The sequence below is a fragment of the Roseobacter sp. genome (assembly GCF_039970775.1).
Lineage (GTDB): Bacteria > Pseudomonadota > Alphaproteobacteria > Rhodobacterales > Rhodobacteraceae > Roseobacter.
Genome location: NZ_JBDVLG010000065.1, coordinates 1 through 55,638 on the forward strand (window position 1 = coordinate 1; position 55,638 = coordinate 55,638).

At 58.2% G+C, this 55,638-nt stretch carries 57 protein-coding genes (1 of these 57 only partly in view); 24 read left to right on the top strand and 33 right to left on the bottom strand.

Annotation, left to right across the window (positions count from 1 at the left end; all coding sequences use genetic code 11):
- Positions 1-1,472: 1,472 nt before the first annotated feature.
- Positions 1,473-1,871 (bottom strand): cyclic nucleotide-binding domain-containing protein, encoded by a 399-nt coding sequence (locus ABJH13_RS17650; protein WP_348407538.1) that lies wholly within the window; start codon positions 1,869-1,871, stop codon positions 1,473-1,475.
- A gap of 274 nt (positions 1,872-2,145) precedes the next feature.
- Here ABJH13_RS17650 and ABJH13_RS17655 point away from each other — a divergent pair, with 274 nt between their 5' ends.
- From ABJH13_RS17655 to yghX, 3 genes are all read left to right on the top strand, one after another.
- Complete coding sequence (locus ABJH13_RS17655; RefSeq protein ID WP_348407539.1) at positions 2,146-2,406, top strand: CreA family protein; 261 nt, start codon at positions 2,146-2,148, stop codon at positions 2,404-2,406.
- Between the two features lie 271 nt (positions 2,407-2,677).
- Entirely contained in the window at positions 2,678-3,223 is a 546-nt protein-coding gene (locus tag ABJH13_RS17660; RefSeq protein WP_348407540.1) for a hypothetical protein, read from the top strand.
- 257 nt (positions 3,224-3,480) lie between these two features.
- Positions 3,481-4,368 (top strand): YghX family hydrolase, encoded by an 888-nt coding sequence (gene yghX / locus ABJH13_RS17665; RefSeq protein ID WP_348407541.1) that lies wholly within the window; start codon positions 3,481-3,483, stop codon positions 4,366-4,368.
- 44 nt (positions 4,369-4,412) lie between these two features.
- On the opposite strand, the gene ABJH13_RS17670 is transcribed toward yghX, so the two are convergent.
- The 5 genes from ABJH13_RS17670 to ABJH13_RS17690 form a co-directional block, all read right to left on the bottom strand.
- A complete protein-coding gene (locus tag ABJH13_RS17670) occupies positions 4,413-5,114 on the bottom strand; it encodes an ABC transporter ATP-binding protein (RefSeq protein WP_348407542.1) in 702 nt (233 codons plus the stop codon).
- On the bottom strand, positions 5,107-5,883 hold the full coding sequence (locus tag ABJH13_RS17675; RefSeq protein WP_348407543.1) for an ABC transporter ATP-binding protein: 777 nt from the start codon (positions 5,881-5,883) through the stop codon (positions 5,107-5,109). The genes ABJH13_RS17670 and ABJH13_RS17675 overlap by 8 nt, the downstream gene beginning before the upstream one ends.
- Positions 5,880-7,739 (bottom strand): ABC transporter permease, encoded by a 1,860-nt coding sequence (locus ABJH13_RS17680; protein WP_348407544.1) that lies wholly within the window; start codon positions 7,737-7,739, stop codon positions 5,880-5,882. The genes ABJH13_RS17675 and ABJH13_RS17680 overlap by 4 nt, the downstream gene beginning before the upstream one ends.
- An 87-nt stretch (positions 7,740-7,826) precedes the next feature.
- Entirely contained in the window at positions 7,827-9,035 is a 1,209-nt protein-coding gene (locus ABJH13_RS17685) for an ABC transporter substrate-binding protein (RefSeq protein ID WP_348407545.1), read from the bottom strand.
- 36 nt (positions 9,036-9,071) lie between these two features.
- Positions 9,072-10,142 carry an aromatic ring-hydroxylating dioxygenase subunit alpha gene (locus tag ABJH13_RS17690; protein ID WP_348407546.1) on the bottom strand — a complete coding sequence of 357 codons (1,071 nt, stop codon included), beginning with the start codon at positions 10,140-10,142 and terminating at the stop codon, positions 9,072-9,074.
- 346 nt (positions 10,143-10,488) lie between these two features.
- On the opposite strand from ABJH13_RS17690, the gene ABJH13_RS17695 reads away from it, so the two are divergent.
- On the top strand, positions 10,489-11,652 hold the full coding sequence (locus ABJH13_RS17695) for an amidohydrolase family protein (protein WP_348407547.1): 1,164 nt from the start codon (positions 10,489-10,491) through the stop codon (positions 11,650-11,652).
- Positions 11,653-11,661: 9 nt separating this feature from the next.
- Here the strand turns inward: ABJH13_RS17695 and ABJH13_RS17700 are convergent, their stop codons facing one another.
- The 7 genes from ABJH13_RS17700 to ABJH13_RS17730 are packed head-to-tail and all read right to left on the bottom strand — an operon-like array spanning position 11,662 to position 19,222.
- Entirely contained in the window at positions 11,662-12,102 is a 441-nt protein-coding gene (locus tag ABJH13_RS17700) for a MarR family transcriptional regulator (protein WP_348407548.1), read from the bottom strand.
- Positions 12,103-12,158: 56 nt separating this feature from the next.
- Complete coding sequence (locus tag ABJH13_RS17705) at positions 12,159-12,743, bottom strand: amino acid synthesis family protein (RefSeq protein ID WP_348407549.1); 585 nt, start codon at positions 12,741-12,743, stop codon at positions 12,159-12,161.
- Positions 12,740-13,321 (bottom strand): amino acid synthesis family protein, encoded by a 582-nt coding sequence (locus ABJH13_RS17710; protein WP_348407550.1) that lies wholly within the window; start codon positions 13,319-13,321, stop codon positions 12,740-12,742. Before ABJH13_RS17710 ends, ABJH13_RS17705 begins: the two co-directional genes overlap by 4 nt.
- On the bottom strand, positions 13,314-14,171 hold the full coding sequence (locus tag ABJH13_RS17715; protein WP_348407551.1) for a UPF0280 family protein: 858 nt from the start codon (positions 14,169-14,171) through the stop codon (positions 13,314-13,316). Before ABJH13_RS17715 ends, ABJH13_RS17710 begins: the two co-directional genes overlap by 8 nt.
- A complete protein-coding gene (locus ABJH13_RS17720; protein ID WP_348407552.1) occupies positions 14,171-15,661 on the bottom strand; it encodes a 6-hydroxynicotinate reductase in 1,491 nt (496 codons plus the stop codon). The genes ABJH13_RS17715 and ABJH13_RS17720 overlap by 1 nt, the downstream gene beginning before the upstream one ends.
- Entirely contained in the window at positions 15,658-18,396 is a 2,739-nt protein-coding gene (locus ABJH13_RS17725; protein WP_348407553.1) for a molybdopterin cofactor-binding domain-containing protein, read from the bottom strand. The genes ABJH13_RS17720 and ABJH13_RS17725 overlap by 4 nt, the downstream gene beginning before the upstream one ends.
- A complete protein-coding gene (locus tag ABJH13_RS17730; protein WP_348407554.1) occupies positions 18,389-19,222 on the bottom strand; it encodes a xanthine dehydrogenase family protein subunit M in 834 nt (277 codons plus the stop codon). Before ABJH13_RS17730 ends, ABJH13_RS17725 begins: the two co-directional genes overlap by 8 nt.
- A gap of 357 nt (positions 19,223-19,579) precedes the next feature.
- Between ABJH13_RS17730 and ABJH13_RS17735 the strand changes: the two genes are divergently transcribed.
- The gene (locus ABJH13_RS17735; RefSeq protein WP_348407555.1) at positions 19,580-22,177 is read left to right on the top strand and encodes a methyl-accepting chemotaxis protein; all 2,598 of its coding nucleotides are present in this window, start codon (positions 19,580-19,582) and stop codon (positions 22,175-22,177) included.
- Positions 22,178-22,250: 73 nt separating this feature from the next.
- Here the strand turns inward: ABJH13_RS17735 and metG are convergent, their stop codons facing one another.
- Together metG and ABJH13_RS17745 are read right to left on the bottom strand one after the other, a co-directional pair.
- A complete protein-coding gene (gene metG, locus ABJH13_RS17740) occupies positions 22,251-23,972 on the bottom strand; it encodes a methionine--tRNA ligase (RefSeq protein ID WP_348407556.1) in 1,722 nt (573 codons plus the stop codon).
- Positions 23,973-24,138: 166 nt separating this feature from the next.
- Positions 24,139-24,732 (bottom strand): YceI family protein, encoded by a 594-nt coding sequence (locus ABJH13_RS17745; RefSeq protein ID WP_348407557.1) that lies wholly within the window; start codon positions 24,730-24,732, stop codon positions 24,139-24,141.
- 196 nt (positions 24,733-24,928) lie between these two features.
- Between ABJH13_RS17745 and ABJH13_RS17750 the strand changes: the two genes are divergently transcribed.
- The 4 genes from ABJH13_RS17750 (at position 24,929) to ABJH13_RS17765 (ending at position 29,018) form a co-directional block, all read left to right on the top strand.
- Positions 24,929-25,972, top strand: coding sequence for an aldo/keto reductase (locus tag ABJH13_RS17750; protein WP_348407558.1), 1,044 nt, complete (start codon positions 24,929-24,931; stop codon positions 25,970-25,972).
- Between the two features lie 135 nt (positions 25,973-26,107).
- Positions 26,108-27,019 carry a 3-keto-5-aminohexanoate cleavage protein gene (locus ABJH13_RS17755; protein WP_348407559.1) on the top strand — a complete coding sequence of 304 codons (912 nt, stop codon included), beginning with the start codon at positions 26,108-26,110 and terminating at the stop codon, positions 27,017-27,019.
- Positions 27,016-27,549 carry a lipocalin family protein gene (locus tag ABJH13_RS17760; RefSeq protein WP_348407560.1) on the top strand — a complete coding sequence of 178 codons (534 nt, stop codon included), beginning with the start codon at positions 27,016-27,018 and terminating at the stop codon, positions 27,547-27,549. The genes ABJH13_RS17755 and ABJH13_RS17760 overlap by 4 nt, the downstream gene beginning before the upstream one ends.
- Complete coding sequence (locus ABJH13_RS17765) at positions 27,546-29,018, top strand: carnitine 3-dehydrogenase (protein WP_348407561.1); 1,473 nt, start codon at positions 27,546-27,548, stop codon at positions 29,016-29,018. The genes ABJH13_RS17760 and ABJH13_RS17765 overlap by 4 nt, the downstream gene beginning before the upstream one ends.
- An 8-nt stretch (positions 29,019-29,026) precedes the next feature.
- On the opposite strand, the gene ABJH13_RS17770 is transcribed toward ABJH13_RS17765, so the two are convergent.
- A complete protein-coding gene (locus ABJH13_RS17770) occupies positions 29,027-29,725 on the bottom strand; it encodes an NUDIX hydrolase (protein ID WP_348407562.1) in 699 nt (232 codons plus the stop codon).
- A gap of 37 nt (positions 29,726-29,762) precedes the next feature.
- A complete protein-coding gene (locus ABJH13_RS17775; RefSeq protein ID WP_348407645.1) occupies positions 29,763-30,104 on the bottom strand; it encodes a DUF983 domain-containing protein in 342 nt (113 codons plus the stop codon).
- Between the two features lie 281 nt (positions 30,105-30,385).
- Here ABJH13_RS17775 and ABJH13_RS17780 point away from each other — a divergent pair, with 281 nt between their 5' ends.
- The 4 genes from ABJH13_RS17780 (at position 30,386) to ABJH13_RS17795 (ending at position 32,348) form a co-directional block, all read left to right on the top strand.
- Entirely contained in the window at positions 30,386-30,841 is a 456-nt protein-coding gene (locus ABJH13_RS17780; RefSeq protein WP_348407563.1) for an EF-hand domain-containing protein, read from the top strand.
- A 72-nt stretch (positions 30,842-30,913) separates the two neighbouring features.
- Positions 30,914-31,504, top strand: a complete 591-nt coding sequence (locus tag ABJH13_RS17785) for an RNA polymerase sigma factor (RefSeq protein WP_348407564.1) — start codon at positions 30,914-30,916, stop codon at positions 31,502-31,504.
- Positions 31,485-31,850 (top strand): hypothetical protein, encoded by a 366-nt coding sequence (locus ABJH13_RS17790; protein WP_348407565.1) that lies wholly within the window; start codon positions 31,485-31,487, stop codon positions 31,848-31,850. Before ABJH13_RS17785 ends, ABJH13_RS17790 begins: the two co-directional genes overlap by 20 nt.
- Positions 31,851-31,853: 3 nt before the next feature.
- Positions 31,854-32,348, top strand: coding sequence for a periplasmic heavy metal sensor (locus ABJH13_RS17795; RefSeq protein WP_348407566.1), 495 nt, complete (start codon positions 31,854-31,856; stop codon positions 32,346-32,348).
- A gap of 24 nt (positions 32,349-32,372) precedes the next feature.
- Here the strand turns inward: ABJH13_RS17795 and ABJH13_RS17800 are convergent, their stop codons facing one another.
- Entirely contained in the window at positions 32,373-33,776 is a 1,404-nt protein-coding gene (locus ABJH13_RS17800; RefSeq protein WP_348407567.1) for a diguanylate cyclase, read from the bottom strand.
- Positions 33,777-33,874: 98 nt separating this feature from the next.
- Here ABJH13_RS17800 and ABJH13_RS17805 point away from each other — a divergent pair, with 98 nt between their 5' ends.
- From ABJH13_RS17805 to ABJH13_RS17825, 5 genes are all read left to right on the top strand, one after another.
- Positions 33,875-34,159 (top strand): DUF3572 domain-containing protein, encoded by a 285-nt coding sequence (locus ABJH13_RS17805; RefSeq protein WP_348407646.1) that lies wholly within the window; start codon positions 33,875-33,877, stop codon positions 34,157-34,159.
- A complete protein-coding gene (locus tag ABJH13_RS17810) occupies positions 34,156-34,854 on the top strand; it encodes an HAD family hydrolase (protein WP_348407568.1) in 699 nt (232 codons plus the stop codon). Before ABJH13_RS17805 ends, ABJH13_RS17810 begins: the two co-directional genes overlap by 4 nt.
- Before the next feature lie 170 nt (positions 34,855-35,024).
- The gene (locus ABJH13_RS17815) at positions 35,025-35,612 is read left to right on the top strand and encodes a heme NO-binding domain-containing protein (protein WP_348407569.1); all 588 of its coding nucleotides are present in this window, start codon (positions 35,025-35,027) and stop codon (positions 35,610-35,612) included.
- Positions 35,609-36,646 (top strand): GGDEF domain-containing protein, encoded by a 1,038-nt coding sequence (locus tag ABJH13_RS17820; protein ID WP_348407570.1) that lies wholly within the window; start codon positions 35,609-35,611, stop codon positions 36,644-36,646. The genes ABJH13_RS17815 and ABJH13_RS17820 overlap by 4 nt, the downstream gene beginning before the upstream one ends.
- Before the next feature lie 217 nt (positions 36,647-36,863).
- Positions 36,864-37,895 carry a Hint domain-containing protein gene (locus tag ABJH13_RS17825; protein WP_348407571.1) on the top strand — a complete coding sequence of 344 codons (1,032 nt, stop codon included), beginning with the start codon at positions 36,864-36,866 and terminating at the stop codon, positions 37,893-37,895.
- Here ABJH13_RS17825 and ABJH13_RS17830 read toward each other — a convergent pair whose 3' ends face one another.
- The 9 genes from ABJH13_RS17830 to guaA form a co-directional block, all read right to left on the bottom strand.
- Positions 37,896-38,513: a TetR/AcrR family transcriptional regulator gene (locus ABJH13_RS17830; RefSeq protein ID WP_348407572.1), complete on the bottom strand. Its 618-nt coding sequence runs from the start codon at positions 38,511-38,513 to the stop codon at positions 37,896-37,898. It abuts the gene before it with no gap.
- Complete coding sequence (gene ppk2, locus ABJH13_RS17835; RefSeq protein WP_348407573.1) at positions 38,506-39,375, bottom strand: polyphosphate kinase 2; 870 nt, start codon at positions 39,373-39,375, stop codon at positions 38,506-38,508. The genes ABJH13_RS17830 and ppk2 overlap by 8 nt, the downstream gene beginning before the upstream one ends.
- 51 nt (positions 39,376-39,426) lie before the next feature.
- Positions 39,427-40,419, bottom strand: a complete 993-nt coding sequence (locus tag ABJH13_RS17840) for an alpha/beta hydrolase (RefSeq protein WP_348407574.1) — start codon at positions 40,417-40,419, stop codon at positions 39,427-39,429.
- The gene (metA, locus tag ABJH13_RS17845) at positions 40,394-41,311 is read right to left on the bottom strand and encodes a homoserine O-succinyltransferase (protein ID WP_348407575.1); all 918 of its coding nucleotides are present in this window, start codon (positions 41,309-41,311) and stop codon (positions 40,394-40,396) included. Before metA ends, ABJH13_RS17840 begins: the two co-directional genes overlap by 26 nt.
- 91 nt (positions 41,312-41,402) lie before the next feature.
- Positions 41,403-42,251 carry an ATPase gene (locus tag ABJH13_RS17850; RefSeq protein ID WP_348407576.1) on the bottom strand — a complete coding sequence of 283 codons (849 nt, stop codon included), beginning with the start codon at positions 42,249-42,251 and terminating at the stop codon, positions 41,403-41,405.
- Positions 42,252-42,308: 57 nt separating this feature from the next.
- Positions 42,309-43,238, bottom strand: a complete 930-nt coding sequence (locus ABJH13_RS17855) for a DMT family transporter (protein ID WP_348407577.1) — start codon at positions 43,236-43,238, stop codon at positions 42,309-42,311.
- 106 nt (positions 43,239-43,344) lie between these two features.
- Positions 43,345-44,466, bottom strand: coding sequence for an outer membrane protein transport protein (locus ABJH13_RS17860; RefSeq protein ID WP_348407578.1), 1,122 nt, complete (start codon positions 44,464-44,466; stop codon positions 43,345-43,347).
- A 130-nt stretch (positions 44,467-44,596) separates the two neighbouring features.
- The gene (locus ABJH13_RS17865) at positions 44,597-45,460 is read right to left on the bottom strand and encodes a DMT family transporter (RefSeq protein ID WP_348407579.1); all 864 of its coding nucleotides are present in this window, start codon (positions 45,458-45,460) and stop codon (positions 44,597-44,599) included.
- A 103-nt stretch (positions 45,461-45,563) separates the two neighbouring features.
- Positions 45,564-47,126: a glutamine-hydrolyzing GMP synthase gene (gene guaA / locus ABJH13_RS17870; protein WP_348407580.1), complete on the bottom strand. Its 1,563-nt coding sequence runs from the start codon at positions 47,124-47,126 to the stop codon at positions 45,564-45,566.
- Between the two features lie 188 nt (positions 47,127-47,314).
- Here guaA and ABJH13_RS17875 point away from each other — a divergent pair, with 188 nt between their 5' ends.
- The gene (locus tag ABJH13_RS17875; RefSeq protein ID WP_348407581.1) at positions 47,315-48,859 is read left to right on the top strand and encodes a trimethylamine methyltransferase family protein; all 1,545 of its coding nucleotides are present in this window, start codon (positions 47,315-47,317) and stop codon (positions 48,857-48,859) included.
- 3 nt (positions 48,860-48,862) lie between these two features.
- On the opposite strand, the gene ABJH13_RS17880 is transcribed toward ABJH13_RS17875, so the two are convergent.
- Entirely contained in the window at positions 48,863-49,153 is a 291-nt protein-coding gene (locus ABJH13_RS17880) for a DUF6477 family protein (RefSeq protein ID WP_348407582.1), read from the bottom strand.
- A 377-nt stretch (positions 49,154-49,530) separates the two neighbouring features.
- Between ABJH13_RS17880 and ABJH13_RS17885 the strand changes: the two genes are divergently transcribed.
- The 3 genes from ABJH13_RS17885 (at position 49,531) to ABJH13_RS17895 (ending at position 52,146) form a co-directional block, all read left to right on the top strand.
- A complete protein-coding gene (locus ABJH13_RS17885) occupies positions 49,531-50,709 on the top strand; it encodes a DUF6456 domain-containing protein (protein ID WP_348407583.1) in 1,179 nt (392 codons plus the stop codon).
- A gap of 187 nt (positions 50,710-50,896) precedes the next feature.
- Positions 50,897-51,856 carry a lipoyl synthase gene (lipA, locus tag ABJH13_RS17890; RefSeq protein WP_348407584.1) on the top strand — a complete coding sequence of 320 codons (960 nt, stop codon included), beginning with the start codon at positions 50,897-50,899 and terminating at the stop codon, positions 51,854-51,856.
- Positions 51,857-51,969: 113 nt separating this feature from the next.
- Entirely contained in the window at positions 51,970-52,146 is a 177-nt protein-coding gene (locus ABJH13_RS17895) for a hypothetical protein (RefSeq protein WP_348407585.1), read from the top strand.
- Here ABJH13_RS17895 and hpt read toward each other — a convergent pair.
- The gene (gene hpt / locus ABJH13_RS17900; protein ID WP_348407586.1) at positions 52,143-52,694 is read right to left on the bottom strand and encodes a hypoxanthine phosphoribosyltransferase; all 552 of its coding nucleotides are present in this window, start codon (positions 52,692-52,694) and stop codon (positions 52,143-52,145) included. The genes ABJH13_RS17895 and hpt overlap by 4 nt on opposite strands.
- Before the next feature lie 69 nt (positions 52,695-52,763).
- On the opposite strand from hpt, the gene ABJH13_RS17905 reads away from it, so the two are divergent.
- On the top strand, positions 52,764-53,213 hold the full coding sequence (locus tag ABJH13_RS17905; RefSeq protein ID WP_348407587.1) for a type II toxin-antitoxin system RatA family toxin: 450 nt from the start codon (positions 52,764-52,766) through the stop codon (positions 53,211-53,213).
- Here the strand turns inward: ABJH13_RS17905 and ABJH13_RS17910 are convergent.
- From ABJH13_RS17910 to ispD, 4 genes are read right to left on the bottom strand one after another with little or no spacing between them, the layout of a single operon-like run.
- The gene (locus tag ABJH13_RS17910; protein WP_348407588.1) at positions 53,210-53,674 is read right to left on the bottom strand and encodes a CinA family protein; all 465 of its coding nucleotides are present in this window, start codon (positions 53,672-53,674) and stop codon (positions 53,210-53,212) included. The genes ABJH13_RS17905 and ABJH13_RS17910 overlap by 4 nt on opposite strands.
- A complete protein-coding gene (locus ABJH13_RS17915; protein WP_348407589.1) occupies positions 53,671-54,168 on the bottom strand; it encodes a phosphatidylglycerophosphatase A in 498 nt (165 codons plus the stop codon). The genes ABJH13_RS17910 and ABJH13_RS17915 overlap by 4 nt, the downstream gene beginning before the upstream one ends.
- The gene (gene ispF / locus ABJH13_RS17920) at positions 54,165-54,644 is read right to left on the bottom strand and encodes a 2-C-methyl-D-erythritol 2,4-cyclodiphosphate synthase (RefSeq protein WP_348407590.1); all 480 of its coding nucleotides are present in this window, start codon (positions 54,642-54,644) and stop codon (positions 54,165-54,167) included. The genes ABJH13_RS17915 and ispF overlap by 4 nt, the downstream gene beginning before the upstream one ends.
- Positions 54,634-55,299 carry a 2-C-methyl-D-erythritol 4-phosphate cytidylyltransferase gene (ispD, locus tag ABJH13_RS17925; RefSeq protein ID WP_348407591.1) on the bottom strand — a complete coding sequence of 222 codons (666 nt, stop codon included), beginning with the start codon at positions 55,297-55,299 and terminating at the stop codon, positions 54,634-54,636. Before ispD ends, ispF begins: the two co-directional genes overlap by 11 nt.
- Positions 55,300-55,485: 186 nt before the next feature.
- Between ispD and dusB the strand changes: the two genes are divergently transcribed.
- Positions 55,486-55,638, top strand: the 5' portion of a protein-coding gene (gene dusB / locus ABJH13_RS17930) for a tRNA dihydrouridine synthase DusB (protein WP_348407592.1). Its footprint extends 828 nt past the window's final position; 153 of the gene's 981 nt are visible here — the first part of the coding sequence; it begins with the start codon at positions 55,486-55,488; its stop codon lies off the right edge, out of view.

Genomic DNA, 55,638 nt, shown 5'->3' on the forward strand with positions numbered 1-55,638 from the left:
ACGTCTGCGGTCCTTTCGCCAGCTTCCTGTTCTTTGATCATCGAAATGATCTGTTCGTCTGTGAATCGTGCCTTCATTTGTCCCTCCTTTTGTTGAGCGGACTCTACACAAATCTGGAGGAGTTTTAGGGGCGCAGGTCAATGTGATCAGCGTTCATGGGGGCGGACATACGGGCGTCTAATTCTTGGCATGCTTCGCGTCCGGTGTGGCGGTCACGGCAGCCGACACCATGCGGTCTGCGGAATTCTTGGCAAGGCCACCGATGGCATCAGCGGCAGTTTGATCACCCGGCGCGCCGCTGTCCAGGTCGGACTTCGTTTCGACGATGATCGCTGCCGCTTCTCCCTTTAGGTTTTGGGCAACTGCGTTGAACTTTTCTTTTTGGGCGCATCAGATCCTGAGCAGACGTAACAAGATCATCTTCTGTCTTTGACCAAGGTCTTGCACTGGCCAATGCAACGCCCGCAGCCATCGCCAACGTTCCGACAACAAAGGGGTGGCGCTCAAAGATATCTTGCAACGTGGTGTTTGAGGGCGCTCGGTGGCGTCCTTGGGTGTCGGGGGCCGTTTGCTGGGGGGATTTCATCTTTCAAAGAGGGGTCGGGTGCAGTTTCAAAAATTTTGACATCTTCGCCGCGCGTCTTTGTATTTGCGGCAATCAACCACGCGATCCATGCGGCAATCGTTGCAACTGGTAGCGGGTTCCGCTGTGCTTGTTTGAGGGCGGATTTCCCCATACCGTCGGCAAAACGCACTCCGGACGTTCCGACATATTGAGCGACCGTCCCAAGCGTAACAGACCCCTTGAGGTGTTTGATGTTCGCAGCAACGGCGGCACGTTTTTCTGCGATATCGCGATCAATCTTAGCGGACGTGCGTGTGTCACTGGTCATAATATGCAGCCTTTATTGGATTTGCATCGCGCCCAAGGTTTCGCACGGGTTGGGCAACATCGCGCAGCGCGTATTTGAGCAATATGCACGGTTTTGACCATCAAGAGGGCCAACACCAGCAGTCCAAGACCAACACCCAAGCCCGTTCAAACCGGTGCAACACCAGCCGCAACCAGTGCTGCAACAGATGTGGTTGCAAGCACGTCGCATGCCGATAACGCGAGAATTACCGCAACGACAACAAGGTCAATCGCCAAGACTAAACTGCCCAAACTTTTCTAAATTGCCGAATTCAGCGATGCGATTTTGGCTTGAAGCAATGCGGAAGTACTTTGCCAGTTCTTCCCGGTCGTGAATACGAACATCATCCCTGCGCCAACTTAGCAACTGGCGGGACTTTAAGATGTGGTGGTCTTGTTTATGTGAACACGCGATAGATCCAATGCATCGGCTATGCCTTTTGTTTAAACGGAAACCGCATGGTGTTGTGGTCCCCATTACCACTGGCCGTTGACCGCAGGTAGATCCACATAAACATCCACGCGACGGCCTGTACGGCTGTACGTAGTCCAACCGTTGTCAGGCGTTCGCCCAAAAACGTTCTTCGATGGCGGCAAGCCACGCAAGTTCAAACCCGCGTTCTGGGTCGGCTTGGATGAACGACCAAAGTTCGTTGAGATCAAAGACGCATAGGGTCATCTTTGTTGTGGCCTCGACCGAATGCCCCATTTCGGCCATCACGCCTAACTGCGATCCCAAAAAACCGTCAGGAAAGACGAAATTTATGACCTGTCGTTCGCCGTTCTCTGGGCGGCAATACCGCAGGGTCATGCCGTGTAGCGCGGTAAAAAGTTGCGGGCTGTTGGACCCTTCCATCAAAATGGGGGTGCCGGTGTCCACAACCAGTTCGCCGAACTTAAGTTTCTGCATGCCCGCGTCATCATCCGCATACATCGGCGCAGCGGGCAATGTTCGCATTGAGTGGTCAAGGAATGCTCTTTCTGACGATATTGCATCGTCTGCAACAGTCTGTGACGCGTCACAGACCTTAGACCGAATGCACCGCCGATCCTAACATAAATGACGTAGGGGCCGCCGAACTCTTAAAGTGAATGCGTTAGTCATATCATGGTTTGCATGCGTTTAAATCCGATATGTCACGCGCAGACTGTGCGCCGCCGTGCGGTCTGCTCATCACCACATAGCCGTCAGCGTTCTGCGCCGATGTGTCGTTATCTTTAAAGGAACGCGCATGAACCGGGACCATGCCGAAGGCACGTGGACAGACCTGTCAGGTCGCATCATCGTCATCGGAGCCTCCGCTGATCCTGTTGTTGAGAGGGTCATCTGTCATGTCGCCTATTTCGAACGCGGCCTGATTGACTGCCTTCAAAACGGGAATTGGTCTGAGGAATCTTGGAATGTGCCTATCTCTTGTCGGCAAACAAGGGGGGATCAAGATCGGCAATATCGACAATACCGTTGTTTCAGCAGCCCTAACGGTGCCCGTTGATATGGCCATAAGGGTAATTTGCATGTGCCAACAGGAAGGGCCCCAAAATGGCAAATGATATCAAAGCTCCGTCGCGGCGTCACGACGCTCACGATCATCTCAATGTTCGTCGTTGCGTATTTTGCCCGCGATCTGGTCTTGCCGGTGTTGCTTGGTTTCCTCATTGTTTTGACGCTTAGCCCGGTCAACCGTTCGTTGCAAAAGCTTGGGTTGCCATCGGGGGGGGTCGGCAACGCTTCTTATTGTTATGACGGACATTGGCATTGGGGCGGTGCTGTATTTTACCGGGGAAACCGCGCGAACATGGTCCGACGACGGGTCAAGAATAGCGCAACTCCTGCAATCGAAACTCATCGGCGTGACAGATGCCATCGAGGCTGTTCAGGATGCGTCAAGGCAGGTCGAAGAAACGACGGCCGCACCCGATGCAGTCCCCCAAACGATTGCCATACGGCAACTCGGACTGTTGAACGCCGCCGTCACAGTGGCCGCAAGCACCGCGACATCTATCGGTGTTGCCCTTGTTTTGGCGTTGTTCCTGTTGGCTTCAGGTGATCTATTTTATGTGAAGGTGGTTCAAGCCTTCCCCACAATGCGCGAGAAAAAACACGCTTTGACAACGATCTATGACATAGAACACGGCGTCTCGGGCTATCTATTGGTCATCACGCTTATCAACACAGGTTGGTCGCGCTGGCCCTGTGGCTGCTTGGCATTGAATACGCGTATATCTGGGGCATTGCGGCATTTCTGCTCGACTACCTTCCCATCATGGAGGGGGGCTTGTGGGCACGGCTCTTGCTGGTGTTCAAAGTGATTTGCGAGAATTTCCCAAGTCTGGAGATCGTTGGCAATTTTCTAGGTGAAGCAGACCAATCCGAAGCAAGCTAACCGTGCTCAAATTCTCTGACCTGTGCCCGCAAACCGCCAGAACGCCGGACAGGTACGCGCCCTTTCACGTTGAAAGGTTGGGATGACATCGACATCATTGGTGATACCTTACCGATATTCGAACAGCGGTTGCACCACCGCCCCGCCCCCTAAACCGGCCGTAACACACGAAGGAGCCCGACCATGACGCGCATGACCGCCAAAGACTTTGACCAAGAGCTGCTGGATTTATACGATTTTTACGCCCACGGCAAAATCACCAAACGCGAATTTTTGGACCGTGCCGGCAAATTTGCCGTCGGTGGGGTAACGGCTGCTGCACTTTTGTCTTTGCTAAGCCCCGATTACGCGATGGCCGAACAGGTGTCGTTCAACGACCCCGATATACACGCAGATTACATCATGTACCCGTCGCCCAACGGCACCGGCGATGTGCGCGGCTATTTGGTGCGCCCTGCAAACGTGGAGGGGCCGCTGCCCAGCGTGCTGGTCATTCACGAAAATCGCGGGTTGAACCCCTATGTCGAAGACGTCGCGCGCCGGTTGGCCAAAGCGGGTTTCATGGCGCTGGCCCCTGATGGGTTAACGTCGGTGGGGGGCTATCCGGGAAATGACGCAGACGGCCGCGAGTTGCAGCGCACGGTTGATCGCGTGGCCTTGATGAACGATTTCTTTGCGGGGTTCGAACACCTTTTGGCGCGCGACGATAGCACCGGCAAGGTGGGCGCTGTGGGCTTTTGTTACGGCGGTGGTGTGGTCAGCGCAATTGCTGTGGCCTACCCGGAATTGGCTGCGGGTGTTCCGTTTTATGGGCGGCAACCGGCCGCTGAAGATGTGCCCAATATTCAGGCGCCTTTGTTGGTTCAAATGGGAGAACTGGACGACCGCGTCAATGCAGGATGGCCCGCCTTTGAAGCCGCACTTCAGGCCAACGACAAGGTGTTTGAGGCGCATATTTATGACGGCGCGAACCACGGTTTCCACAATGACAGTACCCCGCGGTATGACGAAGCCATGGCCGATCTTGCGTGGGGTCGGACGTTGGCGTGGTTTAACACCTACCTAGCGTGACAGCACTATAGGTACGTGGGGCCCTGCGCACCATTGCGGGGGCCCTATGCCGCAAGATACGCATCCTTGATCTCGGGGTGCGCGGCAAGGTCTTGCAAGGTCCCATGATAGACCTGCACGCCACTTTCGATGATCACCACCAAATCGGCGACGGCTTGGGCGAAATGCAGGTTTTGTTCCGATAGCAACACCGTCAGCCCTTCGGATTTCAGTTGCTGGATGACCTTGACCATCTGTTCCACGATCACCGGGGCCACGCCTTCGCTGGGTTCATCCAGCAACACAAACGACGGGTTGCCCATCAAGGTGCGCGCGATGGTCAACATCTGCTGTTCCCCCCCCGACAGCGCCTTGCCCCGGTTGTTGCGCCGTTCAGCAAGGTTGGGGAAGAGATCAAACAACATGTCTTCGGTCCACGTCACGGCGCCGTCACGGGGCGGTTGTTTGCCCACCAACAGGTTTTCGGCCACGGTGAGGTCGGTGAAAATGCGCCGTTCCTCTGGCACATACCCCAACCCCAGTTTGGCGACCTTATGAGGCGGCAACCCCACCAACCCGTGCCCGGCAAAGGTGACCTTGCCATTGGTCGGGCGCACCAGTTGCATGATAGATTTCATCGTGGTGGTTTTGCCCGCACCGTTGCGCCCCAATAAGGCGACCACATTACCCTTGGGCGCGCGAAAACTCAGGTCGCGCAGTACGTGGGCTTTGCCGTAAAAACTGTTGACGGTGTCAACCTCAAGCATCTGCGGTCTCCTCTGCATCAAATAGGGTGCCGCCGCCCAGATACACCGCTTGTACCAAAGGGCTGTTACGGATTTCGGTGGCGTTGCCTTCGGCGATCAACTGGCCGCGGTTCAACACCATGATCCGGTGCGCGTGGGCAAAAACCACATCCATGTCATGTTCGGTGAACAGCACACTGACCTGTTGGTCGCGCACGATGTCGGCCGTCAGTTGCATCAATGCGACCCGTTCGGTGGGGGCCATGCCCGCGGTGGGTTCATCCATCAACAACAACACCGGGTCATGCGCCAGCGCGATGGCCAGTTCCATCCGTTTCAGATCGCCATAGGCCAAAACCGCGCAGTGGCGATCTGCCTGTTGGGCCATGCCGACGCGGTCCAACAACGCGTACGCTTCGTCCCGGTACATCCGGTGCGCGTATGGCGCAAACCGCAACAGCTGTTTGTGATGAGACAACAGCGCCATCTGCACGTTTTCGATCACCGTCATCGACGCGTAGGTCGCGGTGATCTGAAAGGTCCGCCCCACGCCTTTGCGCCAAATCTGCCGGGGGCGCAGGCCATTCACCCGTTCGCCCGACAGGTAAATATCACCCGAGGACGGCGGCAATTGCCCCATCAACATATTGAAACAGGTGCTTTTTCCCGCGCCATTGGGGCCGATCAACGCCAGCAATTCGCCCTTTTTCAGGTGGAACGACACGTCATCGACCGCTTTGATGCCGCCAAAGGACCGGCTGAGGCTTTTGGTTTCCAAAACGATGGTCATTGGGTGTCTCCCTTGCTGGTCAGGCCCAGACGACGGGCGGCGTTGCGCAGGGACCCCACAACCCCGTCGGGCGCCAAGATCACGATACCGATGATCAACAAGCCCATGACGAGACGCCAGTATTCAAACCGGATCAGGGTTTCTTCGATGCCCTTGAAGAACCCCGCACCAACAACGCCCCCCGCCAACGTTTTCACGCCGCCCAGAAACACCACGATCAGCGCATCGAAACTGCGCGCGATTTCCAGTTCATTGGGAAAGACGCTGCCTTTTGAGAACACAAAGAGCGCCCCCGCCAAGCCGCCCATCAACCCCGCAAACCCAAAGGCGATCAGTTGGATTTTGTGGGTGTCGATGCCGGTAGCCTCGGCTTGGCGTTGGCTGTCACGCGCGGCGCGCAGGGCGTATCCAAACGGTGAATGCGCGATATGGCGCAGCACAAGGATACCCCCAACGGCCATGCAAAGGGTGAAATAGAAATACGCAGTGGTGTCGTTCAGCCAATCTGACGGCCAGATATTGACCAACCCATCATCGCCCCCAGTGACATCGCCCCATTGGAAGACAAGGCTCCAGATCAGTTGGGCAAAGGCCAGTGTCAGCATGGCAAAGTAAACCCCCGTCAGCCGCAAACAGACCCACCCGATGGCCAGCGCACCCAGACCTGCACCAAGGGGGGCCAGCATAAACGCCAGTTCCATCGGGGTGTTGAGATGCGTGACCAGCAGTGCCGCGACATAGGCGCCACCACCGTAATAGGCCGCGTGTCCAAAGCTGACCAACCCGCCCAAGCCCAGCAGGAAATGCAGACTGGCGGCAAACAAACAAAAGATCAGGACATCGGTGGCCAGCACCTGCGAAAAGGACGTGCCATAGACGGGCAACAACGCCAGCACCGTAAGCCCCACGGCTATGATTGCACGGGTACGCGATGACGCGGGTTTGATAGGGTTTTCGGGCGCGCCCACCTGACCATGTTCGCCGGCGACCTCTTCGCGGCCAAAAATCCCGTAGGGGCGGATCATCAACACCACGATCATCACCATAAACATCAACACCAGCGTGGATTGCGGCAGGTAGGTCACGCCGAACACATTGAGCACCGAGATGATAATCGCCGCCAGATAGGCACCGGGCAGCGACCCCATGCCACCGATCACTACGACCACAAAGACCGGCGCGAGGATGTTGAAATCCATCAGCAAATCGGCCCCGCCCTTGGGCAATTGCAGCGCGCCACCCAGACCCGCAAGCGCCGAGCCAAGCGCAAAGACACCGGTGAACAACCATGCCTGATTGACCCCCAGCGCGCCGACCATTTCGCGGTCTTGGGTTGCGGCGCGCACCAACACGCCCAGCCGGGTGCGTGTGATCAGATACCACAGGCTCAGCGCCACAAAGGGCGTGATGACCAGCAGCACGATGTCATATTTCGGGATCGGTTCACCCATGATCCGAAACACCCCGCGCAGGCCGGGCGCGCGCGGGCCCAACAGGTCTTCGGGGCCCCAGATGATCAATGCGAGATCTTGGATCACAAGGATCACCCCAAAGGTCGCCACCAGTTGAAACAGTTCTGGCGCGCGGTAGATCGGCCGCAGCACCAGCATTTCGATGACCACACCGATGATGCCAACGGCCACACCCGCCAGCAGGATAGACCCCCAAAACCCAAGCCCACCGGGCAGCACCTGCATTAGAGAATACCCAATATAGGCCCCCAACATATACAGGCTGCCGTGGGCAAAATTCACAATACGCGTGACGCCAAAGATCAACGACAGGCCACAAGCAACCAAAAACAGTGAGCTTGCATTGGCAAGTCCCGTCAGGACCTGCGCGACAAAAAATTCCATAGTGGTGATCCGCAACGTAAAATGGGAGGGGCGTAACTGCAGGGCCCCCGGTGGTGTTCCGGGGGCTTGCACGTGTCGGCGTTGGGGTTAGTCGGCGGGCCGCAGGTCTTTGACCTCTTCGGGCGAGGGCAGGTAATCTGCGCCGTCTTTATACGCCCAATCGACAACAACACCGCCGCCGTCACGCAGTGCGGTTGTGCCCACATAGGCCCCCATGGTGGATTGGTTGTCTGCCGCGCGGTAGGTGATTTCGCCGACAGGTGTCGCGACTTGTAGGTCTTCGAACGCGGCGCGGATGGCTTCGGTTTCGGTGGATCCGGCCCGACCAATGGCGGCCGCGATGGATTGCACCGTCATGTAGCCGACCATCGACCCAAGGCGCGGGTAATCCTCAAAACGGGCCTGATAGTCGGCGACAAATGCACCGGCGGGGCCGTCTTTTAGATCGTACCAAGGGTAGCCGGTGACGGTCCAACCTTCGGGGGCCTCGTCACCCAGCGGGTCTAGGTATTCGGGTTCGCCCGACAGCAGGCCAAAGATCTGGCGGCCATCAAACAAACCCCGGTCGCCGCCCTCGCGGACGAATTTGGCCAGATCCGGCCCAAACGTCACATTGTAGATCGCGTCGGGCTTGGCGCGTTCAAGGGCCTGAACTTCGGCGCCTGCATCGATTTTGAACACACCGGGCCATTGTTCGGCGACAAATTCGGCCTCTGGCATCAGTTCCAACAGGCTAGATTTAAATGCGGCAACGGCGTCTTTGCCATAGGCGTAATTGGGGGCGATGGTCGCGAATGTCTGGGCGCCACTTTGGGCGGCGGCTTCGGCCAACATGGACGCCTGCATATGCGTCGAAGACCGCAGGCGGAAGGTGTATTTATTGCCCGCAGACCACACCAGACTGTCGGCCAAAGGTTCGGCGGCCAGATAGACATACCCCTTTTCGCCCGCAAAGGACGAAATCGCCAACCCCACGTTCGACAAGATCGACCCCGTTAGCATAACAGTGCCTTCGCGGGTCATCAGTTCTTCGGCGATCTTGATTGCTTCGCCGGGCTCGCCTTGGTCATCGCGAAAGATAAATTCCAACGGGCGGCCCAATACGCCGCCTTGGGCGTTGATCTGTTCCAACGCCAGTTCGATGCCCTGTTTGTATGGGCCAGCAAACGCCGCGAGCCGTTTGTAATGGTTGATTTCGCCAATCAAGATCGGGCCGTCTTGGGCTGATGCCGTCAACGGTGTCAGGGCAAGCGCGGCAGATGCCACCAACCCCTTGAGGAATGTATTTCTGTTCATGCGTCTTTCCCTTGCTGTGATAGAACTGACTGTTGTTCAGTCATGGTTTATAAAGCTGGAGTGCGTCGGATCCCCCAAATCCTCTGTGGCTTCTTCGGCGATCAGATCGCGGATGCGTTTGCGGTAAACGTTGGGCGCCTTGTCGATGGCAATGCGAATGGGTTTGCGGCGTTGGGGGTGTTGTTCGGCATCGTGTACGGCCTCTAGAATGGCCTTATCTTCGGCAAATGCCACCTTAAACATCGCATCCATTTGCGCCGATGCCTCTGCATCGCCCAGCGACGTGTTGCGCAGGTGCATCCAGTGATCAATGGTATAATCTTCGCGCACCGGCGTCACAAAGTGCAGCGCAAATATACGCACACCTGCATCGCGGTCATCTTCGGCACAGTCCTGCGCCACATCGATGCTGCCAAAATCAATCACGGCTGTGGATGGCATGTGCAAATGATAATAGTGCCAACGGTCCACATGGCCCGAAAACCCGCCAAACTTCTGGAAAAACCCAACAGGGGCAGCGTCCCTGATCCACCGCCACGCAGAAATCACATCGCCCGCCGTAGAGACATGCACCGGCACGTCCTCGCTTGCGGCGCTGCCAAGGGTTGTGGGGTGCACAAAACTAACATGCGCCGGATCAACAAGGTTTTCGGTGACGTTCAGGTAGTTGGCCTTGATATGCAGCGCCGCGCCTTGGTGGGCGTGCCAATTCAGGTCGTTGAATTCGGGCATGTCGAAAATCGCGCTGCTGTCGGCTAGGTCCGGGTCGCCCATCCAGATCCAGACGATGCCGTTGCGATCGTAGGCGGGGAACCGTTCGACATAGGCGCTTTTGGGGGTGTTGTCTTGGCCCGGTACACGCACGCAGCGCCCGTCGCTATCAAAGGTCATTCCGTGATAGCCGCATTGTATCGTGTCGCCGATCCGTTTGCCTTTGGACAGCGGCAGCAAGCGATGTGGGCACCGATCTTCAAGCGCGCGTATGTCGCCTGCGGACGTGCGAAATACCACCAAACGCTGGCCGGTTATTTCCAACGGCGTCAAGGTTTCGTCGAAATCCTTGGACCACCCCGCGACATACCAGCTGTTTTTAACGAACCCTGCCATATTGCCCTTGCGTAAAGACGTTTGAGGTATTTGAGATCAAAAATTCATTTGTTGTCAAATGAAAAACCATTTGCACGCAAACAATGTGCAGTTCTGCGGCTGTCTCTTAAATCTGTGCATCTTGACTAATCACAGGCTGGCACGTCGCAACGCAGAGCACAAGCGCGCGGCCGGTATGCGCGCGGGGGCAGGTCACTGTTGGCCGGTGGCGATGTTATCTAAGGCGGCACCGGGATCTGGCGAAACATAGGGTGGTTTTGATGGGAAAAACACTTGACGTAGGCGCTGTGTACTATTTGTATACAAATGAAATATTCCACAACGCATACCCGCGCGCGAGGCAGACATGACCAAACTAGTCGTAAGAAATATTGGGCAAATCCTCTCGGGGAAGCTCGAAGAGCCGATCTTTGATGGTGACTGCCTGATTGCGGTGGACGGCAAGATCACCGCGTGGGGTTATGAAAAAGATCTCGACTGCGAGGGCGCGACCACGGTGGTGGACGCAAAGGGCGTAACCCTTGCGCCGGGGCTGATCGACAGCCACATTCACCCGGTGATCGGCGATTACACGCCGCGCCAACAGCAACTAAACTGGATCGACAGCACGCTCCATGGCGGGGTCACCACGTTGATTTCTGCGGGTGAAGTCCACATGCCGGGGCGGCCCAAAGACATCATTGGTCTCAAGGCGATGGCGATCGCGTCCCAGCGGTGGTACGAAAATTTCCGGCCCTCGGGGGTTAAGGTACACGCAGGCGCGCCGGTGATCGAAAAAGGCATGGTCGAACAGGATTTCAAAGATCTCGCCGATGCGGGGGTGAAACTGTTGGGCGAGGTCGGTCTGGGCACGGTCAAAGACGGTACCACCGCAAAACAAATGGTGGGATGGGCGCGCAAATATGGCATGCAAAGCACCATCCACACGGGCGGGCCGTCCATTCCGGGGTCGGGGTTGATCGACGCGGATATGGTGATCGAAACCGGCACCGATGTGATTGGCCACATCAACGGCGGGCATTCGGCGCTGCCTGATGACCAAATCATATGTCTGTGCGAAAGCTGCCAAGCGGCGTTTGAGATCGTGCACAACGGCAATGAACGCGCGGCGGTCTTGGCGCTGAACACGGCACGCGAGTTGGGCAAGCTGGATCAGGTTATTCTGGGCACGGACGGGCCTGCGGGGTCGGGGGTGCAACCTTTGGGGATCTTGCGGATGGTTGCGATGCTGTCTGCGTTTGGCAACGTGCCGGCGGAACAGGCGTTTTGTTTTGGCAACGGCAACACCGCACGGCAACGCGAATTGGACACCGGCCTGATTGAGGTCGGCAAATGCGCCGATTTCGTGTTGATGGATCAGGCCCAACACGCGCCCGGCAATACGATGCTTGAATCGGTGTCTTTGGGGAATTTGCCCGGCGTCGGCATGACCATCATCGATGGGCAGGTCCGGTCTGGTCGGTCGCGCAACACCCCGCCCGCCGCGCGCATTCCAGAACAGGTGGTGTAGGGCCCCGCGTTACGCGATTTTAGCGAGCAGCCCCACAAGAGTGCGTTGTTCTCGGGCCGTGAGCGGGGCCAGCGTGTCTTGGGTGATCTGATGGCCAATGGTCTCTAGGGCGCCCACCATCGCGTGGCCTTTGTCGGTCAGGGAAATCACCGACCGACGTTTGTCGACCTGATCGGGCCGCGAGGCCACCAGCCCCTTGGATCGCAGCCGGTCCACAACCCCCTTCACCGTCGCCACATCCATCGCGGCCGTGCGCCCCAGATGGTTTTGCGACACATCGCCCAGTTCAGACAGCCGGATCAGCGTGCTGAACTGGGTGGGCGTCAGGTTATCGGGCGCGTGTTTCTGAAAGATCAGCCCATGGCGCTGGCTGGCCAGTCGCAGCATAAACCCAACCTGCTTTTCAAGGTCATAGCTTGCCCGGTTCGGCGGTTCTGTGGGCGCATTCATGCGGTGTATCACTTTGTGTTAGACCGCCCCTGTTTAACGGCACGGTGCGGGCCCGGCTAGCGCAAACCGTCTTGGCCTTGGGCGTCGTCATGCGTTAAACCGCCGACGCGGGGCAGGGGGCGACCGCTGTCGGTGACGGCCACGGCGACCATGATCTCGTTGGCGCGGGGGGCATCGTTGAGGCGCACTTCGATGCCGTCAAAATGGCTGCGCACGTAGGCCGCGTCTTTGTGGCCCAACGGCACGTCCAGCACCTGCCCGGGGCTGCCCATTTTCTTGGAGGACGCCACAAGTGCCGCCCCCTTTTCGACGGCGATGCGCAAAGGCGCGCCCAGCTTGGGGTGCAAAATAGCCGCGGCGTGTTCGAGTTCGCCGTTTTCGCCCACCATCGCCGATTTGCCATAGCTTTCGGCCTGCGCCGGGGTGATGCCCAAGGCTTGCACACATTTGTCGCCCAGCAGTGCGCCCAATTCTGCGCCGATGTCCATTAACACGGTCAGGTCCTCCTGATAGACGCCCGCAAACGGGTTTGCGATCACCGCGACCGCCACCGCTTTGCGGGTGGGGGGGGAAATCTCGTGGCCGATCTCGCGGTGGGTTTCTTCGATGTTGATCGCTATTTTTCGGATGTTCAGGGTCATCTGAGGCCGTCCTCTCCAATGATATCTGCGGCGTCCAACCCGCCCGCACGGTTGTGAATGCGCGCGCCGGTAGACATGACCAGCGCCAGCACCATTTCGTTGGCGCGCGGGGTGTCGTTGCTGCCGACCTCCATGGAATCAAAATGCGACCGCACATAAGAGGCATTGATATGCGTGATCGGCACGTCCAGCCGCCCGCCCACACCGGCAACCTTTTTGGTAGACGGCACAATGGCGTTGGAATCGGCCAACAGCTGGCGCATCGCATAGCCGCCGGGCGCATGCCACAGCGCGCCGTGCTCGATCTCTCCGGCTTCACCGATCATCGCACCTTTGCCGTAACCCTGGATCTGGCCGGCGCCGCCCAGCATGTCGATCAACCGCGCAGCCATCGACAGGCCCAACGGCTTGAGGTGCTCCATGAAACCTTGGATTTCGGGCTCGTACCGCCCGGCAAACGGGTTCTCTATCACCGCCAAAGCAGCCGCACGGCGCAGGGGTGTGTCGGGCTGCGGACCGCCTTCGTGAAAGATCTCTTCGACGGAATAGATCATTTTCCGCAGGATGACGTCAGGCATGTTCAGGGGTCCTTTGTGCTATAGAAAGCCGGGTGGCGCAGGTGGTATCGGCATGGCCTTGCAGGAACATCGCGGCCCCTGCAATCAGGTTTTTCCGCATGAAAAGATCGGCGCGCGCACGACCATGCGACACGGCGCGCGCGGTGTCGTCATCGGACAGCACACCGCACCCTACGACAACCGGCAACCCGCCCAGATCGCTGGTGTCGTCAATATCATGGGCGGGTCGGCGCGTAATGGCGGGGTGGCCGGGCAGATCAACGGCATTCGCGATCAGGGTGGCTGCGACATCGGCGCGTGCGGCGGTGGTGGCCAAAACGGTCACACTGTCTGCGACCCCAAGGCTCAGGCTGCGACCGTGCCGCCCGCTGGTGGCGATGCCGCGCGTGGGGGCATCATAGTGTAGCGTGATGCGGCCAAGGTCGGCGCCGTCATGCCCCGCCATCGCCAATGAAAACTGTTGGCCCTGCGTCAGGTGCACCGCAATGTCACCGCCATTATTCACGTAGGCGCGCGTGATATCTGCGGTGGTCATCGCGTGCAGAACGGTATCGGCAACACTGCCTGCCACGGCAGCCATGCGGGTCACAAACGCCAGTGTCGCAAAGGGCCGGGTGGCGTGGTCCATACGCTGGGCGATGGTGCCGGATGGGGTGGGGGTGTCGGCGGCCATCGGGCGTTTCAGGGCGCCGAGTTCGGGCATGATGTCGTGTAAAACGGTGGCAAACCGGGCCTGTGCCGCGTCAAACGCCGCGCGCCGGTCGCCATCGGCCCCGATGATCAGATCAATGGGGCCGTGTTGCAAATGCAGCCGGGTCCCGCAGGGCAATATGGTCGCCTGTGGCCCCATCAGGTGGCGCTATCCACAGGCCAGCGGTAGTGTGACTGCGACATTGGGTCGTGGCCCTGACCGTTTGGTTGCACGCGGCGCAGATCGGCAGTGTCGATGGTATCTACGGCTTGGATCGCGTCCATATGCCCGCCCAACGTACTGTAATCACTGACCCTTAGGGTAAATTCGATCGGGGCCACTAGCGCAGGCGTGGGCACATAGCCAAACGACCCCGTTGGCATGTCCAGCACATCGACCATCACCGTGATCCCACCGCCGGGCCAAACATAGGCCTGCGCACCGCCGCAAGACACATGCGTCAGGCTGTTTTTCACCGACCGCGTCAGGCGTACCGGGTTTTCTGTCACACCGGCGCGCAGACTGCCGCCCGCACCGCCCATAAACAGCACCGAACACACAGACGGCTCGCAGTTCTCGGCGATCAGATCAGCCGAGGCGCGCAGCACATCGGGCATTGCGGCGGGTTGGGGGTGCAGATCTGCGTCCAGCTCGAAATACGCGGATTGTTCGCCCGTGGTAGACACCATCAAGATCCGCATGCCGGGCTGTGAGACTTTGGGGTTAAAGGGCCCAAGGATCTTTAGCGGGTCATCAATGTCGGTGCCGCCCCAACCGGTGCCGGGTTCAGCCACCTGAAAATACCGCCCCGGCGTGGATCGCCGCCCAATGATCTTGATGCCCGTGGCGGGGATATCGAGTTCTTTGCCCGCTTGATGTTCCGACAGCACACCGGTGATGTGGTCATCAACCACCACCACGTCATCCACATGCCCCAACCACTGCGTGGCAAACATACCGATGGTCGCAGACCCACAGCCCACCCGCATCAGACGTTCGGCCGCATCATTGATGATAGGAGCCTTGCCCGCCTGAATGATCACTTCGGTGGTGTGGTCATCTTCGCCGATGGTGACGGTCACGGCCTCGCGGTTGCACAGGCGCAGCAGCGCGTCGCAGGTCACGCGGCCCTCTTTTTTGGACCCGCCGGTCAGGTGTTCGACCCCGCCCAGCGATAGCATTTTGGACCCGTATTCCGATGTCATCACGTGGCCGATGGGTTCGCCGCCCGCATAGACCACATCGCGTTCGTGCCCGATATGACGGTCCGTATCGATCTTTACCTTGACGCCGCAGTACGAAAAAATGCCCTCGGTAACGACGGTCACCATATCCACGCCATCCACGTCTTGGCTGACGATAAAGGGGGCGGGTTTATAGTCGGGGTAGGTGGTGCCCGCGCCCACGGCTGTCACAAACGGGCGGTCGCCTTTGATGATGTTGCCGTCCCATTCATCGGGGCTACCGTCCTTGAGAAAGGGCACCAGCGGCGCGCCTGCCGTCTCGATAATCGTCAGCGGGTCAAGCCGCACCAACGCGCCCGCGTGGTTGGCGTATCTGTCACAGGCGCCGGATTTGCCGTCTGCGATGAAACAGTTCACCGGGCAGGCGTCGCATCTGATTTTCTGGGGTTTGGTCATGTCGGTCATAGCGATTTGGCGTTGATTGCGCCGCGCACACGCGACGGCGTGGCGGGCACCTTGGTGATCCTGACACCGGTGGCATTGTGGATCGCGTTCAACAGGGCCGGGGCTGTGGGGATCAGCACATGCTCCCCCAATCCCTTTGCGCCGTAAGGTCCGTGGGCGTCGGGTTCTTCGACGATGATTGTTTCAATCGGGGGGATATCGCCAATTGTGGGGATCAGATAGTCGTGCAGGTTTTCCGTACGGCCCGGTATGTAGTCTTCCATCAGCGCCATACCCAGCCCTTGGGCAATGCCGCCGTGCACTTGGCCTTCGACCAGCATTGGGTTGATCGCCCGCCCCACATCATGCGCCGCGACAATCCTGACGGGGGTGACGGTGCCAAAGGCTGTATCGATCTCAACAACAGCCAGATGCGCCGCGTATCCGAATTGCGCATAAGGTGCGCCTTGCCCGTTTTCATCCAGCGGCCGGGTCGGCGGGTCGTAGGTCTCTTCGGCCCGAAACACGAACCCCTCGGCGTCCGCTGTCAGGTCCGCCAATGGCAGGCTGTGGGTGGCCGTCGCGTCCATCGCCTGAACAACACCGGGCCCGAACGTCAGAACCGCGTCGCTGCTGACATTGAGGTGGTTCAAAATGGCGGCGCGCAGGGCTTCGCCCGACAGCCGTGCGGCGTTGCCCGACACGTAAGTTTGGCGTGACGCAGATGTTTTGCCCGCATCTGGCGTTACGTCTGTATCTGGCCCCACCAAGATCAACGACTGCACGGACACCCCCAATGCGGTCGCGAAAATCTGCGAAATCACTGTGTTAGAGCCTTGTCCAATGTCCATCGCGCCCTGATGCAGCACTACCGACCCATCTGCGCGCACGCCCGATTTGATCGTCGAGGGGTTGGACATGGAGGTATTCCCGCAGCCGTACCACGCAGAGGCCACGCCGACGCCCCGTTTTAGGGTGGTGTTTTGCGCGTTAAATTGCGCGACTGCCGCGCGTTCGCTGTCCCACGCGGGTTGCAGGCTTTGCAGGCACGCACGGATGCCAACCCCTTGGGTAAACATCTGACCGCAGACCGTTGGTGTGTCGTTTTCAAGCGCGTTGAGGATGCGAAACTCGAGCGGATCTAGACCCAGCTTGGCGGCCAATTCATCAAACAGGCTTTCTTGGGCAATCGCCGATTGTGGCACGCCAAACCCGCGAAACGCGCCCGCGGGTGGGTTGTTGGTATGGATCCCTTTGGATTCCGCGCGGTAATCGGTGATCTTGTAGGGTCCCGATGCATGTACGGGCACCCGGTTGGCCACTGTCGGGCCCCAGCTGGCATAGGCGCCGGTGTCGAATGCACCAAAGAAATTAAACCCGCTGAGTTTGCCGTCTGCCGTCGCGCCAATTTTCAGATGAATGTCAGAGGGGTGCCGTTTGGTGGAACTTTGCATCGACTCGGTGCGGTTATAAGTCAGCCGCACAGGTTGGCCGGTTTTCAATGCGGCAAGCGCCAGATACGGCTGCACAGACAGATCCAGCTTTGACCCAAACCCGCCGCCAACAGCCGTTGGGACAATGCGGATTTGGCTGCGATCCATTGCAAGGATATCTTCGAGCGCGTCAAGATCCATGACCGGCGCCTGGGTGCAGGCGTGGACCTCCAGGCGGCCATCTACCACCTGCGCAAACCCGGCTTCGGGTTCGATATAGGCGTGTTCGACGAACCCGCTTTGGAAATGCCCCTCGACGGTAACGTCTGCCTTGGCCAGCGCGGTCTCGGCATCGCCGCAGGCGACAAATCCGCCGCACATGACATTGCCCGACCGCCCCGCATGCAACTGGTGCGCGTCACTGGCCTGTGCGGTGGTGATGTTGGTTGCGGCGGGCAGGACGGTCCACGTGACGGGGAACGTCGTGGGGTCAATGCGGCCAATGGCGGCGGGCGTGCCCACAATTGCCGCGACCGCCTCGCCGCGAAATCGGACATGCGTTTCGGCAAACACCGGCTGGTCGACAAAATCGGGGATCACGCCGAACATGTTTTTACCCGGAACATCTGCTGCCGTCAGCGCCAGCACCAGCCCGTCATGCGTGGCCACGAACCCATCCAGATCGCCCAGCTCGAACGTCGCGCGCGCGTGCGGCGACCGGATCACAACGACCTCTAGTGTGCCCGCCGGGGCCACGTCATCGCCAAACTTCTGGGTGCCAGATGTCTTGGGTGCTGCATCCAGATGCACAATGGCGTCACCCACCAAACCTGCGCCGTCGTGCGCCGTCGCAGGGGCGCCCATCACGGCGTCGATAATTTTGCGGTACCCGGTGCAACGGCACAACACGCCCCCCAACGCATCCTGCACCTGCTGTTCGGTGGGCGCGGCGGTTTTGCGCAGCAACGCAACGGCTGATACCATCATCCCCGGTGTGCAAACCCCGCATTGCGCAGCGCCCATTTGCGCAAATTGGTCTGCCAAAGACTGCGCCGTTTCATCGCCGCGGTATAGCCCCGCCAGTGTTTCAACCCGGCGCCCCGCGACTTGTTGTGTGGGCGTCAGGCACGCACAGACTGGCGCGCCATCGACCATGACCGTGCAGGCGCCGCAATCGCCCGCATTGCACCCGATCTTGACATCACGCGCGCCCAGATCTTCGCGCAACACCTGCGACAGCCGCGCCCCCGGTGCGGGATAGGTTTCGACGGACTGGCCATCCAGAACGAAGTGCGTGGCGTGAATGTCGGCGGTCTTATTCATGGCACATGGCTTTCTGAATTGCGCGGCGGCACTGTTCTGCGACCACGTCCAATCGGTAGGCGGCGCTGCCCCGCACATCGGTAATCGGGCTGAGCCCGGTTAGGTCTGCTGGCGTGATGGTGATGGTATCGGTGCGCTTGCCGATCAATGCGGTTTCGAGGGCGGGCAAGCGTGTTGCCACGGCCGAACACGCCCCCACGGCGACTTTGGCTTGGGTGATACGGCCCGCCACGTCGCAGTCAATAACGGCGGCGCACATGGTGATCGAGATCACCAGATACCGCCTGCTGCCGAGCTTTTCAAAAGCCGATCGCGTTGTTGTGGCGACCGGCGGAATGCAGATCGCGGTGACAAGCTCATCAGGCGCGCGGCTGGTTTTGCGGACACCTTGCAGGAATGCGTCCAGCGGCATTTGGCGCGTCCCACGTGCGGCGCTTTGCAGTTCGACCTGTGCATCTAGTGTCAACAGCGGCGGCACCCCGTCGGCCGCAGGGGAGGCGTTGCACAGGTTGCCCACCAACGTTCCTGCGTTCTGGATCTGAATGCTGCCAACCTCATGAGCGGCCTGTTTTAACCCATCAAAAGCGGCTGGCAGGGGGGCGTGCGCGATCTGGCTCCAGGTCACGGATGCGCCAATTCGGGTGCCCTCAGAGGTATGGGATATGTCAGAAAGCCCGGTGATCGCAGTGATATCAAGGTAATATTCTGGGTGCACGCCGGGTTTGGCCGACGGGTAGACATCGGTGCCACCCGCGATGATTTTGCCGCCATCGGCGGCCAATAAGTCCAACGCAGAGTCCAGCTCAACAGGGCGGTGATATGACACGGGCATTCCAGATTTATTGTTTGTATGCAAATGGTATTGCCGAGGTCGCGCAGTTGTCAATATTAATGTGGGGCGATTGCGGGCAGGGGTGCGTACGTGTCTGAATTTTTCAGCACCTGGCGCAATTTTGCCTGATATAACCTATGGTTGAATTATGGTGATTTGCCGTGGGGCGTTGCGGGGCACACGGGCAGGATATCGGTAAAATGCGAAGATGATTTACACCGCACGACGGCGGCGCCCACGCGCGTGTTAAGCCCCCGGTAAGGACTGGAGTTGTAAGCCAAGCTGTCAAGTGTGCGGTTCCGATGACGTTTGGGCCCATTTGCGTGCGCCTGCTGTAAAAGGATAATGTCGATGTCTAACGTGAGGCCTGCAAAGGCAAAGACCAACCCGCTCAATAGCTTGTTCATCAAATCGTTGCTGATGGTGGTGATCTGCGTTGTGGCGGTGGTGTCGACTGTTGTTTTTACGGGCAATAAAACCACCTCTGAATTGACATCACAGGCGCTGAGCGCGCGGGCTGGCGAAGTGACGGGCCTTTTGGCGATGCAAATGGGCGGTGCGATCAAGTTTGGCAACGAAAAGGGTATCGACCAGATCGTGAGCGGGGTGATGGCCTCTGCGGAACCTGACGCCGTCGGTGCAATGGTTTTAAGTGCTGCAGGTGTCACACTTTATAACAATGGCACAGACCAGTTCGATGCCGACGCAGCACTTGCACTGGCGCAGCAATCCATCGACGCGGGTGCGGCCGTCATATCGGCCGATGGTCTGTCCGTCGCCACGCCGTCTGTTTTTGGGGACGGTGATGCAATTTCAGGTGTGGTTGTCACCAGTTGGAGCGACGCCAGCCAGCACGCGCAGATGGCTGCTCTTCAGCAAACCGCGCTACTGGTCGGTTTGGGTGTTATGTTGGTTGCGGTAGCAATTGCGGGCTTTTTCTTGCGCAGCCAGATGTCGCAACCCATGGTTCGACTGACAGGCGCGATGAGCGATGTAGAGGACGCCAAATACGATATCGTGATTCCATTTACCCACCGTGGGGACGAAGTGGGTCAAATGGCGCGGCGGCTTGACCGGTTCCGCCAAGCGCTGTCGATTGCCAAAGCAGGAGAACGCGAGAGTGCGTTTAAAAGCGCGGCTTTTGTTGGTTCCACAGCACCAATGATGATGGTCGACGAACAGCTCAACGTGATTTTCATGAACCCCACGTGCGAAACGTTGCTTGGCAAAATTATGCCGGAATTGCGGGGCGTTTGGTCTGATCTGAAATCAGGCGACATTTTGGGCGCTGATCTTGGGCGCTTTAAAGAGCTTGAAAAGCATACATCAGAGATCCGCGCCAAAGGGTTGGACGTTTTGCCGGTGTCGCACCGCGCAAAAATTGGCGATGCTCTTATTGAGATAAACATGAACGCCGCCTTGAACGAGGCGGGCGATAAAATTGGCGCCGTGATCGAATGGGCCGATGCAACCGAAGCGGCCCGCAACGCAGCTCTTCTCGAGACAATTGATGACAGTCAGGTGCGTATTGAATTTGATGTTTCCGGCAATGTTATCGGGACCAACGAGAACTTGGTTGCGATGCTGGACGCCCAAGAGAGCATGATTTTGAAACAGTCGTTTACGAATGTCTTTCTACGGACAGCCGACAATGACATGGACACATCGAAACTGTCGGAGCGCGTCTTTAGTCATGATATGAACAGCGACGCGGTCTTTGGACGGTTTGTCGTCAATCGCATGTCAGACGGTAAGGCGCTGATTGTTGAAGGTAACTTTGCGTCTGTGCCATCCCCTGATGGTCGCCTGGATCGGGTTATTTTCCTTGGAACGGATGTGACTGAAAGCGCCGAAGCCGTGCAGCGTGCCGAGGATGAGCGCGCCCACGTGGCCGAACAACAGCAGCACGTCGTGGAGGCGTTGGGTGTTGGGTTGCAATCGCTATCGAAGGGCGATTTGGCCTGCGAGATATCTGGTAGCTTCCCAGGCGATTATGAAGAGCTGCGACAGAACTTCAACGCCGCCATTGATGCGCTGAAAGATGCGGTGGGATCGGTGATACAAAATGCAGATTCCATTCGCAGTGAGACCGGCGAAATTACCGCCGCAGCAGATGATTTGTCTCACCGGACGGAAAAACAAGCGGCGACTTTGGAAGAAACAGCGACCGCGCTAGACGAGCTCACAAGTTCTGTCAAATCCGCCGCTGAGGGTGCGGATGGCGCTTCTAGCATGTCCGTCGACGCGCAATCCAACGCAGAGAAAGGCGGTGATGTGGCGCGGAAAGCCGTTGATGCAATGAGTGGGATCAAAGCGTCTTCTCAAGAGATTGCAAAAATCACGAGCGTCATTGACGATATCGCCTTCCAAACAAACCTACTTGCGTTGAATGCTGGTGTGGAAGCTGCCAGAGCAGGCGAGGCGGGGCGTGGTTTCGCTGTTGTTGCGACGGAAGTGCGCGCGTTGGCATTGCGGTCGTCTGACGCGGCAAGTGAAATCAATGCGTTGATATCCAGCTCCAGTGCGCAGGTCGAGCAAGGAGTTGATCTTGTGGGGAAAACCGGAACGGCTCTGGCCGCGATTGTGACATCCGTGTCGGAAATTTCCAAGAAGGTGACGACGATTGCGACATCGGCGCGCGAGCAGTCCAGCGCGCTCAATGAAATCAACACAGCAGTAAATGAACTCGACCACGTTACCCAGCAAAATGCTGCAATGTTTGAAGAGACAACCGCCGCAAGCCATGCGTTGACGTCTGAGGCAGATGCGTTGGCAGCAGCGGTGGCGCGGTTCAAGCTGGGCGAGCCTGCGAATGTCGCGTCGCCTCAGGTGTCGCAGCCGGTTAAACCCACGATGAAAGCTTCGGCACCCGCTGTGCATGGCAATACGGCGCTAAAAGTTGATGCAGAAGAAGCCACAGAGGTAGATGTCGGTTGGGAAGAATTCTGACCCTAGATATTCGCAAGCTGACTGCGAGGTAGCTGCCGTTTGTAAAACGGTGGCGCCACCCTGCATCGGCAGCCTAATCTGAACGGATCCCTGAAAACCTTAACTGTAGCTCTGCGCAGGTTTCATCGGTGATTTTTGCAAAGAGAACCTCGGGCACATCGAAGCCATGCTCTGGCGCAAGCTTGTTCAGGAAATCCGGTAGGTCATCTGGCCATACCGCCTTTTCCACCCGCAGGCTGCTCAATATCCGCGCACTCGACTCTGGCATGAATGGGCTGGACAGCACGGCAAAGAGATGCGCCAGATTCAAACCAAAGCGCGTCTGCATTGCCGCCAAATCCGGGTCTTGTTTGATCGCCGTCCAAGGTGCCACGCTTTGTAAATACTCATTTCCGCAGGCCCAAATTGCCCGCAGCTCCTGCGCCGATTTTCGAACTTCCATCGTTTCCATATAAGTTTCATAGCGTGCAATGCGTGTTTTTAATTCGTCGATAGTGTCGGTTTCGATCTGCCCGTAATCCCCACCGCCCGGGACGGCTTCGCTAAATTTTGAGCGACAGAACTTGGTGATCCTGCTGACAAAATTTCCAAGCACATCCGCCAAATCCTTGTTGGCCGAGACCTGAAAGTTCTCCCATGTAAATTCCGAATCGCTGCTCTCAGGCGCGTGGCTCAACAACCACCAACGCCAATAATCAGCGGGCAAAATTTCCAATGCTTGATCCATGAAAACACCACGCCCCTGCGATGTTGAGAACTGCCCACCGTCATAGTTCAAATAATTAAACGATTTCAGGTGATCGACCATTTTCCACGGCTCGCCCGACCCCAACAGGGTCGCGGGAAAACTCAATGTGTGAAACGGAACATTGTCTTTGCCCATAAATTGGGTGTAGCGCACGTCGTCCGCACCCATGTCTGTGCGCCACCAACGCTGCCACGCGGCATCGTCAAATCCGCGGTCTTCGGCCCACTCGCTCGCACATGCGATGTATTCAATTGGCGCGTCAAACCAGACATAAAAAACCTTGCCCTCCATGCCCGGCCACTCCTGGTCACCTTGCCGCACCGGAATGCCCCAATCGAGGTCGCGTGTTATCCCGCGATCTCGCAAACCGTCCCCGTCGTGCAGCCATTTTTTGGCAATAGATGTTGTGAGAATAGGCCAGTCGGTTTTTGAACTGATCCAGCTGTCCAAGTCATCTTTGAGGGCGGATTGTTTGAGATAAAGATGTTTGGTGTCACGCACTTCCAGATCGGTAGACCCCGAGATAGCCGAACGTGGATCGACCAAATCGGTCGGTTCAAGCTGCTTTGTGCAGTTCTCGCATTGATCACCACGCGCCTTGTCGTATCCGCAGTTCGGGCAGGTTCCTTCGATATACCGGTCCGGTAAAAACCGGCCATCGGCGTTCGAATATACCTGCTTTTCGGGCACTTCGTAGATCAGCCCTGCATCCGCAAGGCGCCCTGCAAAATGTTGCGTTAGCCTGTGGTTTTGAGGGCTCGAAGAGCGGCCAAAATGGTCAAAAGACAGCCCAAACCCTTTTGCGATCTTGGCTTGCACGGCGTGCATTTCGGCGCAGTATTCGGCCACAGGTTTCCCTGCTTTGGCGGCGGCCAGTTCGGCGGGGGTGCCGTGTTCATCGGTGGCGCATAGAAACAGAACTTCGCTGCCACGGGCGCGTTGATAGCGCGCGAACAGATCCGCAGGCAGCTGGCTGCCCACCAAGTTTCCCAGATGCTTGATCCCGTTGATATAGGGAATCGCGGAAGTGATGAGGTGACGCGCCATGATATGCCTCTAAAATGGGACCGTGTTGGCCCCACTTACAGCAGGTTTTAGGCGAGGACCACGGTCAATTCTTGACGCAGGACACAGGCGTTCCCAAAACCTGCGGCGTCGTTGAAATATGGAACGCCTGCGAAACACACACACCGGCGGGTCTTGGTGCCGCCCGCTAGCGCTGTTGAATTTCGGCAGATATCTCGAGCCTTACCGCATCTGCGACCATGTTGGGGTAGCCGGACGCGCCGTAGGCAGACCGGCTGAGCAGACCGGTGAGCTGAATATTCAAAACCGATAAATCATCCGGCGCGGACCCGGTAGGTCGGGTTAATGTTGCATCCAGCGTGAGCGGCCGGGTGACCCCGCGCAACGTCAATGCGCCTTCGATGCGCGCGCCGTTTGATATTCGGCTATCGCGGCCCAGGGTGATGCGGGTGGAACGAAAGCGTACTGTGGGGTGGGTATCGGCATCCAGTACCGCGCGGCTGAGCAGCGCTTGGGTCGAAAATACGAACCCCGTTTGGGCGCGGCGGACGTCGGCAGATACATCTGCGCTTGAGCGGGTCAGATCTTGGGTGTTGACCCGAATATCGGCCTGCACAATCGGGACAGTGCCGGTTTGCGATGCGCCCGTCACGTCGAAAATAAACGCCACGCGCGCGTGATCGGGTGTCAAATCATAGTCACGCGCCGCGGCCAACCCGGCCGTTGCCCAGCCTGCCAAACCGGATGCGATCAACGAACGTCTGGAGAAGGAGATGGGCATGTGGCGGTTCCTATGTCGCGCGCTGTGTTTAAAATAGGGTGCGTTTTGCGGTTTCCAAGGCCGTTGGGATGGTATTAACAGCCGGTTAAGATTGATGATGTTTAGATCGGTCTGCGCACCTTAGCACAGCAAACAGACTTGCGGTCGCGGTTTGTCTGGGTAGGGTGATGCGACCCGCACATAAAGGACGACTGCGATGAAAATGAACAAGCTGGGACGCACGCAGATCGAAGTGACGGAGTTTTGTCTGGGGTCGATGACCTGGGGCACGCAAAACACCGTGGACGAGGCGCATGAGCAGATTGATTACGCGCTGGATGCAGGTATCAATTTCATCGATACTGCAGAAATGTACCCGGTTAACCCGATTGGCGCCGAAACAGTGGGCCGGACGGAACGTATCATCGGGTTGTGGTTTGACCGCGATATGCGCCGAGACGAGGTGGTCATTGCGACCAAACATTCTGGCGAGGGGCTAGAGATCGTACGCGAAGGCGCACCGATTTCATCCGATACCATCGCAGATGCGGTCGAAGGCTCGCTGCGACGTCTCAAGACCGATTATATCGATTTGTACCAGTTTCATTGGCCCAATCGCGGCAGCTATATGTTCCGTAAAAATTGGTCATTTGACCCGTCCAGCCAGCTGGTGGTCAATACAAAAGAGCACATGGAAGATGCGTTGGGGGCTTTGCAGGCGCAGGTCAAACGCGGCACAATTCGATCCTTTGGCCTTAGCAATGAAAGCGCGTGGGGCACAACCAAGTGGTTGGAGGCCGCCGAACGTGTTGGGGGGCCGCGCGTGGCGTCGGTTCAAAACGAATATTCGCTTTTGTGCCGGTTGTACGACACCGATATGGCCGAGGTAAGCGTGCAAGAAGACGTGTCATTGTTGGCGTATTCGCCACTGGCGGCGGGTTTGTTGACCGGTAAATACCAAAATAACGCAGTGCCGGGTGGCTCGCGCATGTCGCTGAACACAAACTTGGGCGGGCGGGCGACGGAACGGGCGTTTGCTGCGGTTGCGGCCTATCTGGACATCGCGCAAAGACACGGGCTTGACCCTGCGCAGATGGCGTTGGCGTGGTGCAAAACGCGGCCCTTTATGGGGTCTGTCATTTTTGGCGGCACCACGATGGACCATATAAAGACCAATATCGGCGCGATGGCGCTTGATCTGAGCGATGAGGTCGTCAAGGAAATAGACGCGGTTCATCGCAACCATCCGATGCCGTATTGACCTATATGCGGCCTGAATAGGGCTGTCATTTGGTCGGCGCGCGGGTCTGCGAATTTATCAAATTGACACCGGTTTGCGTCGGGTGTTGGGTGGCGTCAAAACGTGACCTCAACACAGATGCAAGGAAGACGCCGCATGCCGCTTACCATGACCAAAGAGGTCTTTATCACCTGCGCCGTTACCGGGTCGGGCAGCACGCAAGATCGCAGCCCCCATGTGCCGCGGTCGCCTGCGCAAATCGCCAAAAGCGCGATTGACGCGGCCAAAGCGGGCGCCGCGGTTGTGCATTGCCACGTGCGCGACCCACAGATCGGCGCGCCCAGCCGGTTGCCCGCGTATTACCGCGAAGTCACCGACCTGATCCGCGCGTCGGATGTCGATGTGGTGTTGAACCTGACCGCCGGTATGGGCGGTGACATGGTGTTTGGCGGCACCGAAGCCCCACTGCCGTTGCACGCGGGCACCGACATGGTTGGCGCAACAGAACGGGTGGCGCATGTGGCGGAATGCCGCCCCGAAATTTGTACCCTTGATTGTGGCACGATGAATTTCGCCGAAGCGGATTACGTCATGACAAACACCCCCGGCATGTTGCGCGCGATGGGTCGGATGATGACGGACCTGGGCGTAAAGCCCGAGATCGAAGCCTTTGACACGGGCCATCTTTGGTTTGCAAAACAACTGGTTGAAGAGGGCGTTCTGAACGCCCCGGCGCTTGTACAGCTGTGCATGGGGGTGCCATGGGGCGCGCCCAATGATCTCAACACCTTTATGGCGATGGTCAACAACGTACCGTCCGATTGGAACTTTTCGGCGTTTTCGTTGGGGCGTGATCAGATGGCATATGTGGCGGCCAGCGTTCTGGCGGGGGGGCATGTGCGGGTTGGTCTCGAAGATAATCTGTGGTTGGGCAAAGGCGAATTGGCGGAAAACTGGCAGTTGGTGGAACGTGCGCGTTTGATCATCGAAAACATGGGCGCGCGGGTGATGGGGCCTGCGGACGTGCGCGAAAAACTAGGGTTGATCAAACAAGCCCCGGTGTCATGAGACATGTCTTTTCGGCGGGTCGCCGGGTGCAATCGGCGATATGCGGCGCTGTTTTGGGGGTGGCGTCCTGTGCGCCGCCTATGGGCGTGGGGTTTCGCGACACATCCGTGCCGATCACTGCGACCACGCGGTTTACGCCGGATGCGTTTGCGGGTGTCTGGCATGTGGTGGCGCAATACCCCTCAGGCCTGTTTCCGGACTGCGCCGGGCAAACCTGGTTTGTTGATCCCAAGACGGCGGCCTTCACCGTGGCGTGCGATGGGGTGCCTGCCTACAGCGCCACGGCGCAGGTGGATCCACGCGGGGTCATTCAATTGCAAACGCCACCGCTCGGGCCGTCGACCAGAGGGTTATGGGTGATGTGGATGGACGAAGACGCGCAGACGGCCGTTGTCGGGACGCCGTCAGGCGAATTGGGCTGGATCATCAACCGATCTGCCGCGTTGCGCAGCGACCGCTTTGTGGCCGCGCGCGAGATTATGGCGTTCAACGGATATGACGTACAAAACCTAAAGGAGACAGGGCGATGAGCACAGCAGCGATTATTGGCGGCGGCGTAATCGGTGGTGGCTGGGCTGCCCGATTTTTGCTGAACGGGTGGGATGTACGGGTCTTTGACCCAGACCCAGAAGCCGCCCGCAAGATCGATGCGGTCTTGGCCAATGCGCGGCGCTCATTGCCGGGCCTGTTGGATGTGGCGCTGCCGGATGAGGGCAGGTTGACCTATCACGACACGATTGCACAGGCCGTCGATGGCGCCGATTGGATCCAGGAAAGCGTGCCCGAACGGTTGGGGATCAAACATCAAACGGTGTCTGACATTCAGGCGGCCTGCGCTGCGGATGCGATCATCGGGTCTTCGACGTCGGGGTTCAAACCGTCGCAATTGCAACAGGGGGCCGCGCGCCCGGGACAGATCATGGTGTGCCACCCGTTTAACCCGGTGTACCTGTTGCCGCTGGTTGAAGTCGTGGGGACCGAAGACACAGATGAGGCGCTGGTGGTGCATGCGATGTCGATGTTGCGCGGGCTTGGCATGTCGCCGTTGCGGTTACGCAAGGAAATCGACGCGCATCTGGCGGACCGGTTCTTAGAGGCGGTCTGGCGCGAGGCCTTGTGGTTGGTCAAAGACGGCGTCGCCACCACCGCCGAGATCGACGACGCGATACGGTATGGGTTTGGCATTCGTTGGGCGCAAATGGGACTGTTCGAAACCTACCGGGTGGCCGGCGGCGAGGCGGGTATGAAACATTTCATGGCGCAATTCGGTCCGGCGTTGAAATGGCCGTGGACCAAGCTGATGGATGTGCCAGACTTCACAGATGAACTGGTGGATCTGATCGCGGGGCAGTCTGACGATCAATCAGGGCATCTGTCCATCGCCCAGCTGGAACGCGCGCGTGATGGCAATCTGGTTGCGATGATGCGCGCGTTGAAGTCGCACAATTGGGGCGCTGGCGCGATTTTGGGCCAACACGAAGCAACCCTGCGCGCGGGCACAGAACTGGCGCAAACCGCCGCTGATGTGACCGACCCCGCAGCCCCTGTGTTGACCGTGCACCGGGCTGTGCCGTTGGATTGGACAGACTATAACGGGCATATGAACGAGGCCAAATACCTGCAGGCCTTTGGGGATGCGACGGATCGGTTCATGGAATTGATCGGCTGTGACGCGGCCTATATTGCATCGGGGGGCAGTTATTTCACCGCCGAGACGCATATCCGGCATATCGATGAAGCGCACGCAGGCGCGGTGATCGACGTGCGGACGCGGGTGTTAGGAGGGGGCGGCAAGAAGATGCACCTGTGGCACGAGATGCGCGAAGGCGACCGGCTGTTGGCGACGGGCGAGCATTTTCTATTGCATGTCAGCTTGGAGACGCGGCGCCCGTCAGACCCAAGTGCCCAGATCACTGCGGCCTTAACGCGGTTCGTAGAAGCGCAAGCGGATCAACCTGCCCCAGAGGGCGTGGGCCGTGCGGTGGGCGCGCCGCGGTAGGTGTGGGGTTAGTCTGCGCCGCGCAGCCGTAAAAAGAGGGAGTCTTCGTCGTTGTTTTTAAAAAACGGAACGCTGGTTGGGGGGCTGTCTGTTTTTATATGCGCGCCGATTTCTGCCAAAACGACCTCTGTTATGAAGGGCATATCAAAGCTGCGCGCCTGAGCGAGCGTCACCCACTGCAGGTGCGATAACTCGTCGCTTGCGTGGGTGAAATCATCAAGATCTCCTGCAAGCGCGCTTGCGTCGACTGTAAAGAAACGCGCGTCAAAGCGGCGCGGTCGGCCCGGCGGTGTTAGCGCGCGAAACACAAACCGCAAGGGGGCCGACGTTGGGACGCATCCTGTTGCTGCAAACTCTGCCCAATCGGTGGGCACGGCGCCAGGCCACGGGCCCGGAATGCCCAACGCAAGGCCGGTTTCTTCCCATAGCTCGCGGATGGCAGCGGCGGTCAACGCATGCGAGATATCAACCGCCGTGTCTGCTCGTAAACGGGTCTTGCAGGGCTCCGGTATTGGTGCGGCAAGCGGGGTCTGGCGATCGGTAGGGTCGACCGCACCGCCGGGAAAGACGAATTTATTGGGCATAAAGGCAGCGTTCGCACCGCGTTGGCCCATCAAAATGCGTGGCTCAATATGCCGGTCACGCACCACGATGACGGTCGCCGCATCGCGAATAGCGGTTTTATCCACGGAAGGATCGTCATACATAAAATGCGCCCGTGTGCTTGGGGCTGCGCAAAACGGCCTAGGACGACTGCCCAAACCCACCCATGCGGCGCGCCCATTGGTACCCGACAATAGCGCCTTTTAAGCGCGGTAACAGGTACAACGACAACCCAACGCACCCAATTGCAAAGATCGTGAACAACGTCAGCGGTTCGGGTCGCCACGCCACAAACACGATATGCAACAACGGCGCCATCAGGTGCCCGACGATCAGGATCGTCAGATAGGCAGGGCCATCATCAGCGCGGTGGTGATGCAGGTCTTCGCGGCACACTTGGCAGGTGTCGTTTACTTTGAGGTAGGATCTCAGCAAAGGCCCGCTGCCGCAGTTGGGGCATTTGCGTCGCCATCCCCGCAACATCGACTGTTTGGTGTTGCGGTCGTTTGTCTCTGACCCCGACACATCGGGTGCTTGGGTCAAGCCCGTAGGGCTTTGAGAGATGTCTGACATGGTGATTTCCTTTCGCGTGCCCCGTGATGCGCCTTAAATCTTAAGAAATAAAGGCACAGCAGCGTCACTGCGGCGCGATGTCGCGAAAAAATACGCAAAGTTTTTTCGACGGAGCGCCGAATGTGGTGCGTTGAAGATGTGTCCGGCCCGAGAAAGGGCGGCATGTGGAGACAACACTCAGGAGTACGAAGATGAAACATACACATTATATTGCACTGATCACCGCAGCAGCCATCGCCATTGCAGGGGGGGCTGCATTGGCCCGCGGTGAAGGCCCACGCGAACCTATCGAATTTGGCACGTTGGACCTGAACAGTGACGGCCAGATTACCCTTGAGGAAATGCATGCCCATGGTGCGGCGCGCATGGCGCGGGCAGACAGCAACGGTGATGGTTTTCTGACGCTCGACGAAGTACAGGCCGCCGAGGCCAAACGATCTGGGGCGCGCGCGGCAAAGATGTTTGAACATCGGGATGCGAACGCAGACGGCAAGCTTTCGCCAGACGAGATGCAAGGCTCTGAACGTGGCGATCGTCGGTTTAGCCGCGCCGACACTGATGGAAACGGCGCAATCAGTCAGGCGGAATTTGATGCGGCCGGCGCTAAAATGCGCCACGGTCAAAAACCACCTCGCCCGGTGGAATGAACCAAAACGACAATCCACGGTGGTGCGGCTTGATTGCCGCACCATTGCCTTTTATCGATGCACGGGATGGATATGCTGTCACACGTCGAGCAGACAGTTTCGGATGATGCCTTGTTGGCGCTCTTCGCGGAAGGGGCCTCTGGTGCTGCGCGGACCTTGACGGGGCGGTTGTTGCCGCGCGTCTATGCGCATGCGGTGCGCATGTTAGGAGACCCCACAGAGGCCGAAGATGCGGCACAAGAGGCCATGATGAAACTATGGCGCATTGCGCCGGACTGGCGGCCCGGAGAGGCGCAGGTCAGCACCTGGCTTTATCGGGTTACGGCGAACCTGTGCACCGACCGCTTGCGTAAAAGACGCGGTGTGCCGCTCGATGATATTGCGGAACCTGCGGACCCACAGCCCGGCGCGGTGCAACAAATACAGGATCAAACGCGCTATGATGCGTTGCAATCCGCGTTGAACCAATTGCCAGAACGGCAGCGACAGGCGGTAGTTTTGCGCCACATCGAAGGGTTGTCGAACCCCGAGATCGCGCACGCCATGGAGATCGGTCCGCGTGCGGTTGAAAGCCTGACCGCGCGAGGCAAAAGAGCACTAACTGATATATTGGCCGGACGGCGTGCAGATCTGGGGTACGAAGATGACACAGCACAAGAATGACACCGATCAACAGCGGGTGGATAGGTTGCTTCGCGCGGCGGCATCTGCCCCACCGGCGGTGCCCGACCATTTGATGGCGCGCGTGTTGGCAGATGCTCAAAGCGTGCAGATGCCACCACGTGCGGTCCCGCGCGTGTCGTTTCGGGCGCGATTGGCCGATCTTTTTGGCGGATGGCAGGGTATGGGCGGGTTAGCGACTGCCGCCTGCGCCGGGCTTTGGATCGGATGGAGCGCGCCTGCCGGTTTGCCTGACGCCGGGGGGCTGTTGTTGGGATACGAAAGTACCGATTTAACAAGCACAACGGCAGAATTGACCAGCTTTGGCTGGGACTTTGAGGAGGGCTGAGAGATGCAGCACACAGATAAACCACGGCCAGTGGCCTCGCGCCGGATCAAGATCATCTTGGGCGTTTCGTTGGCATTGAACCTTGCGGTTGGCGGTCTGGTGGCAGGGGCCGCCTTGCGCCATGGTGAGCGGGGGCCAGGTGGGCCGCGCGGGGCCGGGTTTGGCGCCTATGGTTTGCCATATATGATCGCGTTGCCGCCCGAAGATCGGCGCGCAGTCAGCGATGCTGTGCGGCAGGGGCGCGACGCAGGAGTGCCTGACCGCGCCGCACGCCGTGCGCTTTATCTTGATGTGGTGAGCGCGCTACGGGCCACACCGTTTGATGCGACGGCCCTTGCTGCGGCGTTGGGCAAACAAACAGCCACGACCCTCGAGGTGCAGAAATCTGCGCAGGAGGCGTGGCTTGGTGTGGTAACCGATATGTCGCCTGACGCGCGGGCCGCATATGCGCAAGCCGTCGAAGAGGTGTTGCGCCGAGGGCCCAAGCGCCGGGATTAACCGGCGCTTGTAAGGTATTCTGGGTTAGGCGGCAGGGCGGTTGAGATTGACCTGATTGCGCCCCTGCATTTTCGCCGCATACAGCGCTTTGTCCGCCGCATCGATCAACATATTCGCGTCTTGCGGGACACTGTTGCGCTGCGGGTTGCGCATACCGCCAATGGTCACGCCAATCGACACGGTGACCTTGATCTCTTCGTCCGATCCCGGCACGATAAACCCACGCCCGCCGATCTTGCGGCACAGGCGACTGGCCGCAACACGCGCCTCAGAGAGAGGAGTAGCGGGCATCACAATCAAGAACTCCTCACCACCTATTCGGGCAATCAAATCGACGCCGCGCAGATTGTCGCGCAGCCGTTGTGCGGTCTCGATCAAAACGGCATCACCCGATGCGTGACCGTATTGGTCGTTGATCTGTTTGAAGTGATCCAGATCGGCGACCATCACAGCAAAACTGCGCCCGGTAGCGGCGGAATGCTCGGCGACACGGGCCAAATGCGGCATCGCATAGCGGCGATTGTGTAGCCCCGTCAAAGGATCAGACACCGCAGCCTTCAACCCGGTGCGCACAGTGGCGCGCAGCTGGTCGGCAATGCGTTTGCGCCGCAGCATCGCTTTGACGCGCAATGTCAGTTCGGGCACATGAAACCCGTCTGTCATCAGGTCATCTGCACCAAGATCAAGCGCATAGGCACCCAAACCGGGGTCAGGCCGCGTTTGCAGCACGAGGATCCCCGCATGCCGCGTGATTGCCGTGGCGCGAATGGCCGCCAACAGACGCAATACGTCACTGGTGCTGGTGTCTTCTTCGGACAGGGTCAGAATAAACACATCCGGCACTTTGCCCGGCGACAGATCCCGCAATGCGGTTTCTGGTGTGGTAAAACTCAGAGTGGTGCGTAACTGGGTGCGCAATTGGTTGATCCAATTATGCGCGGTATGGGGGTCAGACCCCACCAGAACTGCACGCCCCGGAGGGCCAAAATCCATAGTGTCTTCCGCAAATCCCAAAGCTCGGGAGGTATCATCACGCATTTGCCATTCCGCCGCTGAGTTGTGGGCACGGATCAGGCTGCGGACCCGCGCCAGAAGAAGGGTATCGTCGATAGGTTTGAGCATGACATCTTGCACACCCGCCTCCAACGCTTTCAATCGGGTGTCGGCATGTGGCCGACAGCCAACCACCATCATCGGGATAGCACGTGTTTGCGGGCTGCGGTTCAGACGGCGGCACAGTTCTGCCGCGTCACAGTCCGGTAAGGCCATGGCCGATATGATTAGGTCAGGGTCGTGGCGTAACGCCGCGACACAGGCTTCATCGGCTGTCGAAGCTTGGATAACTTCGTAAAAAGCCGATGCGAGTTTTACCTTTAACACGATGCGATTTGTCGAAATCGCGTCAACAATGAGTATTTTTCCTTGCACGCCCGTGCGTCCTCTCAAGGGTTTATTCCTATTCGTCGACATTGCGCCGAATTTGGTTAACAAAGCGTTTCAAGTCTGATGCAATTTGTAGGCAATCGATAATGTATACGCAAGAAACTGCCGAAGTTCTGGGTTTAAAGGTGTTGGGGTGGCTAGCCGCAGACGAAGATTTGCTACCGGTTTTTCTGGGCGCCAGCGGGGCCAGCGAGACTGATCTGCGCGCAGGTGCCACGGACCCCGCGTTTTTGGGGTCGGTTTTGGACTTTGTCATGATGGATGATGCGTGGGTGGTCCGGGTGTGCGACGCGATCGGGGTGTCCTATGATACACCGATGTTGGCGCGTCAGGCGTTGCCGGGTGGGGAGCAGGTCAGTTGGACATGAGTAAAATCAAAGGCGTTCTTTTCGACAAAGACGGTACATTGTTCGATTTCTCCTCCACGTGGGAAACCTGGGCCGCGTCATTTTTAAACCGGATCACCGAGACACCTGCGCAGGCCGCCGCGTTGGGCGCACACATCGGCTTTGACCACGCCCGTCAGCGGTTTGCCCCCAATAGTATCGTGATTGCCGGAACACCGGATGATATCGCGACTGCGTTGTTGCCGGATCTGCCCGATCATTCGCGCGACAGCCTGTGCGATCTGCTGAACACCGAAGCACAACAAGCACCGCAAGCCGAAGTCTTGCCGTTGGGCCCGTATCTACGCGACTTGCGCGCGCGCGGCCTTGCGTTGGGGGTTGCCACCAATGACGCAGAGGCCCCGGCGCGAGTGCATCTGAATCGCGCGGGTGTGGTGGATCTGTTTGATTTCATTGCAGGGTTTGACAGCGGCTATGGCGGAAAACCCGCGCCCGGGCAGCTATTGGGCTTTGCCAAGGCAGTTGATCTTGAGCCGCAGCAGGTTGTTATGGTGGGCGACAGCACACATGATCTTTTCGCCGGGCGCACGGCGGGAATGCGGCGTGTGGGCGTTTTGACAGGCCTCGCCACACGCGATGACTTGGCGCCCTACGCAGATGTCGTTCTGGACGATATTTCGCAACTGCCTGAATGGATTGACGCGCAGGTCACCTAGACAGCGCAGACGTGGGCGCAAAACGCGCGCCTGTTTTGGTGCGTAATTCATGTGCAGCCAGCGCAATGTTTGGCGGCGCGCGCGCTGGATGTTGGTCAAAATATGCCCGCGTTTTGTATTTATTAACGCATGCGCTCCATGTTCGGCCTACGTTTGTGAGTGAGGCGATCATGCAAGGGTTGGTAAACCGGGCCATACAGCGCTTTGTTGTTGATAGTTATGGTGCATCAAAATGGGTGGTTGCGGCACGTCGCGCCAAGGTCGGCTTTGTCGACTTCGAACCTATGTTGAATTACGATGACGAGCTAACCGAACGCGTGTTGGACGCCGTCTGCGAGGTGCTTGACAGGTCTCGCAACGAACTGATGGAAGACATCGGGACGTATCTTGTGTCGCACCCAAATCTGGAGCCGTTGCGCCGGTTGTTGCGCTTTGGCGGCGTGGATTTCCTTGATTTTCTGCACTCTCTTGACGATTTGCCAGACCGGGCGCGGCTGGCCGTATCTGGCCTTGTGCTGCCACAGTTGGAATTACGCCAAGTTGATGCCCATGCGTATTGTCTAACCTGCGTCGGCAACATACCGGGCAGTGGACATTTGTTTATGGGCGTTTTGCGCGGCATGGCGGATGATTACGGCGCGCTGGTTTTTCTTGACTATAGAGGTCAGGCAGACGGAGTAGAAACGATCTCGGTTGCGTTGCTCGACACAGAATTTGCCGAAGGCCGCGGGTTTGAGTTGAGCGCACAAGTATCATGACCGAAACGCCTTCTTTTCATAAAATGCTGGATGTTTTGTGTCCAATGCACATGGTTTTGGACGAGACAGGCCAGGTCTGCTCGGCTGGACCAACGGCGCTTAAGCTCTTCGGAGACGGTGCGTTGATCGGCCAGGGTTTCTTGGATGTGTTTGAGATAAAACGACCGCACGAGGTGCGCACGCTGGACGCCTTGCGCGCAAAGGCCGGTGCGAAGTTGCATTTGCAGCTAAGAAGCGCCCCATTCCGTGAGGTAAAGGGGGTTTTGATAGACGGTCCGACCGCCGACCTGACAGTTATCGACCTGTCTTTTGGCATTTCTGTGGTTGATGCTGTGCGTGACTACGATCTGACAGCTGCGGATTTTGCTGTGACGGATTTGGCGGTTGAGCTGCTGTATCTCGTCGAAGCCAAATCTGCAGCGATGGACGCGTCTCAGCAACTGAACCAACGGTTGCAGGGCGCGCGGGTTGTCGCCGAAGAACAAGCGCTCACGGACGCATTGACGGGCCTTAAAAATCGCCGTGGCATGAACCAGATCCTCAGAGATCTCATCTCGCATGGTGAAAACTTTGCGCTGATGCAGTTGGATCTGGACCATTTCAAGGCAGTCAATGACACGACCGGTCACGCGGCGGGTGACTACGTCTTGCAGCAGGTTGCCCGCATCATGCTAAACGAAGTCCGGGGTCATGATATCGTCACACGGGCAGGCGGCGATGAATTTGTCCTTATTCTGCGCGATGTTGAAGAAGAAAGGATCATTGAGGGTATCGCATCGCGAATCATTGAGCGGTTGAGCGAGCCCTTGTTTTTCCAAGGCGAACGCTGTGATGTCTCAGGCAGTGCGGGGACAACATTGTCGGTAAATTACCCACTCCCATCACCCGACCAGCTCTTAAAAGATGCCGATGTGGCGCTTTATGTGTCGAAACATGAAGGACGCGGCCAGCATACGTTCTTCTCTGATCAATTGCGCGCCAAATGGCAGGCTGGCATCGAAAAACGAAATTTCGGAATGGTCCGAACCCCTTGATGCCTCTTGAACGCGCCGGGGAGAGGTAACATAGCGGCGAAACCTACAGGCGGCGTCGGCACTATTTCCAATATCGATACCTCGGGAAGGTCCCTCATCTAACACCGAGACTGGCATGAATAACACAACGGCTGCGATCTTTCCGCATGATAGGGTTCGTTTCGCGGTACAAATATAGTACAGATGCTGTGTGTGGGGGATGCAAAGGTAGAATTTCATGGTGCTTAGAACGTTTTTGGCATTCGACAACGAGAATTTCGTCGCGACCTCCAGCAGCAATGCGAGCCTCGTTGGGAATGCGATTATCAACAACTCCGACACACCCAACGGGACAGTTTTTCAATATACCGCAGGGAGCGCGCAGGTGGTGAGCCTTGATGATACCGGCGGAAACCCTGATGTGTTTGATGACGACCGCGTGAACCAGCACCGGATCGTTGATGGCAACGGATTGGTTGACGACGGCGCGCGGGTTGAGTCTGAATCGATCATTCAATTGCGCGAATTGGACGATAGCGGCAACCAAGTAGGGCCGATCATCACCCTGAATGTGTATTCCCAAGGGGGCGATTTCAGAGACATCTGGGGCTATTCGACCACCTCGGCGTTGGAAAACGGCACGTCCTACGTGAAGGTCAACGGCACTAACAATGGGTCATCGGCTTATAACACCTTTGTGCCGTGTTTTGCGCGAGGCACGTTGATTGACACGCCCACAGGCACCATCGCCGCACAAGACATTGAGGTTGGTCAGGTTTTGTGGACCAAAGCGGGCGGGCCGATGCCTGTGCGTTGGGTCGCGCACACCACGGTTGCAGGGCAGGGCGACTACGCCCCCGTGGTTTTTGACGCCGGTGTTTTAGGCAACGATCAGCCGTTGGTGGTGTCACAACAACATCGGATGTGGATCGAAAACGCCATGGCCGAAGTGTTGTTTGGCAAAGCCGAAGTGTTGGTGGCGGCCAAACATTTGGTGGGGATGCCCGGCGTGCGCATCGAAACGCGCGAGACTGTTCATTATACGCATTTCATGTTCGACAATCATCAGATTGTACGGTCAAATGGCGCGCTGAGCGAAAGTTTCTTTTATGCAGAACAATCCGCCTCGGCGCTGGAGCTCGCGCCGCGCGGTGAATTGCAGTCGATGTTTCCGTCGCTTGAGGCGGGGTATGATGCATTCGGGGCAACGGCCTCCATGACATTGAAGGCCAAAGAAGTTGCTGCGTTGCGGCCGTATTTGGCCGCGTGATCAGTCGTCGCAGGTGATGAGGCCAAGGCCGCGCAAATAGATCCCGACGCCGGTTTCCAACAGATCATCGGCAGGAAACGGTGATGCACGGCCCGGTGAGTTGCGCGCAAATAATTCCACTACGCCGTGGCTTAGCGCCCAGATATGGGCCGAAAACATCGACGCAGGTGGGCGTTTGTCGGCGGGTATATGTTGGCTCAGGTCGGCTGCGGCTTGTTCTAGCACGTCATTGGCGCGCGCGGCTGCGGCGGCCAAATCAGGGGTGCGGTTGATCGAAACACCGCTTTCGAACATCGCGATATAGTGGCCGGGGTACGTGCGCGCAAAGGCCAGATACGCGCGGCCAGTTGCGGAAAATGCAGCCAAAGCAGAGGGTTGTCCGCTGTCATAGGCGCGTTGCATTAAGTCTGCGAAGATCCCGTAGCCTTGCAGGGCAGCTTCCGCAATGAGGTCTTCGCGCCCTTCGAAATGGCGATACACGGCGGCGGGCGTGACGCCAGCCTTTTTGGCAGCCTCAGAAAGGGTAAAACCCATGGGTCCACGTACTTCGATCAGCAGCAAGGCTGCATCAATCAATGCTTGGCGCAGGTTGCCGTGGTGGTAGCCGCGTTTAGGCATCCCAGATATCCGGCCCACCACAGATAGATGTGTCGATCTGCCCGATGGCCCGCGCATCTTTGTTGTCATAATCTAAACCATGCAGCACGGTGCGGATCGCGTTGAGCCGTGCGCGGCGTTTGTCGTCCGAGCGCACAATCGTCCAGGGCGCTTGAGCGCTGTGGCTTTTTGCCAGCGTTTCGGAGATCGCCTGAGAATAAGCGTCCCAACGTTGCAGGCCTTTCACATCGATAGAGCTAAGCTTCCACTGTTTCAACGGATCGCTCTCGCGGCTCAGCAACCGGCGCAATTGTTCGGCACGTCCGACGTTCAGCCAGAATTTGAACAGATGCACACCGTCCTTGACCAACATGTCTTCAAACGGGGCCACTTGTTCAAAGAACAATGACCGTTCGGTGGGGCTGCAAAAGTTGAACACATGTTCGACCACACCGCGATTGTACCAACTGCGGTCAAAAAACACGAGTTCCCCTTCGGTGGGCAGATGCGCAGTATACCGTTGAAAGTACCATTGACCGGCCTCGGCCTCGGTGGGTTTGGACAGCGCGACGATCCGCGCGCCACGCGGGTTTAGATTGGCCCGAAATCGCGCGATAGTGCCGCCTTTGCCCGCACCGTCGCGCCCCTCAAAGACCAATGCCACACGCGCGCCACTGGTTTTTATCCAAGCCTGTAGCTTAACCAATTCGATCTGCAATGCGGCAAGGTCGGCTTCGTAAGACTTGCGCCCCAGCCGGTCGGTATGGGGATAGGTGGCCGATAGAATATCGCCCTTATGGGCATTGTTGATCGCATCACGTATATCGTTGGGGGCTTCGGTGTCAAAAAATCGGCTGATTGCACCATCAAAGGGCAGGTCCATGGGGGCCTCCGGGGCATAGGGTCTGGCACCCTGTATGGGATGTTACAGGGTTTAACGCAAACCCGCGCGTGCGGCGGCGCGGTCAATTGCGGCCGCAACGGCCTCTGGGGCGGTTTGGTGTGGCATATGCCCCACACCGTCCAGAACCGTCAGGGCGGCACCGGGAATTTGGCGCGCCAAAGGGGCGCTGTGGATCTCGAGCGGGACGATCACATCTGCGGTGCCATGCAAGATCTCGACCGGCAGAGACAGGGTTTGATACAGCGCAGACATATCGACGACATGGGGGCGCAACCCGTTGACCTGCTGGGCGTTGGCCCGAAAGGTCGACCGACGCAATGCGAGGTCTGTGCCGATGTGGTCAAGGTATCCGGCGGGTGTGATTTCGGGGGCAAAGACTCTTTTAACGGCGGTATGGAGGACGGTGTGCGGGGTAAATGCGGCGACCAGCGGCGGGATCAGCAGATTGCCAAGCGTTGTATCCATCAACCGGTACTGCAGATCTAACCCGCCGGGCCAGGGTTGAGAGGCCCCGGCCACCAGCACCAACGCCGCCGTGTCATCGGGGCGCGACAGGGCCCAGCCCAACGCCACGGCGCCGCCAAACGAATGCCCCAGAACAATCGGGTTGTTCACCCCCAATACATCGGTGGCGATTTGCAGCATTTGGGCCTGTTCCAGAGGCGATTCCGCGGCCCTGCTGAGCGGTTTTTGAAACCTGCGCGCAGCCCGGTCCGTATAGCCCATGCCCGGCCTGTCCAGCAGGACAACCCGGTAGCGGTCCTTTAGGCGATGCGCGAGATCAAAGGTAAATTCTCGCAGGCTACCCGACGCCCCATGGATCATCACCAAATCGGGGCCTGCCCCCATGACCTGCACGTGAATACGGCGGTCACCATCCGTGATAAATTGGCCCGAAGGGGGTGTGTTGTTGGTTATCCGGGTCTCGCGAAGGCTGGCAATAACGTGGGTCAGCGCGGCGAACACGACCCCCACAAGCAGCATGATCCCCATGATTTTAACAGCCAATCGCATCAATATCATAGGGCGTGTCTTGATATACCTCGGTCAGCCAGTTGCCATAGAGCAGATGCGCGTGACTGCGCCACCGATTGAGCGGTTGCCGCGTTGGGTCGTCTTTGGGATAGTAATGCGACGGGACGTTGATTGGCGTGCCAGAGGCCAAATCGCGGTCGTATTCGTGTTTCAGGGTGTCACTGTCATATTCGAAGTGGTTAAAAATATAGAGCGCCCGATGCGCGCGGTCTTGCACCAAGCCGGGCCCGGTTTTGGAGCTGCCCAATAATGTGGTCAGCCCATCGGCGGCATCTATTTCGTCTTGGCGCATCTCCGTCCAACGGGAGACGGGGATCACGCAGTCGTCTGAAAACCCACGCAAATAGGGCGATGCGGGTTCTAGGTTGCGGTGACGAAAGCAGCCAAACAGTTTGGCATCCAGCATGTGTTTTTTAACGCCGTGGAAATGGTTGATCATCGCCATGCCGCCCCAGCACACCCCAAAGGTCGACTGCACGTTGGTTTGGGTCCAATCCATCACCTCGCGCAGTTCGTCCCAATAGGTGACATCCTGAAACGGCATATGTTCGATCGGTGCGCCGGTGATGATTAGCCCGTCGAACTTTTCGGCTTTGACCTCTTGGAAGGGGCGGTAAAAGCTCTCCATGTGGGCGGCGGCGGTGTTTTTGGTCTGGTGTTCAGACATGCGGATCAAGGTCAGTTCGATCTGCAGGGGGGTCCCGCCGATCAGCCGGGCAAACTGGGTTTCCGTCTGGATTTTTTGCGGCATCAAGTTCAGCAACCCGATGCGCAGGGGCCGGATATCTTGGCGCGCGGCTGCGTCTTCGTCCAGAACCATGACGCCTTCGCGGGTCAGAACGTCATAGGCGGGCAGGGTTGCTGGTATCTTGATAGGCATGAACAAGGTCCGGTCTGTGATGAGATCAGTCAGATAGGGTGTCGGGTGTTGTCTCTCAAGGGGCACTGTATGCACAGATGGGTGAACGATCTTACAACCGATCGGCAATAAGCGCTTCGAAATCTTGCGGTGTCGACAAGGCCGACACTTCATCGGCCGTGACAGTCACCCCCCAACGGGCCATGGCTGCATACCGGGGCTGGCGGTGCGCCAGCGCGCGCGCATAGGTGAACCGCACAAAGGTATCTGGGTCAACATCGGCCTCTTGAACATTGTTTTCGCTTAGGTATTCCTGCCAGACGCGTAACAGAAATTCAGGCTGATAGGCCATGGGTTTGGGCGCGCGATCAAACCGGCGGATCAGTTCTTGGGTGTGTGCCTCGTCGCCTTTGATCCAGATCAGCAGGCAATGTTGGGCCAAATCGCGCAGCATCTCGTCTGTGTCATCTTTGGCATCCACCCATTCGCAGATCGACCCGCCAGTGTCACAAATGAAATTCGGGTAGCCATACAAGGCTTCGGCGCGCTGTGAAAAATGCGCGGTATCATAGAGCGCAGAGATCTCTGCCTGACGAAACTGTTCTTGGCGGCGGCTGTACTCGCCGATGGGCAAGCCGCCCTTGGCCGGGTCACCGGGTTTGCCCAAATACGTGGCCACAGGGGCCAGGTTGTCAAAGGTGATATTTGAGCCGATGTAGATGCTATCGCTCATCAACAGTTCACGCAAAAACGGAACCTTCATCGCCTCGGCCTTGGCGTTGTCGGCGATGTATTCGCCCATATACCGGGTGCCGATGCGGTAATCGATGGAATAGTGAAACCAATCACCGCTGGCGCGCAGCAGGTTCGACATATGGGTCTTGCCTAATCCCGACATGCCATAGACCAAAACGGATTTGCGCGGGGCGGCACGCCATTCGGCGGCAGATGAATAAAGCATGGGGTGCGTCCTGACGGCGATGATAGAATTCCGTCCTAGCGGCCCCCTGTCGGGGGGTCAATCAATCGGCGGGTGTTTTTGGCCCTTGCCGAAAGCCGCCCAAAGCCGCCCGTCCAGCACCGCAAGACCCAGCGCCAGAATGCCAAACCCCAAATACGCGTTCGGGCCGAGCGTTTCGTGCCGCACCAGCGCGCCCAATGTGATCGCGATTGGGGCGATCAACAGCGTGACCAGCAACAGGTTGCCGCTGCCTGCGCGGGCCAAGACGTAGTAATACAGAAGATAGGCCCCCGCAGTCGCGATGATCGAATAATAGCCAATCGCGAGGACTGTGGGCCCCGTGAGGTGCAGCTGCACGGGCCCATCAATGATGACGGCCAAGGGCAGGGTGATCGCCGTGGCCCCCGTGAGCATACCCGCGGCGGCCACCTGTGGCGGCAGGCCAGACAGGGTTTTGCGGCCCCAAACCCCCGCCAATGCGTATGCCATCGTGCCCGTCAGGATCGCCAATTGCGCCAATGACCGCAGATCAAAGCTGCGGAAGTTTTCCAGCCCGATGGCCGTGGCAACACCGGCAAACCCCAAGGCGACACCGATCATTTTGCGCGGGCTCAGACGTTCATCCGCGAAAAATAGCGCCGCCACCAAAACACCAAACACCGCCGTTGCCGCATTGAGGATCGATGTCAGACCGGTTTCCACATAAAGCTGCCCCCAAGCCATCAACCCAAAGGGGATGGCGTTGTTTAGCAGCCCCATGATCAAAAACGCGCGCCACCGGGCGAAATCGCGTGGGACGGGTAAGCCCATCGCCCACACCACCCCCCACAACACCAACATCGCCCAGAAGGTGCGATGCGCGATAGATGTCAGCGGTGGGATTTCGTCCAGCGCGATGCGGATAGACAGAAACGACGCGCCCCAAATAAATGCAAGCACGATAAGTGCGGCCCATGTTTTCGGCGAAAGGGTCATCTGTTGTGTCATATCGCGACCCTAGGCGCGCGCGCGCGGATGAGCCACCCGGATCATGCACGAAAGCCCCGTAGATAGTGGTCTACGGGGCTTTCGGGTTTGTTCGGAAATCTAGTATTTAGAAAGTGTAGCCGATCTTCATACCAAAGGCGATAGCGTCGTTGTTTTCAAATGATGCAGCAGCGGCGCCGCCCACGCCGGTTGTGGTGTCACCGATCCGGACGTAGCGGATTCCGGTGGTTACCTTCATGTTGCCTTGGGTGTAAATCGCGGCGAGGCCGACACTCCGCTGGCCATCTGAGGGCCCGAGATTGGTGAAAAGGTTGCCTTGGGTTTCCTCATAGCCAATAGAAGCGGCAACTGACCACGTGTTATTGATGCGACGACCCACACCTAGGGTGTAGGTGTAAACATCCTCGGCATAGCTCAATAGCGACGCGCCACCTGTCAGCGTGCTATAGTTTGTAGGCGTCAGTTCGAAATCTGACCAGTCGACCCAACGCATGCCACCAAACAGTAGAGTATCTTGGGCTATGCCCGTTTGAAATGCCAGGTTCACAGACTGAGGTGTTTCAAATTCGGTGACTGAAGAATTGGGGCCGCCAAGCGCGGCTGAATTCTCGGTTGTTTCATTCCTGTGGCTGACCTCTGAATTGTAGGTCAATGACACCCGCAAAGCGATATCGGGGCGTTCGTATGCAACCCCGGCAACATAGCCCAGCCCGAAATCGCCATCGGCGACCACAGTGTAGCCACCACTGAGTGAGGCTAGTCCTGCAAAAATAATTTCGGCGTCAGCGTCGACCCGTTGCAGACGTAAACCGCCATAGACGCTGACGCCGTTTTGCACATTATATTGCAACAAGCCCGTTAGTGCGACTGAGTTGAACTCGGCGCTGGAGCCAGCCGCGAAATACCCAGTACCCACTGGATAGCTCACATCAGCCAAGAACGGTTCATCGAGGATCAATGCGTAAGACCATCGGCCATTAATGTCTGCCTTGTAGGCCCCGGCGAATTGAAAGTAACTCGGTGATATATCGCCAGATCCTGTGCCGTTCGGAAATGCGGATATAGACCGCCCCGAAAGATCGGGGGACACTGCTGCAAAGCTGAATTCAATGTAGCGGCCGTCTTCAAACAGCACGTCCACTGGTTGTCCGGTTCTGTCCAGTGCGCCGGCGTCGACGCCCCCTGCCACCAGACACAGCGCGGCTGCGCTTTTTATAGAATGTTTCATATTATCTCCTCCCCAGAAGACGTCCCAGCCCATGTTAACCAATTTTCGGCGGGTTCCCGGAACTAAGCACGAATTCAGCTTGCGTCAATTAATGACGCAGGGGAAGCCATAGGTGTGACCTGACGTAAAATCAGGGTTTTTGGCGGGTTTCGGCCCAAATATTGAGGTAATTGCCCGCAAAAATGATCAAAGCGCCCAGAAACACCCAGATGTCGACGGTCTCGTTATACAGCACCATACCGATCACGGCGATGGTTGGCAGGCGGATGAAATCGATGGGTACCACGACCGTCGCAGGCGCAATGGCCAGTGCGTTGGTCATGCAGAAATGCGCCAGCAAACCGGCACATCCGATCATGAGAACATAGGGCAGGACGTCGGCGTTGGGCACCGCGATATCACCATCATAGCCCGCTAAAACCACGCCCATCACCAGCTGCATGGTGGTCAGGTAGAACAAGATGCAGGTGATGGTCTGCGTGCGCGTCAGCCGTTTGGTGAACATGATCGTCAACGCAAAGAAAATCGCCGAACAGGCCGCAGTTATAACGCCCGCGTTGAGCCCGGCCATATCGGGGCGCGCCACGATAAGGATGCCGACAAAGCCCACGATGGCGGCAACAGTCCGCACCAGCGTCAGCCGTTCCCCCAAGATCAGCGGGGACAGCACGATGACCCAGAGCGGCGAGGTGAATTCCAACGCGATGACCTGCGCCAGTGGGATCACGGTAACGGCGTAAAACCACAGGTTTTGGCCGGTGAAATGCGCCATGTTGCGTAGGGTATGTGCGGTCAGGTTAGCGCGGTTGATCTGCCGCCACGTCCCGAAAACCCCAGCCAACACCACCACGATGATCATACCGATTAGGCTGCGATACACCATGATTTCAAAGGTATCGAGCTGCGCAGACGCCTCGCGGCCAGCAACCGCCATAGTACAAAACGACACGATCGCGCCGCCCATCCAAAACGCGGCCTTGAGGGTAGATGACATGGGAAAACCTTGATGCTTGTGGGAGTGCGGATACGGCGACGGGCTGGCCTAGTCGGCCAATCCGGGTAGTCGCCATGGCCACTGCGCCATATGCATCATGTCGTTATTCCCATTCAATCGTGCCCGGAGGTTTGGACGTGATATCGTAAGTGACCCGGTTGATGCCGGGTATTTCGTTGATGATCCGCGTTGCGGTTTCGCCCAGAAACTCATGGGTAAAAGGGTAATAATCTGCGGTCATCCCGTCAACGGATGTCACGGCGCGCAACGCGCAGGCGTAATCATACGTGCGGCCATCGCCCATGACGCCCACGGTACGCACCGGCAGGATCGCCACGAACGCCTGCCAGATTTCATCATAAAGACCGTGCTTGCGGATCTGGTCGATATAGACGGCATCGGCCTCGCGCAGAATATCAAGCTTGGCGCGGGTGATCTCACCGGGGCAGCGGATCGCCAGACCGGGGCCGGGGAAGGGGTGACGCCCGATAAACGATGGCGGCAGCCCCAATTCACGGCCCAAGGCGCGGACCTCGTCCTTGAAAAGTTCGCGCAGGGGTTCGACCAGCTGCATGTTCATCCGGTCGGGCAGGCCGCCTACGTTGTGGTGCGATTTGATCGTCACCGACGGGCCACCACTAAACGAGACCGATTCGATCACATCCGGGTACAGCGTGCCTTGCGCCAGAAAATCCGCGCCACCGATCTCTTTGGCGTGCTTTTCAAAGACCTCGATGAACAGCCCACCGATGATTTTGCGTTTGGTTTCGGGGTCGGACACCCCGTCAAGCTTGCCTAAAAACAGCTCTGATTCGTCCGCATGGATCAGCGGCAGGTTGTAGTGTTCGCGGAACATGCCCACGACCTGTTCGCTTTCGTCTTTGCGCATCAAACCGTGATCGACATATACGCAGGTCAACTGATCGCCGATCGCTTCGTGGATCAACACCGCCGCAACAGAGCTATCAACCCCGCCCGACAACGCGCAGATGACCTTGCCATCGCCCACCTGATCGCGAATGCGCTGGATCGCCTCTTCGCGGTAGGCACCCATCGTCCAATCGCCGCTAAAGCCTGCCAAACGAACGAAATTCTCGTATAGTTTGGCGCCATTTGGCGTGTGGTGAACCTCGGGGTGGAACTGCACGGCGTAAAAATTACGGTCGGTATCAGCGGTGATCGCAAAGGGCGCGTTGGGCGAGGTCCCAAAGACCTCGAACCCCGGCGCGATGGCGCTGACGTGATCGCCGTGGCTCATCCAGACCTGCTCGCGGTCGGCTTCGAACCATCCCTGCAGCAAGGCCAGTTCGCGGTCTTCGGGCGTCACATAGGCGCGCCCGAATTCTGCCGTGCCGTGGCCGCGATCAACGGTGCCGCCAAGGCAATGCATCATCACCTGTTGGCCATAGCAAATGCCCAAGATCGGCACGCCCAGATCAAAAACCGTTTTGGGCGGCATCGGCGCGCCATCGGCAAACACCGAGGCCGGACCGCCTGATAAAATAACCGCCTTTGGGGCGAAGTCAGCGAGAAACGCGTCAGTCACCATCTGGAACGGGTGGATTTCACAATAGACGTTTAGCTCGCGCAGGCGGCGCGCAATAAGCTGCGTTACCTGGCTGCCAAAGTCTATAATAAGAAGGCGGTCGTGATCTGGTGTGTTCATAGGTGCTGATTAGGCCCGGCGGCGCCAAGTGGCAAGGGTGTGCAGAGGCTGCATCGGCCTGGCGGGGCAGATAATCGTATCACGGGTGCGCGTCATGTCGCTTTTTGCCCTGCAAGGCCGTTCTGGTGCGAACGCGACGCGGGGAATGCGCTAGCACCGGGCGCAGGCAAGTGACCGGGGGTATCGATATGGCCGAAGAAGCACAACGCAGACGGGGACGGGGCGGCGGCGGGGCAGCCCGGCGCGCAGCACGCAGCGCCGTATCGTTCGAGACTGCGCGATTTATTGAACGCAACATCCCCAATTTCGAAGTTCTGACAGAAGAAGCGTTGGAGATCATCGAGACCAACGCCGAAACGGTGCTCGAAGAGATTGGCGTCAATTTTGTCGAAAACCCCGCCGCATTGGCGCGTTGGCGCGCGGCAGGCGCCGATGTTGAGGGCGAACGCGTCCGCATCCCACGTGGGCTGGCCCGTCAATTGTGCAAAACCGCCCCCGCAACCTACACCCAACATGCACGCAACCCAGACCGGACGGTGCAGGTGGGCGGGAAATCCTTGGTGTTGGCGCCTGTCTATGGCCCGCCGTTTGTGCGCGATGCCACTGCGGGGCGTCGGTACGCCACGATGGAAGATTTCCGCAAGTTCGTGAAGCTGGGGTATATGTCCAAGTGGTTGCACCATTCGGGCGGTACCGTGTGCGAACCCACCGATCTGCCGGTAAACAAGCGCCATTTGGACATGCTGCATGCGCATATGACGCTTAGCGACAAACCGTTTATGGGGTCGGTGACCGAACCCAGCCGCGCACAGGATTCGGTTGAAATGTGCGAGGTTTTGTTTGGCAAAGAGTTCGTGCAGCAAAACACGGTCATGACGTCGTTGATTAACATCAATTCGCCCATGACATTTGATGATGTGATGATGGGGTCGCTTGAGGTTTACGCGCGCAACAATCAGGCCTGTATTATATCGCCGTTTATTGTCGGTGGTGCCATGGCGCCAGTGTCGGTTGCGGGCACGTTGACGCAAGTGATGGCGGAATGTCTGGCGGGCATTGCCTACAGTCAGTTGATCCGCGCGGGGGCGCCGGTGGTGATGGGCGCGTTCGTCACATCGATTGATATGAATTCGGGCGCACCGACCTTTGGCACCCCCGAAGCCGCGCATATCACTTATGGCGCGGGCCAATTGGCGCGGCGCATGGGGTTGCCGTACCGGTCTGCCGGGTCGTTTTGCGGGTCGAAACTGCCCGATGCACAGGCCGCCTACGAGACATCAAACAGTCTGAATATGGGGCTGCTGTCTGGGGTGAATTTCATGCTGCACTCTTGCGGGTGGCTCGAAGGGGGGCTGGTGTCTTCGTTCGAGAAATTCGTCATGGATGCCGACCAGCTGGGCACCTTGCACCATTTGGCGCAGGGGGTGTCGATGGACGAAAGCGCCCAAGCCTTGGATGCCATCCGCGAGGTTGGCCCCGGCGGGCACTACCTTGGGTGCGCACACACCCAAGAGCATTTCAAAACCGCCTTCTGGAAGTCCGACCTTCTCGATTACAAACCCTTCGAGACCTGGGAAGACGAAGGCGCGCGTGACACCCAAGCCCTTGCCAGCCTGCGTGTCGAGAAAATGCTCGGTGACTACCAGCAACCGCCGCTTGATCCGGCGATAGACGAGGCACTTACGGACTTTATCGTGCGCAAGAAAGCGCAGGAACCTGATAGCTTTATGTAACCTCTATGCCGTTTGCGAGGCCCGTAATACGCGGGCTTCGCCCAGCATCGCGATCAATACATCCACATGGCGGATCAGACTATAGCTGGTATCGCCTCCTGTGCGCTGGCCGTTCAGCTCTGCTTCGATCTCGATCAGCTTGAACAGGGCTGCACCATGCCGGGGCAACACACCATACCCCAAAAGACGTGGCAGATGCACCGACCGACGGTAATCTTCCGCACCGATACGCGCGGCACGCATCAACAGTTGAGGGCGGCGGATGGCGTGCAGCATTGAAAGCAGATCTTGCATGGTATCTTCCTTTGTACGTTCGTTCCCCGTGAGCTTGGTGCCCAGCTGAGACAAACCTACACGCCAAATGGCCGCGTTGCGCTGTTGCACGGTGGCACGCTCGGACAGGTTAGGGAGTTGTTAAGACTCTGATGTCGTGCAAGATTTCTCACCCGGCCGTCGTGCAGGCTGCGATTTCGACACCGATCGCCCCACGCCGCCCTGAGCTGTTGCGCCCAGCGAGCTTCGTCCGTTCGGATGGGTAAATACTGTTTATAATTTAGCTAGAATAATTCTCAAATCAGAAATTGTTAACGAACGGGTAACTAAATCATCTTTAGGTTGTGGTAATTATTCTAAACACAACCAAGGTACGTCATGTCACTGGATCTCATCTCATGAAAGAGCTGGAAATGTTGCCGACACACGCATGTAACCCACCACAGGCTGGATTGCCCGACTGGGTACCCGCCGCGGCGCAGGTTTATTTGGCGCATACCGAAGCAGGGCTTCCAATTCGTGCACTTGCGCGGGCTGCCGGATGCCATGCCTCGACAATTTTGCGCCAAATCAGACGGGTGGAGACCCGGCGCGATGATCCATTGGTTGACGCCGCCCTCAAAACCTTGGGTGCGGCCCATTTTGTTCCTCGTTCCGATACTGGCAAAGACAACCAGAAGGACGTATCTCTTATGAGCTTCCAGGACCGTATCACTGCACCCGATGTGGATGCAGACACCCCTCCCAACGAAACAACATTGATGGCCGAAGGCGCGCGCATTTTGCGCAGATTATGCGAAACTGGCGCTGTTTTGGCCGTCGCGGCTGAGATGGAAAAGGCCGTGATCGTGCGCGACGGCGTCGGCGGGCAGGCCACGCGGACGGGGGTTGTGTCGCGCCAAATCGCCGAAGCGATGGCTTTGAAAGAGTGGATTACAGCCCAAACCACCGGCAAAATCACGCGTTATACCATCACCGCAACGGGGCGGGCGGCGTTGGAAAATATGCTGGATGATGCAGGCGTCACGACGGCGGGCGGTTTTGCCGAAGCGCAAAGCGATTTTGCCGGGCAACACCGCACGTGGGGTGAAAAAACCTTGCCCGATGTTGATACCGGTCGTCCGCGACGGATGCGGTACAATCTGGCTGAAAGCCCGCTGACGGCATTGGCGCGGCGGCGCGACAAAAACGGCGAAACCTTTCTGACGGATGATCTGGTGACCGTCGGCGAACGCCTGCGCGAGGATTTTGAGTTGGCCCAAATGGGCCCGAGCGTTGCGCAAAATTGGGACCGGTTTCTGACATCCGGTGCAAGCGGTGGCTTTGCGCCCGACAGCGGTGTGGGCGATGGCCCGTCGCGTGCGCGCAAACGGGTGGCTGATGCGCTGGCAGATCTGGGGCCGGGGTTGTCGGATGTGGCGCTGCGCTGCTGCTGCTACCTTGAGGGCCTTGAAACCGCCGAGAAAAAGCTCGGCTGGTCGGCGCGGTCGGGCAAGATCGTCCTGCGAATCGCGCTTATGCGGTTGAAACGTCACTATGATGAAACCATCGGGCCGGGCGGGCCGCTCATCGGGTAACATGCTGGCGCGCATTTATATTTTTTGAGGGGATCGTTCTTGGAACGGTCCCTTTTTTCATGCGTGTCAGGCGCACATCAGTCATGCGTTTTGAGGGGTTCGGCCCGGTTGAACCTTACCCGCGACTTCGTTTACAAAGAGGGAACGGCGGGTGTCTGACACATCTGCAGCTGCAGGAGTATGGTTCATGGCCCCCCGCGACCTGAAAATCCCCGAACAACGCCACCCCGAAAAGGCACGGCGCCCAGACAACCCGCAGCCCAAAAAGCCTGCGTGGATTCGCGTAAAAGCCCCCGGCGGACAAGGGTACGCCGAAACCGCACGCATCATGCGGGACAATAAATTGGTCACCGTGTGCGAAGAAGCCGGCTGCCCAAACGTGGGCGAATGTTGGAGCCAAGGCCACGCGACCATGATGATCATGGGCGAGGTCTGCACCCGCGCGTGCAGTTTTTGCAACATCGCCACCGGGAAACCGCCCGAAGCACTCGATGCATTCGAGCCGGGTCGGGTTGCGCATGCGGTGGAAAAGCTGGGTTTGAACCATGTGGTGATAACCTCGGTGGACCGCGACGATGTCGAGGACGGCGGGGCGGATCATTTCGCCCAGACGATTCGCGCGGTTCGGCACCGCAGCCCAAACACCACAATCGAGATCCTGACACCGGATTTCATCAAATGTACCCCCGAAGCGCTAGAAGTGGTCGTCGAGGCGCGCCCCGATGTGTTCAACCACAACCTTGAAACTGTGCCGGGGCTTTACCCCGAGGTGCGGCCGGGTGCGCGGTATTTCCATTCCCTGCGGTTGTTGCAACGGGTCAAAGAGCTCGACCCGTCGATGTTCACCAAATCAGGCATTATGGTTGGTTTGGGCGAAGACAAACAATCGGTGATCCAAGTGATGGAAGACATGCGTGCAGCCGATATCGATTTTCTGACCATCGGGCAGTATCTGCAGCCCACGCCCAAACACCACCGCGTGGACCGTTTTGTGCACCCTGATGAATTCGCCGCCTATGAAAAATCAGCCTATGGCAAAGGGTTTTTGATGGTCTCGGCCACACCGTTGACGCGCTCATCCTACCATGCAGGGGATGATTTTGCCCAGTTACGCACCGCGCGCAATCGCAAGCTTGGGATTGCCTGAACGACTGTTACGTAACGTCATTGGGGGAAAGTCACTGCGCCATTCCCGTGACACGCGCCGCATCGGGTCTGTATAGCCCACGCTAGCGATAACATTTCTCTAGGGCTGGCGATATGACGGATACTCATTGGGCAATTTTGGCACTCCGCGACATAAATGCGGCGCTCGACAGCGCGCGTTATGATGTCGCGTCCCATCATATTAACGATGCTATTTTTGCGATCATCGCGCGGGATACTCAAGACACATCTGGGCCGTCGCGCGCGCCCGGTGCGGCCACGTTGAACTAAGAATCCGGGGAATCGGTAAATCGCACTTTGCCGATATAGGGCAGGTTGCGATTGCGTTGCGCAAAATCGATGCCGTACCCCACAACAAATTCATCTGGGATTTCAAAGCCTGTCCAGTCGGCCTTGAAATCAATCTCGCGGCGGCTTGGTTTGTCCAGCAGTGCGATGGATTTCAAGCGCGCGGGATGGCGGCTTTGCAGCAGATGGGTGACGTGGTTCAGCGTGTGGCCAGTATCGACGATATCTTCGACAACCAGCACGTCGCGCCCTTCGATGGCGCCGCGTAAGTCCTTGAGGATGCGCACTTCTCGGCTACTTTCCATCCCGTCACCATAGCTGGACGCCTCTAGGAAGTCGACCTCGATGGGCAGATCCAACTCACGGACCAAATCCGCGATGAACACAAAACTGCCCCGCAGCAACCCGACAACGACCAGTTTATTGGTGTCGTTGAATTCACTGCAAATGTCGCGGCACAAGGCCTCTATGCGGGCGGCGATCGATTTGGCCGAAATCAGTTCATCTATGACATAAGGACGCGCGGACATGGGTTAGACCTTGATCTTGGGCAGTGGAAACAGCACATGGGTGGCTAACCTTCACAAGCTGACAAATCAATGCCCACGCACGCCGAAACCCGCACGCTTCCGTATAACGCCCGACAAATGTATGATCTCGTGGCTGATGTGGGCCGTTACCCACAGTTTTTGCCGTGGTGCTCAGCGGCGCGCGTCAAATCCGTGACCCCGCAGGGCAATACGCAGGTGATGGAGGCGGATCTGATCGTCAGTTTCAAGGTGTTCCGTGAACGGTTCACCAGCCGCGTGGTGTTGACAGAAGCCGACCTTAAGCTGGATACAGAATACCTAGATGGCCCGTTTAAGTATATGAAATCAAACTGGGAATTTCGAGATGTGGACGGCGGGTGCGAGGTTCAGTTTTTCGTAGATTTCGCATTTAAAAACATGATTCTTGAACGCTTGATTGGCGTGGTGTTCAACGAGGCCATGCAGCGCATTGTGCGCGCCTTTGAAGCCCGTGCCGAGGCGTTGTACGGCCAAGGCTAAAGCTGCGCCAACACCAATTGCAACGCATGATCACACGCCGCAGCGCGCACCTGCGAGCGGCCCAATGCGCCAAATTCGACCGTTTGCGTGGCCACACCGTTGGGGCCGCTGATGCCAAAACACACACGCCCCTCGGGTTTATGGTCGGACCCGCCGGGCCCCGCGATGCCGGTCACTGACACCGCGATATCGGCCCGTGCATGCGCGCGCGCGCCCTGCGCCATTTCGGCTGCGACCTCTTGGGACACCGCGCCATGTGCCGCAAGCGTGCGGGCGCTGACCCCAAGCATATCTTCTTTGGCCGCGTTGGAATAGGTCACGAACCCGCGCTCTATCACAGCAGATGCGCCTGCGACGTCGGTGAGCGCGGCGGTGATCATGCCGCCGGTGCAGCTTTCTGCGGCGGTGACAGTTTTGCCAGCGGTTTTAGCCGCCGCGATAACCTGCGCGGCAAGGCTCACATCAACACCCCATGCGCGAAACCGGCCAGCAGCATCACACCTGCGGCGGCAAAAATACCCGCAATGACATCATCCAACATCACCCCCATGGCATCGCCGCGCCTGTCCGCCCAGCCAACAGGCCCCGGTTTTGTGATATCAAACAACCGAAACAGCGCAAATGCCGCGACCCACCCCGGCCACATCACCAAAATATCCAACCCCATCGACCACGCGGCATAAGACAAGGGCATCAGCGCAATCCATTGGCCCACGACCTCGTCCACCACAATTTCCGATGGGTCGTGATCGTCGCTGCCGTGGGTCATAACGCGCGTGGCCCAAAGCCCGGCGACAAACGCCACGATTGCCCCCAGAACCAGCAACGGAAACCCACCCAATACATGCAAAAGCCACCCCCATGGCAACGCCACCAGCGACCCCCATGTGCCGGGTGCCGGGCGAATGTAGCCGACGCCAAAAACCGTGCCGGTGATCTGTGCGATGCGCGTCATGGCTTGACCAACGTGGCGGTTGCGATGCATGCGATCCCTTCGCCGCGCCCGGTAAAGCCCAGCTTTTCGGATGTTGTGGCCTTGACGGACACCCGGTCAACCGTCAGCCCCATGATCTGCCCGACGCGCGCGCGCATGGGGTCTGCGTGAGGGCCGATTTTGGGGTGTTCGCAGATCAGGGTGCAATCGACGTTGCCAATTTCAAACCCCATGTCGCCTGCAAGCGCCACCGCATGGCGCAAAAAGACGTCGCTTGCCATGCCCTTCCATTGCGGGTCACTGGGGGGGAAATGCTGCCCAATATCGCCCTGTGCCAAGGCGCCATAAATCGCGTCGGTGATCGTGTGCAGCGCCACGTCCGCGTCAGAATGGCCCACAAGGCCCTGATTGTGCGGGATTTTCACACCACATAGGATGACGTGATCGCCCGCGCCAAACGCGTGCACGTCAAATCCATTGCCCAGCCTAATGTCCATGTTGGTCCTTTAATATGCGCTCTGCGCGGGCGAAATCCGCCGGCAGGGTGATTTTCAGATTGTCTTCGCTGCCGGGGGTGATGGCAACCGGCACATCCGCGCGGCGCATCAGTTCGACGTCGTCATCGGCACCGTCGGGGTGGGCGCGGTGTGCGGCAAGGATATCGGCCAAACGAAACCCTTGCGGGGTTTGCGCCCGGTAGAGCCCGGCGCGCGAAACCGCACCCGCGACATGCCCGTCCGCGCCGCGCCATAGCGCATCAACCACCGCAACCGCAGGGGCCGCTGCGGGCCCATCGTGCAACGCAGCGATAACCCCATCGATAACAGCACGAGACACGCATGGCCGGGCGGCATCGTGGATCAACACGTGATCAATCGTGTCATCCAAGGCCTCTAGCCCGGCGCGCACCGATGCGCTGCGGGTGGCGCCGCCTGCAACTGCATGGGCGTGCGGGTTTTTTGGCCAGATATCTGACGCAAGATCATCAGGGTGCAAAACCAACACCAGCCCGTCGATACTTGGGTGGTCCGAAAAGGCGCGCATGGCAAAATAGGCGCTGCTGTGACCGGCCAGCGGGCGCCATTGTTTGGCCAACCCACCCCCGGCGCGGGTGCCGCGACCGGCCGCTACGATCAGCGCTGCGATTTTCATAGGGGCATCACAATATACATAGGTCGGTATTTAGGGGGTCGGGGCGGTGTAGGCAATTGGTCCTGTAAAATGCCTAAAAAATGTGCATAGTGACCGGATGCGCCCTAGATCAGCCCCTTAGAACATTGAGGAAACACACCGCAATTGATAGACGCTCAGGAAATGCACAAGGATTAAGCACTTATAATGCCCGCCGCCTTTCCCTTTGATCTGAGCCCGCCGGTGCTGTTAGCGCCGATGGCCGGAATCACGGATCTGCCGTTTCGGACGCTGGTGGCGTCGTTTGGGGCGGGGCTTGTGGTGTCTGAAATGGTGGCGAGCCATGATATGCTCAACGCG

What these genes read in the sequence shown, in the direction of transcription:
- ABJH13_RS17685 (WP_348407545.1), bottom strand. Translation starts at nt 9,035, where the DNA reads ATGAACAGAAATACATTCCTCAAGGGGTTGGTGGCATCTGCCGCGCTT.
- ispD (WP_348407591.1), bottom strand. Translation starts at nt 55,299, where the DNA reads ATGAAAATCGCAGCGCTGATCGTAGCGGCCGGTCGCGGCACCCGCGCC.
- ABJH13_RS17860 (WP_348407578.1), bottom strand. Translation starts at nt 44,466, where the DNA reads ATGAAACATTCTATAAAAAGCGCAGCCGCGCTGTGTCTGGTGGCAGGG.
- ABJH13_RS17795 (WP_348407566.1), top strand. Translation starts at nt 31,854, where the DNA reads ATGCAGCACACAGATAAACCACGGCCAGTGGCCTCGCGCCGGATCAAG.
- ABJH13_RS17745 (WP_348407557.1), bottom strand. Translation starts at nt 24,732, where the DNA reads ATGCCCATCTCCTTCTCCAGACGTTCGTTGATCGCATCCGGTTTGGCA.
- ABJH13_RS17785 (WP_348407564.1), top strand. Translation starts at nt 30,914, where the DNA reads ATGCTGTCACACGTCGAGCAGACAGTTTCGGATGATGCCTTGTTGGCG.
- ABJH13_RS17755 (WP_348407559.1), top strand. Translation starts at nt 26,108, where the DNA reads ATGCCGCTTACCATGACCAAAGAGGTCTTTATCACCTGCGCCGTTACC.
- ABJH13_RS17700 (WP_348407548.1), bottom strand. Translation starts at nt 12,102, where the DNA reads ATGAATGCGCCCACAGAACCGCCGAACCGGGCAAGCTATGACCTTGAA.
- ABJH13_RS17810 (WP_348407568.1), top strand. Translation starts at nt 34,156, where the DNA reads ATGAGTAAAATCAAAGGCGTTCTTTTCGACAAAGACGGTACATTGTTC.
- ABJH13_RS17790 (WP_348407565.1), top strand. Translation starts at nt 31,485, where the DNA reads ATGACACAGCACAAGAATGACACCGATCAACAGCGGGTGGATAGGTTG.
- ABJH13_RS17750 (WP_348407558.1), top strand. Translation starts at nt 24,929, where the DNA reads ATGAAAATGAACAAGCTGGGACGCACGCAGATCGAAGTGACGGAGTTT.
- ABJH13_RS17850 (WP_348407576.1), bottom strand. Translation starts at nt 42,251, where the DNA reads ATGCTTTATTCATCTGCCGCCGAATGGCGTGCCGCCCCGCGCAAATCC.
- ABJH13_RS17705 (WP_348407549.1), bottom strand. Translation starts at nt 12,743, where the DNA reads ATGACCCTGAACATCCGAAAAATAGCGATCAACATCGAAGAAACCCAC.
- ABJH13_RS17670 (WP_348407542.1), bottom strand. Translation starts at nt 5,114, where the DNA reads ATGCTTGAGGTTGACACCGTCAACAGTTTTTACGGCAAAGCCCACGTA.
- ABJH13_RS17650 (WP_348407538.1), bottom strand. Translation starts at nt 1,871, where the DNA reads ATGCGAACATTGCCCGCTGCGCCGATGTATGCGGATGATGACGCGGGC.
- ABJH13_RS17855 (WP_348407577.1), bottom strand. Translation starts at nt 43,238, where the DNA reads ATGACACAACAGATGACCCTTTCGCCGAAAACATGGGCCGCACTTATC.
- yghX (WP_348407541.1), top strand. Translation starts at nt 3,481, where the DNA reads ATGACGCGCATGACCGCCAAAGACTTTGACCAAGAGCTGCTGGATTTA.
- ABJH13_RS17825 (WP_348407571.1), top strand. Translation starts at nt 36,864, where the DNA reads ATGGTGCTTAGAACGTTTTTGGCATTCGACAACGAGAATTTCGTCGCG.
- ABJH13_RS17815 (WP_348407569.1), top strand. Translation starts at nt 35,025, where the DNA reads ATGCAAGGGTTGGTAAACCGGGCCATACAGCGCTTTGTTGTTGATAGT.
- ABJH13_RS17865 (WP_348407579.1), bottom strand. Translation starts at nt 45,460, where the DNA reads ATGTCATCTACCCTCAAGGCCGCGTTTTGGATGGGCGGCGCGATCGTG.
- ABJH13_RS17720 (WP_348407552.1), bottom strand. Translation starts at nt 15,661, where the DNA reads ATGACCGACATGACCAAACCCCAGAAAATCAGATGCGACGCCTGCCCG.
- ispF (WP_348407590.1), bottom strand. Translation starts at nt 54,644, where the DNA reads ATGGACATTAGGCTGGGCAATGGATTTGACGTGCACGCGTTTGGCGCG.
- ABJH13_RS17770 (WP_348407562.1), bottom strand. Translation starts at nt 29,725, where the DNA reads ATGTATGACGATCCTTCCGTGGATAAAACCGCTATTCGCGATGCGGCG.
- ABJH13_RS17820 (WP_348407570.1), top strand. Translation starts at nt 35,609, where the DNA reads ATGACCGAAACGCCTTCTTTTCATAAAATGCTGGATGTTTTGTGTCCA.
- ABJH13_RS17760 (WP_348407560.1), top strand. Translation starts at nt 27,016, where the DNA reads ATGAGACATGTCTTTTCGGCGGGTCGCCGGGTGCAATCGGCGATATGC.
- ABJH13_RS17875 (WP_348407581.1), top strand. Translation starts at nt 47,315, where the DNA reads ATGGCCGAAGAAGCACAACGCAGACGGGGACGGGGCGGCGGCGGGGCA.
- lipA (WP_348407584.1), top strand. Translation starts at nt 50,897, where the DNA reads ATGGCCCCCCGCGACCTGAAAATCCCCGAACAACGCCACCCCGAAAAG.
- ABJH13_RS17690 (WP_348407546.1), bottom strand. Translation starts at nt 10,142, where the DNA reads ATGGCAGGGTTCGTTAAAAACAGCTGGTATGTCGCGGGGTGGTCCAAG.
- ABJH13_RS17840 (WP_348407574.1), bottom strand. Translation starts at nt 40,419, where the DNA reads ATGATATTGATGCGATTGGCTGTTAAAATCATGGGGATCATGCTGCTT.
- ABJH13_RS17775 (WP_348407645.1), bottom strand. Translation starts at nt 30,104, where the DNA reads ATGTTGCGGGGATGGCGACGCAAATGCCCCAACTGCGGCAGCGGGCCT.
- ABJH13_RS17735 (WP_348407555.1), top strand. Translation starts at nt 19,580, where the DNA reads ATGTCTAACGTGAGGCCTGCAAAGGCAAAGACCAACCCGCTCAATAGC.
- ABJH13_RS17830 (WP_348407572.1), bottom strand. Translation starts at nt 38,513, where the DNA reads ATGCCTAAACGCGGCTACCACCACGGCAACCTGCGCCAAGCATTGATT.
- ABJH13_RS17765 (WP_348407561.1), top strand. Translation starts at nt 27,546, where the DNA reads ATGAGCACAGCAGCGATTATTGGCGGCGGCGTAATCGGTGGTGGCTGG.
- hpt (WP_348407586.1), bottom strand. Translation starts at nt 52,694, where the DNA reads ATGTCCGCGCGTCCTTATGTCATAGATGAACTGATTTCGGCCAAATCG.
- ABJH13_RS17710 (WP_348407550.1), bottom strand. Translation starts at nt 13,321, where the DNA reads ATGCCTGACGTCATCCTGCGGAAAATGATCTATTCCGTCGAAGAGATC.
- ABJH13_RS17680 (WP_348407544.1), bottom strand. Translation starts at nt 7,739, where the DNA reads ATGGAATTTTTTGTCGCGCAGGTCCTGACGGGACTTGCCAATGCAAGC.
- ABJH13_RS17655 (WP_348407539.1), top strand. Translation starts at nt 2,146, where the DNA reads ATGAACCGGGACCATGCCGAAGGCACGTGGACAGACCTGTCAGGTCGC.
- ABJH13_RS17715 (WP_348407551.1), bottom strand. Translation starts at nt 14,171, where the DNA reads ATGGGGCCACAGGCGACCATATTGCCCTGCGGGACCCGGCTGCATTTG.
- ABJH13_RS17725 (WP_348407553.1), bottom strand. Translation starts at nt 18,396, where the DNA reads ATGAATAAGACCGCCGACATTCACGCCACGCACTTCGTTCTGGATGGC.
- ABJH13_RS17780 (WP_348407563.1), top strand. Translation starts at nt 30,386, where the DNA reads ATGAAACATACACATTATATTGCACTGATCACCGCAGCAGCCATCGCC.
- guaA (WP_348407580.1), bottom strand. Translation starts at nt 47,126, where the DNA reads ATGAACACACCAGATCACGACCGCCTTCTTATTATAGACTTTGGCAGC.
- ABJH13_RS17695 (WP_348407547.1), top strand. Translation starts at nt 10,489, where the DNA reads ATGACCAAACTAGTCGTAAGAAATATTGGGCAAATCCTCTCGGGGAAG.
- ABJH13_RS17895 (WP_348407585.1), top strand. Translation starts at nt 51,970, where the DNA reads ATGACGGATACTCATTGGGCAATTTTGGCACTCCGCGACATAAATGCG.
- metG (WP_348407556.1), bottom strand. Translation starts at nt 23,972, where the DNA reads ATGGCGCGTCACCTCATCACTTCCGCGATTCCCTATATCAACGGGATC.
- ppk2 (WP_348407573.1), bottom strand. Translation starts at nt 39,375, where the DNA reads ATGGACCTGCCCTTTGATGGTGCAATCAGCCGATTTTTTGACACCGAA.
- ABJH13_RS17905 (WP_348407587.1), top strand. Translation starts at nt 52,764, where the DNA reads ATGCCCACGCACGCCGAAACCCGCACGCTTCCGTATAACGCCCGACAA.
- ABJH13_RS17885 (WP_348407583.1), top strand. Translation starts at nt 49,531, where the DNA reads ATGAAAGAGCTGGAAATGTTGCCGACACACGCATGTAACCCACCACAG.
- ABJH13_RS17880 (WP_348407582.1), bottom strand. Translation starts at nt 49,153, where the DNA reads ATGCAAGATCTGCTTTCAATGCTGCACGCCATCCGCCGCCCTCAACTG.
- ABJH13_RS17675 (WP_348407543.1), bottom strand. Translation starts at nt 5,883, where the DNA reads ATGACCATCGTTTTGGAAACCAAAAGCCTCAGCCGGTCCTTTGGCGGC.
- ABJH13_RS17915 (WP_348407589.1), bottom strand. Translation starts at nt 54,168, where the DNA reads ATGACGCGCATCGCACAGATCACCGGCACGGTTTTTGGCGTCGGCTAC.
- metA (WP_348407575.1), bottom strand. Translation starts at nt 41,311, where the DNA reads ATGCCTATCAAGATACCAGCAACCCTGCCCGCCTATGACGTTCTGACC.